The sequence below is a fragment of the Photorhabdus sp. RM323S genome (assembly GCF_042879375.1).
Lineage (GTDB): Bacteria > Pseudomonadota > Gammaproteobacteria > Enterobacterales > Enterobacteriaceae > Photorhabdus > Photorhabdus tasmaniensis.
This window is the reverse complement of record NZ_JBHFKZ010000042.1, coordinates 1-44,799: the sequence shown is the minus strand read 5'-3', so window position 1 is coordinate 44,799 and position 44,799 is coordinate 1. Positions and strand designations below refer to the sequence as shown.

The 44,799-nt window shown below is 44.8% G+C and carries 45 protein-coding genes, 1 tRNA gene, 2 pseudogenes and 1 riboswitch; of the genes and pseudogenes, 7 read left to right on the top strand and 41 right to left on the bottom strand.

The window, feature by feature from the left end; all coding sequences use genetic code 11:
- Positions 1-42: 42 nt before the first annotated feature.
- From ACGF7G_RS16175 to ACGF7G_RS16160, 4 genes and pseudogenes are all read right to left on the bottom strand, one after another.
- Positions 43-324: a type II toxin-antitoxin system YafQ family toxin gene (locus tag ACGF7G_RS16175; RefSeq protein ID WP_133812542.1), complete on the bottom strand. Its 282-nt coding sequence runs from the start codon at positions 322-324 to the stop codon at positions 43-45.
- Positions 311-574 carry a type II toxin-antitoxin system RelB/DinJ family antitoxin gene (locus ACGF7G_RS16170; protein ID WP_133812541.1) on the bottom strand — a complete coding sequence of 88 codons (264 nt, stop codon included), beginning with the start codon at positions 572-574 and terminating at the stop codon, positions 311-313. The genes ACGF7G_RS16175 and ACGF7G_RS16170 overlap by 14 nt, the downstream gene beginning before the upstream one ends.
- Before the next feature lie 18 nt (positions 575-592).
- Positions 593-844, bottom strand: a complete 252-nt coding sequence (locus ACGF7G_RS16165) for a hypothetical protein (protein ID WP_387466805.1) — start codon at positions 842-844, stop codon at positions 593-595.
- Positions 845-922: 78 nt separating this feature from the next.
- Positions 923-1,153 (bottom strand): annotated as a pseudogene (locus ACGF7G_RS16160) (Bro-N domain-containing protein); the annotation flags it as partial.
- Positions 1,154-1,231: 78 nt separating this feature from the next.
- Between ACGF7G_RS16160 and ACGF7G_RS16155 the strand changes: the two are divergent.
- A tRNA-OTHER gene (locus ACGF7G_RS16155) sits at positions 1,232-1,366 on the top strand.
- 196 nt (positions 1,367-1,562) lie between these two features.
- Here the strand turns inward: ACGF7G_RS16155 and ACGF7G_RS16150 are convergent.
- The 15 genes and pseudogenes from ACGF7G_RS16150 to cobA form a co-directional block, all read right to left on the bottom strand.
- A complete protein-coding gene (locus ACGF7G_RS16150; RefSeq protein WP_387466804.1) occupies positions 1,563-2,312 on the bottom strand; it encodes a phage tail protein in 750 nt (249 codons plus the stop codon).
- A 259-nt stretch (positions 2,313-2,571) separates the two neighbouring features.
- The gene (locus ACGF7G_RS16145; RefSeq protein WP_133812538.1) at positions 2,572-3,075 is read right to left on the bottom strand and encodes a GNAT family N-acetyltransferase; all 504 of its coding nucleotides are present in this window, start codon (positions 3,073-3,075) and stop codon (positions 2,572-2,574) included.
- A gap of 308 nt (positions 3,076-3,383) precedes the next feature.
- Positions 3,384-4,238 carry a tail fiber protein gene (locus ACGF7G_RS16140; RefSeq protein ID WP_387466802.1) on the bottom strand — a complete coding sequence of 285 codons (855 nt, stop codon included), beginning with the start codon at positions 4,236-4,238 and terminating at the stop codon, positions 3,384-3,386.
- Between the two features lie 505 nt (positions 4,239-4,743).
- Positions 4,744-5,277, bottom strand: a complete 534-nt coding sequence (locus ACGF7G_RS16135) for a tail fiber assembly protein (protein WP_387466801.1) — start codon at positions 5,275-5,277, stop codon at positions 4,744-4,746.
- Between the two features lie 5 nt (positions 5,278-5,282).
- Positions 5,283-6,986 (bottom strand): tail fiber protein, encoded by a 1,704-nt coding sequence (locus ACGF7G_RS16130; RefSeq protein WP_387466799.1) that lies wholly within the window; start codon positions 6,984-6,986, stop codon positions 5,283-5,285.
- A 325-nt stretch (positions 6,987-7,311) separates the two neighbouring features.
- Positions 7,312-7,863 (bottom strand): tail fiber assembly protein, encoded by a 552-nt coding sequence (locus ACGF7G_RS16125; RefSeq protein ID WP_387466798.1) that lies wholly within the window; start codon positions 7,861-7,863, stop codon positions 7,312-7,314.
- Between the two features lie 4 nt (positions 7,864-7,867).
- A complete protein-coding gene (locus ACGF7G_RS16120) occupies positions 7,868-8,851 on the bottom strand; it encodes a tail fiber protein (protein ID WP_387466797.1) in 984 nt (327 codons plus the stop codon).
- A gap of 424 nt (positions 8,852-9,275) precedes the next feature.
- On the bottom strand, positions 9,276-9,698 hold the full coding sequence (locus ACGF7G_RS16115) for a tail fiber assembly protein (RefSeq protein ID WP_387466796.1): 423 nt from the start codon (positions 9,696-9,698) through the stop codon (positions 9,276-9,278).
- Positions 9,699-9,700: 2 nt separating this feature from the next.
- Positions 9,701-10,279: a phage tail protein gene (locus ACGF7G_RS16110; protein ID WP_387466795.1), complete on the bottom strand. Its 579-nt coding sequence runs from the start codon at positions 10,277-10,279 to the stop codon at positions 9,701-9,703.
- A gap of 922 nt (positions 10,280-11,201) precedes the next feature.
- On the bottom strand, positions 11,202-11,840 hold the full coding sequence (locus ACGF7G_RS16105; protein WP_133812532.1) for a hypothetical protein: 639 nt from the start codon (positions 11,838-11,840) through the stop codon (positions 11,202-11,204).
- Between the two features lie 415 nt (positions 11,841-12,255).
- The gene (cobO, locus tag ACGF7G_RS16100; protein ID WP_387466794.1) at positions 12,256-12,819 is read right to left on the bottom strand and encodes a cob(I)yrinic acid a,c-diamide adenosyltransferase; all 564 of its coding nucleotides are present in this window, start codon (positions 12,817-12,819) and stop codon (positions 12,256-12,258) included.
- Between the two features lie 69 nt (positions 12,820-12,888).
- Positions 12,889-13,518: pseudogene (locus ACGF7G_RS16095) on the bottom strand (NAD(P)-dependent oxidoreductase); the annotation flags it as partial.
- 19 nt (positions 13,519-13,537) lie between these two features.
- Entirely contained in the window at positions 13,538-14,398 is an 861-nt protein-coding gene (locus tag ACGF7G_RS16090; RefSeq protein WP_387466793.1) for a GHMP kinase, read from the bottom strand.
- Complete coding sequence (gene cobD, locus ACGF7G_RS16085; protein ID WP_387466792.1) at positions 14,391-15,464, bottom strand: threonine-phosphate decarboxylase CobD; 1,074 nt, start codon at positions 15,462-15,464, stop codon at positions 14,391-14,393. Before cobD ends, ACGF7G_RS16090 begins: the two co-directional genes overlap by 8 nt.
- A 31-nt stretch (positions 15,465-15,495) precedes the next feature.
- Positions 15,496-16,278: a uroporphyrinogen-III C-methyltransferase gene (cobA, locus tag ACGF7G_RS16080; protein WP_387466808.1), complete on the bottom strand. Its 783-nt coding sequence runs from the start codon at positions 16,276-16,278 to the stop codon at positions 15,496-15,498.
- Between the two features lie 315 nt (positions 16,279-16,593).
- Between cobA and eutA the strand changes: the two genes are divergently transcribed.
- Genes eutA through eutC form a run of 3 tightly spaced genes read left to right on the top strand, consistent with a single transcriptional unit; the run spans position 16,594 to position 20,256 of the window.
- Positions 16,594-18,006, top strand: a complete 1,413-nt coding sequence (gene eutA, locus ACGF7G_RS16075; RefSeq protein WP_387466807.1) for an ethanolamine ammonia-lyase reactivating factor EutA — start codon at positions 16,594-16,596, stop codon at positions 18,004-18,006.
- Positions 18,007-18,018: 12 nt separating this feature from the next.
- Positions 18,019-19,380 carry an ethanolamine ammonia-lyase subunit EutB gene (locus ACGF7G_RS16070; RefSeq protein WP_133812527.1) on the top strand — a complete coding sequence of 454 codons (1,362 nt, stop codon included), beginning with the start codon at positions 18,019-18,021 and terminating at the stop codon, positions 19,378-19,380.
- 21 nt (positions 19,381-19,401) lie between these two features.
- Positions 19,402-20,256, top strand: coding sequence for an ethanolamine ammonia-lyase subunit EutC (gene eutC / locus ACGF7G_RS16065; RefSeq protein WP_387466791.1), 855 nt, complete (start codon positions 19,402-19,404; stop codon positions 20,254-20,256).
- A 40-nt stretch (positions 20,257-20,296) separates the two neighbouring features.
- Here eutC and cml read toward each other — a convergent pair whose 3' ends face one another.
- From cml to ACGF7G_RS15955, 22 genes are all read right to left on the bottom strand, one after another.
- A complete protein-coding gene (gene cml / locus ACGF7G_RS16060; protein WP_387466789.1) occupies positions 20,297-21,484 on the bottom strand; it encodes a CmlA/FloR family chloramphenicol efflux MFS transporter in 1,188 nt (395 codons plus the stop codon).
- A 1,645-nt stretch (positions 21,485-23,129) separates the two neighbouring features.
- Positions 23,130-24,194, bottom strand: a complete 1,065-nt coding sequence (cobT, locus tag ACGF7G_RS16055) for a nicotinate-nucleotide--dimethylbenzimidazole phosphoribosyltransferase (RefSeq protein ID WP_387466788.1) — start codon at positions 24,192-24,194, stop codon at positions 23,130-23,132.
- Positions 24,195-24,198: 4 nt separating this feature from the next.
- Entirely contained in the window at positions 24,199-24,816 is a 618-nt protein-coding gene (locus ACGF7G_RS16050) for an adenosylcobalamin/alpha-ribazole phosphatase (protein WP_387466787.1), read from the bottom strand.
- Between the two features lie 9 nt (positions 24,817-24,825).
- Complete coding sequence (cobS, locus tag ACGF7G_RS16045; protein WP_387466786.1) at positions 24,826-25,572, bottom strand: adenosylcobinamide-GDP ribazoletransferase; 747 nt, start codon at positions 25,570-25,572, stop codon at positions 24,826-24,828.
- Positions 25,569-26,114 carry a bifunctional adenosylcobinamide kinase/adenosylcobinamide-phosphate guanylyltransferase gene (gene cobU, locus ACGF7G_RS16040; RefSeq protein WP_387466785.1) on the bottom strand — a complete coding sequence of 182 codons (546 nt, stop codon included), beginning with the start codon at positions 26,112-26,114 and terminating at the stop codon, positions 25,569-25,571. The genes cobS and cobU overlap by 4 nt, the downstream gene beginning before the upstream one ends.
- On the bottom strand, positions 26,111-27,649 hold the full coding sequence (locus tag ACGF7G_RS16035; RefSeq protein ID WP_387466783.1) for a cobyric acid synthase: 1,539 nt from the start codon (positions 27,647-27,649) through the stop codon (positions 26,111-26,113). The genes cobU and ACGF7G_RS16035 overlap by 4 nt, the downstream gene beginning before the upstream one ends.
- 11 nt (positions 27,650-27,660) lie before the next feature.
- Positions 27,661-28,464, bottom strand: a complete 804-nt coding sequence (locus ACGF7G_RS16030; protein ID WP_387466782.1) for an ATP-binding cassette domain-containing protein — start codon at positions 28,462-28,464, stop codon at positions 27,661-27,663.
- Positions 28,465-28,477: 13 nt separating this feature from the next.
- Positions 28,478-29,155, bottom strand: a complete 678-nt coding sequence (locus ACGF7G_RS16025) for an energy-coupling factor ABC transporter transmembrane protein (RefSeq protein WP_133814166.1) — start codon at positions 29,153-29,155, stop codon at positions 28,478-28,480.
- Positions 29,142-29,423 (bottom strand): energy-coupling factor ABC transporter substrate-binding protein, encoded by a 282-nt coding sequence (locus tag ACGF7G_RS16020; RefSeq protein ID WP_036848061.1) that lies wholly within the window; start codon positions 29,421-29,423, stop codon positions 29,142-29,144. The genes ACGF7G_RS16025 and ACGF7G_RS16020 overlap by 14 nt, the downstream gene beginning before the upstream one ends.
- Position 29,424: 1 nt before the next feature.
- Positions 29,425-30,156 (bottom strand): cobalt ECF transporter S component CbiM, encoded by a 732-nt coding sequence (cbiM, locus tag ACGF7G_RS16015; protein ID WP_133812515.1) that lies wholly within the window; start codon positions 30,154-30,156, stop codon positions 29,425-29,427.
- 3 nt (positions 30,157-30,159) lie between these two features.
- A complete protein-coding gene (locus ACGF7G_RS16010) occupies positions 30,160-30,873 on the bottom strand; it encodes a cobalt-factor II C(20)-methyltransferase (RefSeq protein WP_387466781.1) in 714 nt (237 codons plus the stop codon).
- Complete coding sequence (locus tag ACGF7G_RS16005; RefSeq protein ID WP_133812513.1) at positions 30,873-31,667, bottom strand: sirohydrochlorin cobaltochelatase; 795 nt, start codon at positions 31,665-31,667, stop codon at positions 30,873-30,875. Before ACGF7G_RS16005 ends, ACGF7G_RS16010 begins: the two co-directional genes overlap by 1 nt.
- Before the next feature lie 13 nt (positions 31,668-31,680).
- On the bottom strand, positions 31,681-32,466 hold the full coding sequence (locus ACGF7G_RS16000) for a cobalt-precorrin-6A reductase (RefSeq protein ID WP_387466780.1): 786 nt from the start codon (positions 32,464-32,466) through the stop codon (positions 31,681-31,683).
- Positions 32,463-33,188 carry a precorrin-3B C(17)-methyltransferase gene (locus ACGF7G_RS15995; RefSeq protein WP_387466779.1) on the bottom strand — a complete coding sequence of 242 codons (726 nt, stop codon included), beginning with the start codon at positions 33,186-33,188 and terminating at the stop codon, positions 32,463-32,465. Before ACGF7G_RS15995 ends, ACGF7G_RS16000 begins: the two co-directional genes overlap by 4 nt.
- Positions 33,182-34,243, bottom strand: coding sequence for a cobalt-precorrin 5A hydrolase (gene cbiG / locus ACGF7G_RS15990; protein ID WP_387466778.1), 1,062 nt, complete (start codon positions 34,241-34,243; stop codon positions 33,182-33,184). Before cbiG ends, ACGF7G_RS15995 begins: the two co-directional genes overlap by 7 nt.
- The gene (locus ACGF7G_RS15985) at positions 34,224-34,997 is read right to left on the bottom strand and encodes a cobalt-precorrin-4 methyltransferase (protein WP_133812510.1); all 774 of its coding nucleotides are present in this window, start codon (positions 34,995-34,997) and stop codon (positions 34,224-34,226) included. The genes cbiG and ACGF7G_RS15985 overlap by 20 nt, the downstream gene beginning before the upstream one ends.
- Positions 34,990-35,559, bottom strand: coding sequence for a decarboxylating cobalt-precorrin-6B (C(15))-methyltransferase (locus ACGF7G_RS15980; RefSeq protein ID WP_133812509.1), 570 nt, complete (start codon positions 35,557-35,559; stop codon positions 34,990-34,992). The genes ACGF7G_RS15985 and ACGF7G_RS15980 overlap by 8 nt, the downstream gene beginning before the upstream one ends.
- Entirely contained in the window at positions 35,556-36,149 is a 594-nt protein-coding gene (locus tag ACGF7G_RS15975; RefSeq protein WP_133812508.1) for a cobalt-precorrin-7 (C(5))-methyltransferase, read from the bottom strand. The genes ACGF7G_RS15980 and ACGF7G_RS15975 overlap by 4 nt, the downstream gene beginning before the upstream one ends.
- Positions 36,146-37,282, bottom strand: a complete 1,137-nt coding sequence (gene cbiD, locus ACGF7G_RS15970; RefSeq protein WP_133812507.1) for a cobalt-precorrin-5B (C(1))-methyltransferase CbiD — start codon at positions 37,280-37,282, stop codon at positions 36,146-36,148. Before cbiD ends, ACGF7G_RS15975 begins: the two co-directional genes overlap by 4 nt.
- A complete protein-coding gene (locus ACGF7G_RS15965; protein ID WP_387466776.1) occupies positions 37,279-37,911 on the bottom strand; it encodes a cobalt-precorrin-8 methylmutase in 633 nt (210 codons plus the stop codon). Before ACGF7G_RS15965 ends, cbiD begins: the two co-directional genes overlap by 4 nt.
- Before the next feature lie 15 nt (positions 37,912-37,926).
- On the bottom strand, positions 37,927-38,886 hold the full coding sequence (gene cbiB, locus ACGF7G_RS15960) for an adenosylcobinamide-phosphate synthase CbiB (protein WP_387466774.1): 960 nt from the start codon (positions 38,884-38,886) through the stop codon (positions 37,927-37,929).
- Entirely contained in the window at positions 38,883-40,265 is a 1,383-nt protein-coding gene (locus ACGF7G_RS15955; RefSeq protein ID WP_387466772.1) for a cobyrinate a,c-diamide synthase, read from the bottom strand. Before ACGF7G_RS15955 ends, cbiB begins: the two co-directional genes overlap by 4 nt.
- Before the next feature lie 112 nt (positions 40,266-40,377).
- Positions 40,378-40,565, bottom strand: a riboswitch (cobalamin riboswitch).
- A gap of 337 nt (positions 40,566-40,902) precedes the next feature.
- Here ACGF7G_RS15955 and ACGF7G_RS15950 point away from each other — a divergent pair.
- The 3 genes from ACGF7G_RS15950 to ACGF7G_RS15940 all read left to right on the top strand — a co-directional run bounded on the left by ACGF7G_RS15950 (position 40,903) and on the right by ACGF7G_RS15940 (position 44,396).
- Complete coding sequence (locus ACGF7G_RS15950) at positions 40,903-41,499, top strand: molecular chaperone TorD family protein (protein ID WP_387466770.1); 597 nt, start codon at positions 40,903-40,905, stop codon at positions 41,497-41,499.
- A gap of 420 nt (positions 41,500-41,919) precedes the next feature.
- Positions 41,920-43,431: a trypsin-like serine peptidase gene (locus ACGF7G_RS15945; protein ID WP_387466768.1), complete on the top strand. Its 1,512-nt coding sequence runs from the start codon at positions 41,920-41,922 to the stop codon at positions 43,429-43,431.
- Positions 43,432-43,766: 335 nt separating this feature from the next.
- Complete coding sequence (locus ACGF7G_RS15940; RefSeq protein WP_387466766.1) at positions 43,767-44,396, top strand: avidin/streptavidin family protein; 630 nt, start codon at positions 43,767-43,769, stop codon at positions 44,394-44,396.
- The last annotated feature ends 403 nt before the right edge of the window (positions 44,397-44,799 follow it).

Sequence of the window (44,799 nt, the reverse complement as noted above, 5' to 3'; positions counted from 1 at the left end):
CAAGGGGCTGTATTTCAGATTGATTCTGGCCTGTCAAAGGTGTTATAAGCCAAGCTCTGAGTGAGAACCAAGACGGACAAGGCGCAATGTGTCCGCGTCTGGCTTCTGATAAATCAGTATCAAGTCAGGCTTTATATGACAATCTCGAAAATCCTTCCAATCACCAGAAAGAGCATGATCGCAATATTTCGGTTCTAACAAGCTATCAGAAGCCAATAATTCAATCACCGGCATAAATGCGTCATCAAGAATTTCACGATGCCGACCTTTCTTTTCTCTCTTGTAATCTCGCTTGAACTGGCTTGCGTAGTCAATCGTCCGCATTGAGATCGGTCATTAAATCTTTTACTGTGGAGAATGATTTACCGCAACCTTTGCGAGCTTCTTTCATTGCGGCTATTGTTGTCTCATTGGGAATCAAAGGCTCAAAAGGTAACACTTTTTCTCTTGCTACTCGCGTTAACATCATGCGAACGGCATCTGATACAGTTAGCCCCATAGCAGCCAGAACGGCAGCCGCCTCTGCTTTAATCTCACCATCAATACGGGTTTGTACTAGCTGGTTTGTAGCCATATAAGATCTCTCACTGAATTATAATTGAATTACATTGTAATTCAGTGAATGTTTGTCATCAACTTTAATGAGTAAAAAATGTCGGATATGTAAGCCGTCCTTGGCTTTTAAATTAGTACTTCCAGCTGTTTCCATGCTCATGAAGTTTTCTCTGTGAATGATGAGATAACCAGCTCTCTGAGCAAGTTCCATGAACGTGTTTAACGTCAAGACCTTCTCATCAGAATACAGTGTCTTTTGACTGACAACGGTTCCATTTTCGAAGGTCATTAAGATTTATCCGTTAAATGACAAGTCAGAAATCATCGAACTGTGATAGCTTCCAGTCTTACGAATTGCCGGTAGTATGACAACTGATAAATCCTGTCTTCCTCCAGGGGAGTAAGTTGAACTTACTCCCTTTTCATCATCATCCAGCGCAAGCAATGAAACGCGAGAATTGCTCAATCCGATGGCGTCACACACATCTTTAGCTACAAACCACGACTCACCATCTTTATTGATCACACGGATTTCATGAGGACCGAATTTGAACGTGATGAAATCGCTTTCGGCTTTAATTTTAGCTAATGCGCTCATACAGTCACCTCACCATACGTATGTTCGATTGTTTACCGTATTCGAATAACGTTGAGCCGCTACATGTACCTCTGGTTGCGGCATGTTCGCCAGCACTTTGGGGATGTAATCACGGGTTTCTTTTGGTGCAGCGCCCAGCCCTTTACGAAGCACATTTCCCTGCCCCCAATTATGGGGGATCGGGAGTCGTAGGTTCAAACCCTATCATGCCGACAAAATTTCCCCAGAAAAACCAACCAGTTATGGTTGGTTTTTTATTTGCGGGATTTAGCTCTGGTAAAATTATGGTAAAACTCCGATTTAAAACCTAGCATTTACCGTCATTAACAAACCATCTCCACTCACCCAAAAACATAAAACTACCTAATCAATTAGCATAAAGTCGGTTTTGAGTATTTTTATTCTGTCATTATGCTGCTCTCACTATGTAGTTAAATGCTATGTTGCGGGGGCGATTCTCTGAGGCTACAGGAACAACCCTTGCCGTGTTGAATCCAAAGCCGTATGGAGTATCCGTGTTAGAATTATTTACCGATTTGAAACTGCCATCTGTAGCTATTCCAAGCACTTGACTAGCATAAAAAGCGCCTCTTACTGCCAAATGATAGTTTGATGCTATCGTGCCAGCGAACGAACCCTGGATATTTCTGATGGCATCTCCCTGAGGAGTTAGAATTCTACGTCCACTATCAACACCTCGGCTATCATCCCAACCTCGAATAAATTCCCCTCTTAAATCAGGTAACCTACCATCAGGATAAGCTTCTGCTAATTTTGGAAATTTCAACTTATCAAAGACCGCACCATTACACTGCAACCACCCAGCAGGTGGTATCACAGTCGGCCAAGGAACAGGAATACCTACAGGAATATTAGAAATATTTGAAATTTTCTGCTCTAACGCTCTATTTAATTGCGCGGTGAGTTTAGCTATATCGCCATCATCCAGAACATCATCGCTAGATTGTTCCGCAATAAAATTAGCCATCACAGAGACTATTGTCGATGATTGGCGTAATGCCTTATTTAATACAGAAATAGAAATATTTTCTGGTGGAAAGCCTACCTGCAAATTTTGACTTTCTTCATATTTTTCTTGGCTAATTATATTAGCATCATTGCTAATAGAAAAAGCTTTAAAATCACTCTTGTGATTCATATACCTTCCTTAAACTAAATAATGTTATAATCAATATATTGAATTATTATAAAAATAATCCCCAATCCACACCAATCAAAGTTTAGTTCAGAAAAAGAATAATACGTGTTCTTATTGTTTATAAGGTTAACTGTTTTTTATTTCTTGAATTTTATTAAAACAAAAGCCAATCGGGAGAATTGATTTATTCTCCCTTGATTTGAAGACTATTGATCACAAAAGTTAAAATTTTAATCTAATTTCCTGACAGAGAGTGAGATCACTCACGAATATCTAAAACCCTACTCATGTAATAAGCGTCAGCATATCGACCATTGCGAAAAGCGTAACGTTTAGCGGTTCCTTCAATCTCAAACCCAAATTTTTTATATAATGCAATGGCAACATTATTGTCTGTGTATACCTCCAACTCTATACGTTCAATATTCAACCAATTATCACACATATTGAGCATAGCCTTCATCAATTCACTGCCAACACCACGTCCCTGATAATCAGCATGTATCCCCATACCAAAAGTAGCAATGTGGCGACGTCGCAAATTCTGACATATTTCTATACCTATCTGGCCCACAATTTTCCCATCAATACAGGCAACCAAACAGAAACACCCCTCAGGAAGATTCGTAATGCGCTTTACCCATGTTTCCAGAGAAGGATAGGGCAACTGCAAAGTATTACAGTAAACTTGCAGGTTAGCGTATAATTGATGAACTTGTTCACAATCGCTTTCTTCAATATGGCGAATCACTATATCCTTCACTTAAAAACTCCTGACTTTTAATTTGAGCATTAAGACTAACATAGATATTTTGCAGGAAGTATGGGGAAGCACTGATGAACTAGCGCCAACCGAGAGGCTCAAATTCGAATTTTCCGGATTTTTGTTATCTGTATATAAATAGCCATGGAAAATTATCAATCAATTACTCTATTTATTAAAAAGCTGTTCCATCGGGTAAACTATCTTCGCCTGCCACGGTGTTTACCCTCTGGAGGCAGATTACCTACAAACTCAATAAAAAAACCAATTTTTTAACCTTTATCACATCGTTAAGAAATGTACCGGCATTAAAACCCCCAAGCGTACCAAACACATCTTGATGCAACTACCTGCCCAAACTCTTTAGAATTGCGACTCAAAGTGCCAAGATTTGCCGCAGTAAAACCTGATAGTTGAATATTATTTATTTGCCAAATTGCTGTAGTAGTTCCACCACCACTATCTTGCTGACCAACTATAATAATTTTTTGTGGAAAAGGAATTGGGAAACTAACATTTATATTAGGATTGGTATATCCAGTAATATCAGATATTCCCCACTGAAATATTATCCCAGTATCACCACATTTCCACCAACCATTCTCTAATTTTAAGATTGTATTTTTAGTTCCTCTGGCATTGATTTGGTGGTCTATTTCTGCTTTGGTATATAATCCTATATCCACGGCATTCAAACTGATATCCGAGCTTAGCGCCTTCCCATTCACTTTCCGGGTATTAGGTACCCTACTATCAATATTTTCACGCAATGAATTTATTATTTCCTGAACAAGCTTTTGCGTAACCGCCAATGTATCGCTATTGCCAATCACATTTGTAAGCTGAACAACGCCTTTTTGGGTTAACGAGGCATCTGGAACTTTTGTTGTGGTTTTTTGTTCTAAAGCTCTATTTAATTGTGCGGTGAGTTTAGCTATATCCCCATCATCCAGAACATCATTACCAGATTGTGTCGCAATGAAATTGGCTACGACAGATGATATGATTGACGATTGACGCAATACTTTATTTAACAAATGAGTAGGAACATCATTTGTCGGAAACCCAGTCAGCAAATCCTTACTTTCTTCATATCTTCCCTGACTCGCTACATTAGCATTATTACTAATAGAAAAAGCTTTGAAATCATTCTTGGAACTCATATAAAATCCTTAAATTAAATAATGTTATTTTATAATTAATTCTATCTCTATTTAACAACAGTCAATTCAGAGACGTGTAAATTCAAATTCGGTTTTTTAGTTTCGCTCATAGAGAGCGAAATCTAGTGGTTGCAAAGCCAGGATCCATCTTTAACCAGCTGTGGATGCTACTGAGGTATAAACTGCCGGCAAAAATCATCAAATTTACAGTAAAACTCTTCTCAATTAGCAATGTCTGAAGATTCCCACGATCAGAGTCTTTACAAAAACTCTGATCGTGCCTTAAGTACTCGATCAGGTTAATTAAATATTCTTATAACTTATAATATTAACAATTTCTTATAATTGATTGCAATAAGCAACTCAATATCAAGAAATTATTCTCCTCTCCCCTCTCTTATTTCTTACCACAATTTTCCCATTTCAAGTTCAAAACTAAATCTCTCAGTATTTCAACATCAACAAAATCATTGTATAAATAGCCGATCTATTCAGACCATTTTCATTATTTCGGCTGTTCCGGCCACTTAACATCAGGGACTAATGAAATATCAACTCTGTTCAACATCACTCTATATTTCTTCCATGCTAATAAAGCCTCTTTTTCAGCTTCTGTAGCAATATCCAAGTCAACAGCATCTTGTAGTGGCGTGACGATATTATTAACTTTAGTCAGTAGTTGAAATTTCTCATGTTCTGCTTTCTTTATTAATTCTTCTTTAGTCGCAACATAAAGTAATATTTTCTGACCGTCAAATATCCATTTATCTTTGGTTTTCTTACCAAACCCTATAGGAGCATCATTCTTATTAATTTCTGCGACCGAAAAACCAAGTGGTGCAAGTTTAGATACATCAGTCGTTATTGCACGAATGAGACCTGTCGCATCATACATAATTTTTAATGTATCTATTGAAAATTGACTTTGAGAGCTATACCAATCATTGCCCTGCTTATCTTGAAGATAAAGCGCAAATTGAATAGTGTTTTCACTGTCAGGTATATATTGTTCAAATGGACCAACATTTATTAAACTCATTATCATTATCCTCGTACGATAGTGAACCATTGACCGTTACTAGAGAACTGCATAGGGCTAGAATAAAGCATCTCGGCAGAATCATCTCCATCTTTGCTATAAATCTCAGCACCAAGACGAACGCCAGTAATATAAGGATTATCCGATTCGACTTTCGTATGCTCTTCAATAGCATTAGCAGAAGGTTTATTTAACGTATTATATTCCTGAGCCCAAGGTGTCCATGGATTGTCATGAAACTGACTACGTGTATATACCCGGCTGCTATTATAAACGAAATAACGTTGAATGACCCCAGCTGCTTTCAATACAATAAGTGAACCTGCAAACGGTTCAGGATAATTACTGCCACTTTTAGCATGAGCATTAGACTCTTGATAATAAATGCCCGGTGTTTTGTAGCTATCTAAATTTGCACTGCCACCTAAATTAATCGCCTGTCCAGCCAAGATATCCTGAGAAGTAATATTAACATCCGAAGCTAAAGCTTTTCCATTTACTTTGCGGATCCCTGTAATATATCGAGCATCAGAGTCTGCTTTTGCATACGCTCCAACATCCTCAGCGGTAGGTTTATTTACCGCGTTATATTCTCTAACCCAAGGTGTCCATGGATTATCATGAAACTGGCTACGTGTATATACCCGACTGCTGTTATAGACGAAATAACGTTGAATAACCCCAGCCGCTTTCAACACGACGAGTGAACCCGCGAATGGCTCAGGGTAATTACTGCCATTTTTAGCATGAGCATTAGACTCTTGATAATAAATCCCTGGTGTTTTGTAGCTATCCAGGTTCGCACTACCGCCTAAATTAATCGCCTGGTCAGCCAAGATATCCTGAGAAGTAATATTGATATCCGCAGCTAAAATCTTTCCATTTACTTTGCGGATCCCTGTAATATATCGAGCATCAGAATCTGCTTTTGTATATGCTCCAACATCCTCAGCAGTAGGTTTATTCACTGCATTATATTCACTGATCCAAGGGGTCCATGGATTATCATGGAATTGGCTACGTGTATATACCCGACTGCTGTTATAGACGAAATAACGTTGAACGACCCCAGCCGCTTTCAATACAACAAGCGAACCCGCGAACGGCTCAGGATAACTATTGCCACTTTGAGCACTGGAATTATGTTCTTGATAATAAATCCCAGGTGTTTTGTAATTATCCAAATTCGCATTATTACCTAAATTAATCGCCTGCCCAGCAAAGATATCCTGAGAAGTAATATTGATATCTTCAGCTAATACTTTCCCGTTAATTTTTCTGGTATTATGTACTTTGGCATTAATATTGTCACGTAATGAATTTATTATTTCCTGAATAAGTTTTTGCGTAACAGCTAATGTGTCACTATTGCCCAATACATCAGTAAGCTGAACAACGCCTTTTTGTGTTAATGAGGCATTTGGCGCTTTTGTTGCAATTTCCTTTTCTAAAGCCCTATTTAATTGCTCAGTGAGTCTAGCTATATCACCATTATCTAAAACATCATCGCCAGATTGCGTCGCGATAAAATTAGCTATCATAGATGCCATTGTCGATGATTGACGTAATACCTTGTTTAACAGATCAGCAGGAATATCATTTAGCGTAAATCCAGTCTGCAAGCTCTGGTTTCCCTCATACTTTTCTTGACTCACTATATTAGCACTACTACCAATAGAAAAAGCTTTAAAATCATTCTTGGCACTCATATATACTCCTTAAATTGAATAGCATTATTCACAACCAATATGTTTAATAATTGTTAAAGCAATTCTTCATAATTTACGACAATCATAGTTTAGTTCATAAAAACAATAATAAAATGTTCTTATAACTTAGAAGAATAATCATTTTTGTATAATTAGAAGAAATAAACAACCAAACAAATCGCAACCAGAAATATATCCAAGACATTTATATTAATCACATGAAATTATTCCCTCTATTTCATATCTCAAACTGAATCTTTCAGTAGTGTAATTACAGAATCAATAAAATACTGTATGAATTGCCTACTTACTCAAGCCATTTTTATTATTTTGGTTGTTCGGGCCATTCCATATCAGGAGCAAGTGAAATATCAACTCTATTCAACATCACCCTATATTTCTTCCATGCCAGTAAAGCGGCTTTCTCTGCTTCGGTGGCAATACCTAAATCAACAGCATCTTGTAGTGGCGCCATTTTTGCACTGGCCTTAACCACTAATTGTTGCTTTTTTGATTCAGCATATTGCTTCATTTCTGCCTTTTTTTCTGCATTTAATCGCTCCGCATCATGATTACTCATCACCCATTTACCATTCCACTTATGATAATGTGACGGACGAGGCTGTTCTGTAAAACCATCGGGAATAATGATTTCTTTATTCTCCTGTGATTGGCCTGATTCAATATCGTAAATCATAATTCCTTTTTTATTTTCGACAAGTACCCATTGCCCTGATTTTTCACACGGCCAAAATCCTTCTTTAAATTTTGGTTCTATTCGTAAAGCATTCACCGGGGACTCACTACCCGGATTAGCATCAGCAACCCCAATAAAGGGTCGATGTGGTTTAATGTGATCAAAATAATAATTTATCATTACCTTATGATCCCAAATAAATTACGGGTATCATACTGATATTGAGCGGGCGATTTTCGTCTGCCGTTGGAACTACCCTTGAAGCATCAAAAGTGGCATAGGCAAATTTGGTAAATTCATCAGGAGCATTCTTTTTCATAATACTTATTTGGGAGGTCGCATTAACACCATAGAATGCTCCGCTGGTACGAGCAATAAACCCATCATGCCATAACCCCACATCACCTGTAATGTTTCTAATCGCATCGCCCTGTATCATACCAGGATTCAAGCCCGCACGCATAAATACCCCTCTCCCATCAACAAACAGATTAGGAAGGTTGATTTTATCACCATTTAGCTTAATTCCCCATGCTGCCTTATATGCATCTGATAAATTATTCAATGATCTACCAACAATTGAATCAATCGCATAAACATCACCATTCGCAATATACTCCCCTTTAGCCAAATCTGATGCTGGATGTGCAGATAAATAGATATCACCTGGGCGTTTTGCTCCGATATCAATTGCTGAAATCTCAATATCCTCAGTCAACGTTTTCCCGTTGACTTTTCGACTATCAGGTACTCTACTATTAATATCTGCAAGCAATGAGTTTACTATTTCTTGAACCAGCTTTTGCGTAACAGCCAATGTATCGCTATCACCAACCACATTGGTAAGCTGAACAATACCTTTTTGTATTAATGAAGCATTGGGAACGCCTGTTATGAATTTTTGTTCTAAGGCTTTATTTAATTGTAGCGTGAGTTTAGTTATATTACCGTCATCCAAAACATCCTCACCAGATTGTGACGCAATAAAATCAGCTACAACAGACGATATTGTTGAAGCTTGACGCAATACTTTATTTAATACATGAGTGGTAACAGTATATGGCGGGAATCCAGTCGGCAATTCTGAACTTACTTCATATAATTGCTGACTTACTACATTAGCATTATTACTAATAGAAAAAGCTTTAAAATCATTCTTAGGATTCATATATACTCCTTAAATTAAATAATATCATTTTATAATTAACATATTAAATCATTACTCGGGTGATTCATCACAATGCATGTCAATTAGAGTCTAGTTCAAAAAAAGAATAACAGAATGTTTTTATAACTTATAAGATTAACTATTTTTGTATAATTGACGGAAATAAAAAATAGACCAAAATCATTTTCATTTAATATTTTGAAATTATTATTCCATATCTATTTCATTTCTTAACTATATTTTTATGATAATGTTTCATGACTTCATTAGAATAAGTGAATAACATAACATTCACAAAGACTTTCTCATTTTAGTTAGTCTACCAGGAGGGATAAGAATAAACTTATTTTTATCGATATTTTATTAAATCAAAGCGCTGACTAAATAGCCAGCACTTTATCAACAGTCTATCAGGGTTCTATTTTTATTTCGGCTGTTCCGGCCACTCTATATCAGGCGCATGTGAAATATCAATCCTGTTCAACATAACTCTGTGTTCTTTCCATGCCAGTAAAGCGGCTTTTTCTGCTTCGGTGGCAATATTTAAATCAACAGCATCTTGCAAAGGGGCTAGCTGTTTATTGGCTTTTGACATGAGTCGTTGTTTTTGAGCCTCTGCCTGTTGCGCCAGTTGTTCTTGAGTCATCGGAGGAATATCACCCCATGCGGGTAAACCATTTTTATCCGCTATACGACATTTACCCTTCGGGGGAGTATTGCCAACAAACTCAATAAAAACCGATTCACTCACTTCTATTACATCATCGGGAAATGAACCAACGTCAATATAACTTTGTTTTAATTCTATCGGATAAAAAGCATTATTTTTTGCACTGTAGTAATACATAATTAGTACCCTATGGCTAAATATCTCACAACAGCACTTGCGAGAGCTCCACTAGCGTCACGGCATGTCACAATAAACTGAGATTTAGAGACAGCAGAAGCAGCACAACCAAAACCATAGTTACCAAAGTCGGAGTACGATGTGACTATTTGACAACAAGCATTGGGAAATGAAATCGGGAAATTTCTATAATCACTTTGATTCAGACTGCCAACTTCCTGACCCCATTGAATAATTATTCCAGTATCACCACATTTCCACCATCCATTTACTGAGAGCAGTGCTTTATTCCTATCAAATCCTGCTGTGATTTTTTTTCCCAAAGCGTTATCTAATTGCGTGGTAAGTTTAACTATGTCACCATCATCCAGAACATTATCACCAGATTGTGTCGTGATAAAATTAGCGATGACAGACGATATCGTTGACGACTGACGTAACACCTTATTTAACACATGAATGGGAATATTCTCTGGTGGAAACCCAGTCTGCAAACTCTGACTTTCTTCATATTTTTCTTGACTTATTACATTAGAATTATTATTAACAGAAAAAGCTTTAAAATCATTCTTAGCACTCATATACATTCCTTAAATTAAATAACATTATTTTATAAGCAATATATTTAATTACCGAAAAAAAATCTCCAGTAATTCATGTCAATCATAGTCTAGTTTAAATTAATAATAATGAAACATCTTTATAAATTAAATGATCAATTATTTTTATACGATTAGCAGGGATAAACAACCCAACACGTTGAAATTAAAAACATACCAAAATAAAACCTATCTATTGCATTCAAATTAAACTTCTAAATGTCATTCATCATTATTATATTCACCCAAGCACATCAATGTATTATTGCATAATTCACCAACCTAACTATTAATGTTAAGATTTTATATATTTATAAAAATATTTAGTTTATTTATCATTTAATACTAATATAACCACAAAATTAACTTGTTATTTTCATACCTCCGGCAAATATCAATATTTAATTTACCAAGGTAAATGCTAAGTTGAATTCCCCAGCTAAAAACCAGCATATATTCATTATCTCACTGGAAATAACAAAAAGTCTTATCTGCTTGAACACAAAAAATCTTACCTCACCGCATCTGTACCACCGATCAACGTTTCATCTTCGTAAGATGCAAGCTTCCTGCTACTTAAAGCACCATGCAAAATTATTTTAATCCTTAAAATAATTTTTAAAAACTACTTGACTCTGAAGTTTTTCTGATTAAAATCACTGCCATAATTTAGATTTTCGTGAAATAAATCACACTTTACCAATAAAGAGAACCCATCATGAAATCTGTTAAATCTTTTATCTCAAGTGTTCACAACGTTGTTATCTATCTATCAACACCCTGTTTTCTTTAAGTTTTTATCCGATGAGTGAAAGGCCAGTTTCGAACTGGCTTTTATGTTGCGAAGCGGGTCAAAATTCTTGGCCTAATGACCAAGAATATATAAAACAATAGTTAACTTATATTAATAACTTAATGCATCAAGAAGTCGTTTCTTCAATAATGCAAGATCATCCGTACTATTCTGAATCAGCAGAGTGAGATTAGCGACATCACTTTCCAGCGTTTCTATTCTCTCTTCCAGTTGCTTATTCTTTGCATCCAATAATATTTCAAGCTTTGCCGATTCAGCATGTAATTGCTGACCATTAACCGCGTCAGTACTGTGGTTTGAAATATCCCCGGCAGCAACATGCACAATTTTACGTTCATGGCCCGTTTTTCCTACAGAAACAACATTCGGTTTATTAGCAATTGAATCCGAACCTAATGCAACGCTCCCTTGTTCTGTTGCAGAAGAGTGTTGACCAATCGCCACTGCCTGAGCCGCACTAGCAGTTACTTTTTGCCCTAAAGCGATAGAAGCTAGGCCACTGGATATAGAATCAGCGCCAATCGCAATTGGCCAAACAACCTTCGCATCACCTTGTTTACCCGCAAGTTGATTTTGCCCAATCGCAATAGCTGCTTCACTGATTGTTTTAGAATTCCGGGGTGAAGCACCAATTGCGATAGAGTGTACTGCCGGCGCTTCTGCATGTCCAAGTACCACAGAATCTTTGCCGGTTGTTTGATCAGCTATATTGGTATTTTCAATAGACATATTATATCTCTTAATTTATAAGTTAAATAACTATGCTCTGTTTGAAACTTAATAATGAGCACCACAAAATATTGGATTACACCAACTCATTCCACACATTAAAATCCAAATTAACGTTAATTTTTCCATCGACAATATTAGATAGAATTTCCAACTTGTAAATAAATTAAAATTATTAGATTGTGGAATATATTTCATGGAATTTATTTAATGTATCATTAAGCTTTATGGAATATATACCCTATCAAGTTCATTACAATTAATTAGCTGGAAAAACATTATTTACATATATTTTCATCACTTCAAAAATAATATTTCCATATGATTAATCTCAGTAAAAATAAATAATGAAAGATTATTCACCCTCTATTATTTAGAGAAGAAAAATTAACATCCTATAAATGATAGGGAAAATTTAACCCCCCTTGAGAATATGTTTTACAGCACGCATTTCGCTGACCGTATCGGCCAATTCAATCAACGCAGGATGGCAATCCCGCCCGGTAATGATGACGGTCTGATCGATTGGTCGCTCGTTTAGTGCTTTGATAATTTCATCAAGCAACAGATAATCATTATTTATCATATAAGCTAATTCACTCAGCACCACCAATGATAACGCAGGATCACGCAACATGCGCAACGCATGTTGCCAAACACCCGTGCAAGCAGCAATTTCTTTAGCATGATTTTGTATTTCCCCTGTAAATTCTATCGGCATGAGTTGACACGCTAATCCATGTTGTTCCAGCAAAGCACCCTCACCGGCTGACCATTTTCCTTTAACAAACTGGATAACCCCGGCCTTTAATCCATGCCCCAACGCCCGCGTAACGGTTCCCATAGCGGCAGTTGTTTTCCCTTTACCATTGCCGGTATAGATGATTACGATCCCCCGGTGCTCCTGAGCGGCTGCCACTTGTGCCATGAATCTCTCTTTTTGCCGCTGCTTCCTCTGTTTATACTGCTCCTCACTCATTTTGCTCACTCCAATATGTTAGTCAGTCAAAGAGCGGCTATCTGTTTTGTTCGTATCTGCTTGAGATAACTCAGAGAACAGTGCTTCTGTCACACGATTAACTTGTTGACGATCTTGACTGATCAACGATTTCATTAACGGTTTACTGGTAAAAAATTGTTGCCAAAAGTGACGACGTGCCGCCAGATGATGAAAATGCTGTTTTACCCGCTGGCGAAGTGTCCCGCCGTAAGCAGCCAGACGGCCAAGATGCATCGGTAACAACCGTTCTAGTTTTTCACGCAATAACCTGACCAATACCGGTGCATTACCCCCGGAAGAGATAGCAATCACCAACGGCGAACGATTAATGACTGACGGCGTAATAAAACTTGCCTGCTGTGGTTCATCCACCACATTGCAGAAAATACGGCGCTCCGTCGCACATTCACTAACATAACCATTAACTACTGCATTATTGGTCGCAGCAATCACCAACCAACAGAGATCAAGCCAATGAGGCTCAAACTCACCACGGATCAGTGTCACTCGACCCGCATCTTCCCAAATCTGGAATTGCGCAGTGAATTCCCGTGCATTAACCCGCAGACGCGCACCGGCATCCAATAATAGACGCGCTTTGCGTTCAGCCACCTTACCTCCCCCAACCAACAGGCAAGTTTTATCCCGAATCTGACAAAACATCGGCAAATAATCCAGCATAATCCCCTCTCCTCAGCTAACGTACGCCACCCGGTATCATCGTCAGCAAATGCTGACGCGGATAAAAACGGGTGATGCCCCGGTGTCTTAGCCACCAACACAGGTACTCAACATCATGATGATGACGATCACACAGCAACCCTACAACGCTACCGCTATGAGCAACATTCAACCCGTAGATCCCACTGCGTTCTACCAATTCCAGCAAGCGGTCAAATGCCGGTTTTACCAACAGTTTTTGACTCGCCTGCGCACTGAGCGTCGTGGCCTCCCCCAACCGCAGGCAATCCCGTGTAGCCACCGCCTGACAAAATAGCCGCCAGGACTGCGCCAGCACTGAGGCGCTTTCCAGCAATGTCTGATGTCGATCCAAACGATGATAATCAGCCGTAATCAACGTTTCCGGGCTTTCCAGTAGCAAAATGTCCACCGGCGGCTGCCAGCCACATGCAATTTGAGTCGCGCCCGTTTGATGATCGAACAAGGTAAGATGACTGAACAGCGTACTATCTGTGGGTTCCAGCTGTACGCAAAACCGGGCAAGGGTTGTTTCATCCAGTGTTTTTCCCAAATAACGCGCCGTCGCCAGTGCCGTAGCGGCAATATCTGCGGTACTGCTTGCCAGCCCTTTAGCCACCGGGATCGTAGAGGTAAAAGAAATACGTAAACTCCGCGCCATATCTACCGACAGACCAAAGTACGCCAGTACAGCTTTCATCATTTGCCGCATACGGGGACGTTCATGTTTCCCCGGTACGCCATCGGTAACAGAAACCTCGCTGAACCAGTTCACCGGGCAGGAGATCAACTTCTCACCACCAAGAATCCATCCTTGAATAAGTTCACCGCACGATGCGGGACAGCGGGCTTCAGCCATAACCCAATACCTGACGTAACGCCAATACCAGCCGATGATTATCATGCTCACCCTTTATGGCAACCCGGTAATGCGCAGCGCTCAAGCCTGGATAGTTAGCGCAATGACGGATAAGTATCCGGTGTTTCAGCAACGCTTGCTGGAGATCGATTTCCGGGCGCAGACAACGCAAGAAAATATAATTCGCCGCGGGAGGCCAGACACATAATTCCGGCAACGCAGCTAATGCCTGATAGAACCAACGTTGCTGCTGTGCCAGCCAACGGTGTGTTGCCTGAATGTAAGCCTTATCATTGAGAATGATTTCACCAGCCAATGCCGCAAAAGCATTAATGGTCCACGGCTCCCGCCAGCATTTCATCTCCCGAATACCTGCTACATCACCGCTGACCAGATAGCCAAGACGTAATCCCGGAATAGCAAAAAACTTCGTTAATGAACGTAAAATATAGAGGTGAGGATAATGGGCTATCTTGGGGATCAGTCCGGCAGCATCCGGGAGAAAATCAATAAACGCTTCATCGACAATCAGCGCGATATTATGTTGGTAGCAACGTTCAAGCACCGCCTGTAATAGTTCCGCATCCGGCATTAGGCCGGTTGGGTTATTTGGTGTGGCAAGAAACAAGCAATCCGGGCGACAACGATCCAATGCCACCAGCAAACGCTCATCAGGCTGATAACCCTCGGTTTCACTCATCACATAATCATCAATCTGGCAACCCACCCGCTGTAAAGCGCGCCGATATTCAGCAAATCCTGGAATCAATAGCATGGCACGGCGCGGCTTAAGATAATTCACTACCGCATAAATCAGTTCAGTGGCACCATTACCCGCTATCAGGTTTTCGGCGGTGCAGTGATGAACATGTGCCAGCGCTGCATGTAATCGGCGATATTCGGTATCAGGATAGCATTCTGCACGTTGCAACTGGTCGATAATCGCCGCTTTCAGGGAGACCGGCATTCCCAGCGGGTTAATGTTAGCGCTGAAATCCGTTATTTCCTCTGCTGTCACACCGATTTTCTGCGCCATTTCCAGCACATTGCCACCATGTTCGCTCATCAAATGTCAAATCCAGATGTTGAATAGAGAATCAAAGTGCCATCAGTGATGAAACGGAAGCCAGCAACAAACGTTCCCGGCGACAAGCCAATGTTTCCCGCAGACGCACCACATCACCAATAACAATCAATGCCGGAGCAGTCAATCCCTGAGCGGCCACTTGCTGTGCCAGCGTTAGCAAAGTTGCACTGGCTACTTGCTGTTGCTGGTGGCTGGCATACATCACCACCGCCGCCGGTGTCGTCGGTGCTTTACCGCCTGCAATCAGTTGCTCACAAATGCTCGCCAGTTGCGTCATTCCCATCAAGATCACCAGCGTGCCCTCCAGCTTTGCCAGTGTCGCCCAATCCTGCGGCTCATTTCCCTGACGCAGATGGCCGGTAATAACATGAAAACCTGAAGCATAATCACGATGAGTCACAGGGATCCCAGCACAAGCCAAACCACCAATTGATGAACTGATACCCGGTACGACTTCAAAAGGGATCTTCGCCAGTGCCAATGCTTCGGCCTCTTCGCCACCACGGCCAAATACGTAAGGATCGCCCCCTTTTAACCGGACGACATTTAACCCCTGTTGCGCGCACTCGACCAGGATCTGATTAATTTGCCGTTGCGGCACCGGGTGGTAATTCGGCGTTTTGCCGACGTTAATCATTTTGCAGCTATCAGGGGCTTCTAATAACAGATCCGGGCTGACTAACCGATCATACACCAGCGCATCAGCCTGACGGATACAATGTAATCCTCTGACAGTAATCAATGCCGCATCACCAGGACCAGCACCGACCAACCAAACTTTTCCGCTATTCATCATCTTTCTCACCCTGTAACGAAAGTCTGTTGGAAGATATATTACCGATAGCCAGCAACACGATATGGTGTGAGATCAATAATTCTTCACTTTTATTGATGTATTGATGATGGCAATCTGTTCTGGCACATTGCGACTTTATCTGTTTGTTTCTCCTGGTAACTTAGCCCTTCACCTTGTCCCTACACCATTTTTATTACAACCCTTCATGTTTTTGTGATTACCGTTGACTTTCTGACCAAATTGCTGACATCTGATACTGATTTATAGAAAAAAATGCCAACATACGCCTTATTACAGACAAGAGGTGTAGCTATGGAGGCCAAAGAGTTATTTAGTGTCGGTATTGACATCGGCACCACCACCACACAAGTGATCTTTTCGTGTCTGTCGCTGGTGAACCGTGCAGCAATATCACAAGTGCCACGCTATGAGTTTGTCCGACGCGAGATTATCTGGCAAAGCCCAGTGTTATTTACTCCCGTGGATTTCGCCGGACAACTGCGTGAAGACGAACTGCTCAACTTAATTCAAGCACAATATCAGGCAGCAGGCATCGATCCGAAAAACATCGATTCCGGGGCGGTGATCATTACTGGTGAAACCGCTAAAACCAGTAACGCACGTCCTGCGGTCATGACACTGGCCCAGAAACTGGGGGATTTTGTTGTAGCAACAGCGGGGCCACATCTGGAATCCGTGATTGCTGGTTTTGGTGCTGGCGCTCAGGCACTGTCACAACAGAAAATGGCCAAAGTGCTCAACATTGACATTGGCGGCGGCACAGCAAACTATGCGCTGTTCGATGCCGGACGACTGGTCGCCTCCGCTTGCCTGAATGTCGGCGGCCGCTTATTGGAAACCGATCCTCAAGGAAAAGTCTTACGGGCACATCCACCCGGAACACTCATCGTTCATTCTCTGTTTGGTGAAAACACCGATGTTCAACATCTGACAGCCACACAAATACAACAGATTGCCGCCCGAATGTCACAGTTGCTATGGGAAGTCGCCGTCGGACATCTCACCCCACTGGCACAGCAATTGCTGATGACTGAACCACTGCCAAACTGTGACGAACTCTATGCTGTCACCCTCTCCGGCGGTGTAGGGGAATGTTATCGTCAAGCATCGGACAGTGATCTATTCCGGTTTCATGATTTAGGGCCACTGCTGGCACAAGCTATCCATCGTGATAATAATTTCGCCAAACTGCCGCTGCAAATACCAAAACAGACCGTACGCGCTACCGTCATTGGTGCCGGCGCGCATACATTATCATTATCCGGTAGCACTATCTGGCTTGATACGCTGTCATTGCCACTGTGCAACATCCCCGTGGTTCATCCTGGAACAGAGGTCACTGAATCACTGGCAGAAGCCTGGCGGCAAGCACTGACACAAATGGACCTTGACCCACAACAAGATCTGTATGCCCTGGCTCTGCCCGATGCCCTGCCAGTCAATTATGCCGCAGTACAAACATGCATCACCGCTTTACAGGATTTTACCGAACGTTATCCCTCTTCCCATCCGCTGCTGATAGTTGCCGGCCAGGACTTTGGTAAAGCACTGGGGATGCTGCTGCATCCTCTGATGGAAGAACGGCCACTGGCGGTAATCGACGAAGTGATTACCCACACCGGAGATTATATCGATATTGGGGTTCCATTATTTGGTGGCGCCGTCGTTCCCGTTACCATCAAATCACTGGCTTTTCCTTCCTAAGAGAGCGTAAACATGAAATTGAAAACTCAGCTTTTTGGTAAAACCTATCAGTTTAAAGATGTCAAACAGGTGCTGGCAATGGCTAACGAATTACGTTCCGGGGATGTGCTGGCTGGGGTGGCGGCCGAAAGTTCCCAACAACGGGTAGCGGCTAAACATGTCCTGTCGGAAATGACGATAGCGGATATCCGTATGAATCCGGTTATTCCCTATGAAGAAGATTGTGTTACCCGCATTATTCAGGATGACATTAATGAAATTGCCTACACTCGCATAAAAAACTGGCGCATTGGCGAACTACGTGAATATATATTGAGCGATGACACCAGCGTGGATGATATTGCCTTTCTGCGTAAAGGGATAAGTTCTGAGGTTGTCGCAGCCGTGGCAAAAATCAGCTCCAATGCCGATCTGATTTATGGTGCGAAAAAAATGCCGGTGATCAAAAAAGCCAATACCACCATCGGCACGCCGGGAACGTTCAGCGCCCGCCTTCAACCCAACGATACCCGCGACGAAGTACAAAGCATTCTGGCCCAAATTTACGAAGGGTTATCATTTGGCGTTGGTGATGCCGTCATCGGCGTTAACCCGGTAACGGACGATGTAGAAAACCTCACCCGCGTGCTGGATACCCTCTATGAGGTGATCGACAAATTCGCCATCCCAACCCAAGGCTGTGTTTTATCCCATGTCACCACTCAGATAGAAGCCATTAAGCGTGGTGCGCCGGGCGGTTTAATTTTCCAAAGTATCTGCGGCAGTGAAAAAGGGCTAAAAGAGTTTGGCGTAGAATTGGCTATGTTAGATGAAGCGCGTGCCGTTGGTGCGGAATATTGCCGTCTTGCTGGCGATAACTGCCTGTATCTTGAAACTGGACAAGGCTCTGCCCTCTCCGCCGGTGCTCACTTTGGCGCTGATCAAGTGACAATGGAAGCACGAAACTACGGTTTGGCACGCCATTATGACCCATTTCTAGTGAATACCGTTGTCGGTTTCATTGGGCCGGAATACCTCTACAATGATCGCCAGATTATCCGCGCCGGACTGGAAGATCACTTTATGGGAAAACTCAGCGGTGTCTCAATGGGATGTGACTGCTGCTATACCAATCATGCAGATTCCGATCAGAACCAGAATGAAAACTTGATGATCCTGCTGGCAACCGCAGGGTGTAACTTCATCATGGGAATGCCGCTCGGCGATGACATTATGCTCAACTACCAAACATCCGCTTTCCACGATACCGCCACTATCCGCCATCTGCTCAATTTGCGCCCATCACCAGAGTTTGAACGCTGGCTGGAAAACATGGGGATCATGGCAAATGGGCGCTTAACATCACGCGCAGGTGATGCGTCGTTCTTTTTTTGATTCCTCGTTGAGATAAATCACATGAACCAAAAACAAATTGAAGAAAATGTAAGCAATGTGGTATCTGGTCAGGAATCACATGCATCTCCTGAAATCACTGACGAAGCTGAAAGCTGTACACTGGACTTAGGCTCCCTGGAAGCCAAGCAGTGGATTGGTGTACAAAACCCGAACCGTATGGAAGTCCTACAGGAATTACGCCGCAGTACCGTATCAAGAGTATGTACCGGTCGCAGTGGTCCACGTCCGCGAACCCAGGCATTACTGCGTTTTCTGGCTGACCACTCCCGTTCCAAGGATACGGTGCTGAAAGAAGTTCCTGCCGAATGGGTACAAAAACAGGGGTTGTTGGAAGTGCAATCTCAAATCAGTGACAAAAACCGCTATCTGACCCGCCCCGATCTGGGGAGAAAACTCAGCGCCAACGCCATAGAAACCCTGCTGACACAATGTAAAACAGCTCCTGACGTACAAGTTGTTATCTCCGATGGCCTCTCTACTGATGCTATTATTTCCAACTATGAAGATATTCTGCCACCTTTGCTGAAAGGGCTGGAACAAGCAGGATTGTGTATCGGCACGCCGTTCTTTGTGCGCTATGGCCGCGTTAAAATCGAAGATCAGATTGGCGAATTACTGAAAGCTAAAGTGGTTATCTTACTCATTGGGGAACGTCCCGGACTGGGACAATCGGAAAGCCTCTCCTGCTACGCTGTTTATAAACCAACCGTAGAAAAAACCGTTGAAGCGGATCGCACTTGTATCTCCAACATTCACCGGGGCGGAACACCGCCAATCGAAGCCGCAGCAATTATTGTCGATTTAGCGAAAAATATGCTGGCACAACAAGCCTCCGGCATTGCTCTTAGCCGTTAATGGAAACTGATTATTCCAGCATCATAAACATTGAAATATCTCAACGACTCCAAGCAGGGAAAACTTTCATAGCTATGAGAACCGTACCTGCAAATATGAATGGAAAAGTGACAAGCGGCCAAGCTGTATCACCATCCATGCCTACGACAGCTGCTGTGCCGAAAAGAGAAACAATAACGCTTTGACCACAGAAGTAGATAGCCACAGCCGAGCCTGCACGGTCATTAAAATCAGCCAGTGCACCGTTGGCTGTGACAGATGCCGTGAAGATAATCCCTACAGCCATCACCCACATAGGCAATACAAACGTGGCAAAGGAGGGTTCACCTATCGTCCATGTTACAGCTAAGATTGCAGCACCAAAGACCAGGAGAGCCATGCCACGCCGTACGCTACCAGCGATGCCCCACTTGCCGACAAACCGCTTTGCGAAACTTGTTGTCACTATCATGACAAGTGCAACAGTCGAGAAGGCAAAACTAAACTGTAGTTCAGAATAGCCCGCTTTTCCGATCAATACTCTTGGTGCAGTGGAGAAAAATACGAAAAATGTCCCCATCACGGTTCCAAAGGCGAATGTGTAAAGCCAGAACTTACCGCTCACCAAAATAGGAATAACCGAAAAACCCCCGGCAACACCCGGCATACGAGTCTCATGCCAACGAAACGCTGCGTGTAGTAACGGCAGAACCGCCACCAGAGCCAAGAACCAGAAAATCGCTCTCCAGCCGAACCCGTCCGCCAAAAAAGCGCCTAGTATCGGTGCCAGAGCAGGCACGCAAGCTAGCATTGAACTAAACAGGCTATAGATTACGGCGCTCTCTGGACGGTCAGAATATACATCGCGTACCGTTGCAAAAGTCGTGACGAGCGCTGCTGACGCGCCGAGGGCTTGGATAAGTCGGAAGGCAACGAAGACAGAAGGAGAAGTTGATGTCGCGATTCCTACTGAGGCAATAACGAAGAGAGTAGCACCACCGAGCAAGACAGGACGTCGGCCGATATGGTCAGAAAGTGGTCCAAAGAGCACCTGCCCCAATCCCAGGGCCAATAGATAAAGGCTTAAGGTGAGCTGGATAACAGACGGACTCGTCTTGAATACGTCGGGCATAGTTGGCACCACGGGAAGGTAAATGTCCATGGCCAGAGAAGCAAGTAAATCAAAAGGTGCCATCAGCAGGAGTGCTATCGGCATGGTGTATCGCCAAATTGAGTGCTTGTCAGACATAATAAAGTTTCCGTTCAAATATATGAATTGCACAAATTTGAAACACATTACGGATTTATGCACATAGCCTCAAGAAACTTTTAATATTCCTGAATAATTTCCCCGCCCCAGCTTGAGAGGTAAGAATAGCCAAACCAAAAATAGCGGAATTTAGTATCAACTTCTTATGTAGTATTTTCACCATAATTCAAGGAATTTATTTAGATAATGTACCGAAAAAACGATGAAATAAAGCAGAATGAGTTATTTAAAGGAATACGAACCTGTTTACTTCCAGATTAACGATGTTGCACTTATCATGTGAATCCACCCTGTAAATTTTTTCATTTATTATTAGAATTGGTTTGTCGGCAAGACTGTTAACGCAATTAATAAATTTACAATCCCAGCAAACCTTCGAAAAACAGATCTAAATAACGCATTTATTAGGTATAATAAAGGAATAAATATGTTATGATAAATCATTATATCAATCAGAAGTATGAGATTAAATAAATGGATTTGGAAAAATTAAGAAAATTAAGAAAATTAACTCTCAGTAGTGGATTCACGTTTAAAGAGCTTCTTATGATGCAAAGGATCTTTAAAAATCTTGACGATGATGAAAGAAGATATGTAATAAAGTATTATACAAAAAGCGATAATATTTACAACATTATAATAGTATTTGCTGAAGATGCGGGTGATCCAGTATTATTTTTCACTCTTATGTATGTAGGCTGCATAATAATGGAGATTTTCCTCCATGACGAAAATACAATATCCTATTTATCATTAGTATCGATCACCTATATCATTTCAACAATTATATGCATATGCTATAAATCTTTTTATCACAGCTATCGTTATAATTTTTTCACATGTATAAAATTAGTCATTTTCTATATTCGTTTTAAAATAAAAAACAAATCCAACCCTTGAGCTCATCAATAAAACATGATAAAAATAACTATATAATCAAATAAATCGAGTCTAAATAAATGAATCTAACTGACTTAAGAAAATTAATATTAAATAGCGGATTCACCTTAAAAGAATTGCTTAAGATAAAGAGAAATTTTCTGATTCTTCATAAAGACAACCCCTACATTTATGATAAATATAAAAGTAAAACAGATTGTTTTTGTCATTATTTATTGTTTAGAGGCGAAGAAGTAGCCATGCCAATAATATATTCAACACTTATTTGTTCATTCATAATGTTAGGAATGTTTTTCAGTGGAAAAGCATATGGAATTCCATTAATGTTTTTTGTTTACTTATTAACAACAACATCTTTTTTATTTTTATTCGGTCATTCTATTAATTTCATAACAGAATTAAAATTATCAATACTTTACTTCCGTTTTAAAATAAAAACCAAGCTAGAACTTTGAAGAAGTAGACAGCGTTAGGAAGTGCCGGAAGTGTTTTAACTACACCAAAGTAAAGCTCAACATAAGCACGTTGATTATAACTCCACCAAACGGAGGAGCCCTGTAATTTACAACCCTAACAGGTGACTGCCCAATGTTTTTCATAAGTCAATCCGTGAAGTAAAAGGAATACGATAAACGAATTTATCGTATGTGAGATCTTATTCAACAAAACCGTGGGATTTAATACTTGCCAGCAATCAATGCGGGTTATTAAATTATCCTGACAATTAAAACGGCAACACAATATTACTTTCAGCTAGCAGTCCCATATTGTTATACGTAGCGCAAGCCGCATCCACCAGATGCATAGCCAGCGCCGCGCCGCTGCCCTCTCCCAGACGCATGTCCAGATGCAGATAAGGCTCCAGTTGCAAGTGCCGCAACGCAATGATTGATCCTTTCTCTGCCGATAAATGTGAAGGTATCAGGTAATGACGAACATCAGGAGCAATACAACAAGCGGCCAATGCCGCCGCGTAAGAAGGAAAACCATCCAGAATCACCGGCAGCCCAGCCGAGGCCGCACCAAGCATTACGCCCGCCATACCCACCAAATCATAACCACCGATCTTTGCCAATACATCAATGCCATCTCTGGCATCAGGCCGATTGATTTCAATCGCCTGTTGCACAACCGCCACTTTATGATGCAAACGTTCACTTGGGAAATTAGCCCCAATACCTACAATCTGTTGTGGATCGTGGTTCGTAAAAACACTGACCACAGCCGCCGCCGGGGTGGTATTCGCCATACCCAATTCACCCACACCAAACAGTTTCACGCCATCTGCGGCTTGTTCCAGCGTCAGGTGTGCGCTTGCCAGCAACAGATCTTCCGCTTGTTGACGGCTCATGGCCGGTCCATAAGCAATATTGCCACTGCCACGCCCTGCCCTCATGTCCACCAGTCCCGGCAACGGATCACTGTCAATCCCCACGTCCACAACTTTAACCTCTGCACCCACATTCGCCGCCAGCACGCAGACACCGGTGATCCCTTTCATCATATTCTGGGCATGAATAGCCGTTGCTGATTTGGGCGATATGGTGACACCTTCGTCATAAACCCCATGATCAGCCACCATCACAATGATTTGTTTACGATCAATATGATGGCCCGATAATCCCCGCATTCCGGCAAGTTGAATCGCCAGATGTTCCAAACGCCCAAGGCTACCTGTTGGTTTAAGCAATCCATCCAATCGGGTAGCAGTACGCGCCATAACCTCGCTATCCAGCGGCACAATCGCACTAATGATCGATGAAAATGAGATTGATGAAGGTGTTTGCATGGTGTTATTCCCGCGTCTCAGGTTGCCAGCAAGCCCGGCTATTAAATGTACGCAACGTAGTAAATCCATGGTGGATTTCTACTACGCTGTATGCACCCTGTTCAAAATGAAAGTGCCACATGGCAGAAGGCGACATAGCCAGCAAACGCGCCAATAACAGGCCAAGTACACCCTGATGAGCCACCAACAACACATTATCCTGACTGTCCTGTTTCAGCTGCTGCTGCACCACATTTTCTATACGTGCAGCAAATGCAGGAAAGGTTTCACCACCGGTAGGAGATGCTTGTTGCCAGTCGGCTAACCAAACAGCCCAAGCTTCCGCGTCTTCATATTGTAAATCGTGATGGTGGCGCATTTCCCATGCGCCAAAATGCATTTCATTGAGTTGCGTATCGATACTGGCCGATAATGTGCAGTCTGCCAGAATAATCTCCGCAGTATGACGCGCCCGCCGTAACATGCTGCTTGTCGCTTGCGAAAATGTCACGGCGGATAGATAACGGGCTATTTGCCGAGCCTGATTTATCCCCGTTTCGGTGAGTTCCACATCGGTCATACCACAGAAAACACCGCTCAAATTCGCTTCCGTCTGACCATGCCGAACCAAAAATAGTCGCATCAACGTGGCTCACAATAGCGCCAGTAAAAACACCAGCTCCCCAATTTCCACTGATGCACCAAGGGTATCTCCGGTCTGTCCCCCCAGACGACGATGCAAATAAATTGCCAGTAATCCAATAACCAACAGCGTGATCACCAATGCCAACACACCAGGCACTCCAGTCAGCAGAGCAATCAATACCATCCCACTCAACAATGTTAACGCTGCCTGATGACCATTAACCCGGCCAATATAAAAATTCCCCAACCCGTTCCCTTCACGGGCACAACGTTGGCGATACATTAACAACACAATCGCACTCCTGCCCGCCACTGACGCAGCTATTAAGGTCACCAACATCGGGACGTCACGCAGAGCCAATTCGCTCACCACCAGCACTTTCGCCAGAATAAGGAAGATCAACACCAGCCCACCGTGAGTTCCCAAACGGCTGTCACGCATAATCTCCAGCATTCTTTCCCGGCTACGGGCGGAAAACACACCATCACAGGTATCCGCCAAACCATCAAGATGAAGCGCCCCGGTTAGCAATGCCAGCACTAATACGTAACTTAATGCCGCCAGCGGCACACCACACCAAGGCGCAAGCAGGGTAAAAATAACCGCAGCAAGTGTACCGACGATCAAACCGACTAATGGAAAACCGGCAATACCACGCACGTATTGATCCATTTCCACGCCCTGTGTCCAACGTGACGGAACTGGGATACGAGTCATAAATTGCAAGGTGGCAAGAAACAGACGCAGATTCATTTAATTTTTACCTCAATCCCCGAAACCATCAGAAATACCTCTCTGGCCGCCGCCGCCAGCCGCTGGTTAACTCTTCCTGCGATGTCACGGAAATGGCGCGCCAGTCTGTTTTCCGGCACGATGCCCATACCCAGTTCGTTAGTCACCAGATATATCGGTGAAGTCACGCTGGCACAAGCCACTAACAGATCGCTAATTTGCTGCTGAATCTCCACCTCCAATACAGCAAAATCCATCTGTTCAGGTGAAGTCTCTCCGACCTGATCAAATAATAGATTGGTAATCAATGTCGTAATACATTCAAGAATGACCGCTTCTCCCGGCTGGGTTTGCGTGGTAATGACCGCACCAAGATCACGATAGCCCTCCCATGTACGCCAATGGGCTGGCCGGTTTTCACGGTGCAGTCGTATACGTTCAGCCATTTCGCTGTCTGTCACCACAGCAGTCGCAATATACAACACCTGCTCACTGGCTTGTGCCGCCAGTTTCTCCGCCAGCACACTTTTACCACTGCGAGCGCCGCCGGTAATCAAAATCACGGTGCCGAACCTTGTTGATGACTTTTCATACACTGATAAATTCGTTCTATATCCAGATGTTCGCGCATGGCTTGCGCCAAAAGGTCAAACTGTGTCTGTTTGTAGTCGGTATAATCCAATGTATCTCCCTGATAAGCCATCAATCCTTTGCGCTGACGCAAAGCATTAAGCAGAGCACGAGTAAAATGAGTACTATCGAACAGGCCATGAATATAACTGCCCATCACACTACCCTCCCGATTGACCGCACCATCAAACCAACTGCCGGATTGACCGTTACGATCGGTAATACAGGCAAACGGTGTTGCATCCGCCCCCAATAACGAACTTCCCATGTGAATCTCATAACCACGGACGGGTTGTTCAATGCAATCTGATAACAATCCCGGCAACGCCACTAGACAGCTACCGTTTACCCTGGTTGTCACTTTTTCATGGGCAAACCGGGTTTCCACATCCAGCAATCCAAGACCATCCATCTGGTCAATACCTGATTCCACTCCATCGATAATTCGCTTCCCTAGCATTTGATAACCGCCACAGATACCGATAACCGGAATACCAGACTGATGTGCCGTCAACAGAGCATCCACCAATCCGTTCTGTCGCAGCCATCGCAGATCGCCCAGCGTGTTTTTGCTGCCAGGTAAGATAATCAGATCCGACGATTGCAACTCTGATGGTTGAGTCACATAGCGCAAGCGAACATCCGGTTGCATCGCCAGTGCGTTAAAGTCGGTAAAATTGGCAATATAAGGCAAACGAACCACGGCAATATCCAGCGCTTTTTCGGCTGCACCATCGTATTTACCGGTTTGCAGCGCTACGCCGTCTTCATCTTCCAGGTCAATGTTCAGCCAAGGCATCACTCCCAGCACAGGCACCCCGGTTAAGGCTTCAATCTGTTCAATACCCGGCTGGAGCAGGCTGATATCACCACGGAATTTATTGATGATCACCCCTTTGATCCGCGCTTTCTCCTCCGGTAGTAACAGTGCCAGCGTACCGTAAATGGCCGCAAATACGCCGCCACGATCGATATCCGCCACCAGCAGCACAGGCGCATCAACCATCTCCGCCATTCCCATGTTGACAATATCCCGATCACGCAAATTGATCTCCGCCGGGCTACCGGCACCTTCCAGCACCATTACGTCATATTCACTAGCCAGACTGTGAAAAACTTCACAGATTTGCTGCTGCAAACGGGGCTTGTACTGGTGATACTCCACCGCATTCATGCTACAGGCCACTTTTCCCATCAATACAACCTGAGCCTTACAATCGCTGGTGGGTTTTAGCAATATCGGGTTCATTCGTACATCAGGTTCTATACCCGCCGCTTCCGCCTGAAAAATCTGCGCCCGCCCCATCTCTTCACCGTTAGCAGTGATACCAGAATTCAGCGCCATATTCTGTGACTTAAACGGCGCACAGCGATAACCATCCTGAACAAAGATACGGCATAATCCCGCAACCAATATGCTTTTCCCAACATCGGACGCCGTACCTTGCAACATTAAAGACAGACTCATATGTCATTTCCTTAATTATTACGCTGACGTAGCAGAGCAAAAAGTTGCTCCTCAGTTTTACACAATGGTAACCCCAGTTCGCTGTGGATCTTAACCAACCAAGGTTGCACCAGTCCGGCAGCCTGCAACTGTTCATGTTGCAGAAAAACTTCGGCAGTTTCACCGGCACAAACCAATTTACCGTGGGATAGTACGTACAGATAATCACAGACGTTGTAGATTAAATCGATATCATGGCTGGAAATAATCACCCGTTTTCCTTCTGCCACAATGCGTTCGATGATAGCGATCATATGTTGTCGGCCAGAAGGGTCCAACCCGGCAGTCGGTTCATCCAACAGCAGATATTCCGCCTCCATCACCAATGCCCCCGCTATCGCGACTCGTTTTTTCTGGCCATGACTCAGATGTTGGATTGGCTTATGACGGAATTCATGAGCATCCACCAGCGCCAGTGCCCGTTCAACACGCTGCGCAATCAGCGCCTCATCAATGCCAAGATTACGTAAACTGAAAGCGATATCACTGTCAATATCGGTATAGAAAATTTGCTGTTCCGGATCCTGAAATACCGTCGTCACCCGCTGGCGCAAGGCCCGCAAATGGGCTTTACCATAGCCGATAGGCTGGTCTTGCCATAAAACCTCACCCTGTTGGGGACGCAGAATGCCGCTCAAGTTCATAAACAACGTGGATTTGCCGCAGCCATTTGCCCCTACCAAGCCAGTAACGGCATGTCGGCTAAAATCCATGGTCAAATTTTGTAAGACGGGTTCATCCTGATAACTGAAACTTAACTGTCGGGTCGCTAACATCGGGATCCTATCCTTACAGGTGAAAATTCCCCTGATAAAGTTTGATATCCAGCGAAACAATCATTTGCTGATAACGGATCATCACACGTGTAAATAGCATACTCACTAACATTGCCAGTGAACGGTAGCCACTTCCCAACGACGTGTAACCAAACCGCAGGGATTGCGCGCGATGGATCGCCGCCGCCTCATCAATAAAAATAAAGATAAAACGCCAAGTCAGCAGGATCTGTTCCGTTAATAGATCCGGGACATGACAACGTTTCAACAGTTGGATCAATTGTGGAAACGGGGTATTAAGCACAAACCAGAAGGTAGCCGCCAATGCTGCCAGGCTGCGCCACATTGTCTGATTGGCGGTTATCAGCCCTGCTTTATCAATCCCGAACCAAAACTGCCCTGCCTGAACGCCCCACCACAGGGCGTCCGGCTGACGGGAAACCGATAGCACAATGGCTATCAGTCCCACCAATAAGAATGATAACGGTACAGATAACCAAAGCAGATAGCGACGTGGCCCGATCCGTAACAGATAACAGGTCAGCGCCGCAATCACCAGCAATAGCAATGCCTGGTAGCACGGCGGGCTGATCATCGCCAGTAGCAGAAACAAGCCATAGAGCACCAGTTTTGCCATCGGATCAACCCGCCGCCAGCGGCTTTGATAACTTAGTCGATCAATTCCCAACATGCTCACTGCGCTTACTCCGGTAGTAACCCAGAATATAGAAGATCACCGCTGCTCCTAATGAGCCTTGCAAGGTGAACAGTAAACTTTCAATCTCTCCGCTGGCCGGCTCATACAGCGGCTGAAACCAGGGTTCATAGTCTGGAGCAGTGACCTGAATCAGCGCTTCTGCTTCTCCATCAGCGCCGCCATATTCGCCTCCGTGGTTAATAAAGAACGGCAGAATAACCAACGCGATTAACACCAACAGCAAGGTAATGGTCTTTTTCATGTTAATGACTCCTGACGTGGATAAGATGACGTTTAGTTAACTGATCGTAAATCAGTACGGTGAGTAAACCTTCAGCAATTGCAATCGGGATCTGAGTCAGGCAGAACACACTCATAAACTTAACGATAGAACCACTAATACCGAATTCAGGCTCTGGGAAAGCCACCCCCAACTGCACCGATGTGACAAAATAGGTCACCAGATCCGCGATCATGGCACAGAGGAACACGGCAACATCACGCCGGAAGCCGATTTTATTGGCCAAACGCCAGACCCAATAACCAACAACCGGACCAAGCACGGCCATTGACATACCATTAGCGCCAAGGGTTGTCAGACCACCATGCGCCAGTAGCAACGCCTGAAATAACAGTACAATGACCCCAAGTACTGCAACAACCGAAGGACCAAATAAGATCACCGCCAGACCTACCCCAGTCGGATGAGAGCAACTACCCGTAACTGATGGAATTTTCAATGCGGACAGCACGAAAATAAATGCCCCGCACAACGCCAGCAGCACTTTCTGGTTACTGTCATCACTGACAATCTGTCTCAATCGTACCAACCCCATAAACAGACAAGGCAAAAACAGAACCCACCAAGCCAATGCCCAAATCGGAGGCAGAAAGCCTTCCATTACGTGCATGGCAAAGGCTTGCTCCGGCACCAACATCAACAAGACTGCCATTGCCAACCCGGTCAACGAGAGTTTCTTTAGCTGTTGTTCCATAATTTACTCCTTGGTATGCCATTGTTTATTCACCAAAATGGTGGAGAAATAGGGTAGCGGCTGATCGGCAGCTACCTGATCCAGACAACGCCAGCACTGCTCACCCGGCAATGAAGCATCTGCCATCAGCAGGGCATGTTCGAATAAATTCAAGCGTGTCAACAACGCACGCACGGTAGCAAAACGGTTATAAACTTTCATCAGCACGACACAATCATGGGTTTGCAATGCCTGTTCCAACTCAGCTTCCGGCGCAGTACAGGACATGACCGCCATTGATTGCTGCTCCATGGCAAGCGGCAGTACGGCTCGCGCGGCAATAGCAGCAAAAGAAGTAATACCCGGCACAATTTCCAGCCATTCCTGCCTGCCAATGCGCGCCAGCAAAAAGACCCAGGTACTGAACAGCATTGCGTCACCCAATGTGATAAACCCAACTTGCCGCCCCTGGGCCACTTCATCTTTCAGTTGTTGCGCCACTTCATCCCATACCGCCTGTTTTTCTTCGCCGTTACTGCTCATCGGGAAATGACAGGTGCGAATTTCAGTGTGGGGTAACAGGTATTCACGCACGATCGAGAGCGCCAGACTATCTCCGCCTTTACGCCCAGCGGGGGCATAAAGCACATCAAGGCGGGCGAGTACCCGGGAAGCCCGTACGGTAATCAAATCACTGGCACCAGGACCGACGCCGATGGCATAAAGTCTTCCCTTCATCACGCCACCTCCCGCTGATCTGACTGCAACGCGGCGTCCAGGTGTTGAACAAACATTTGGCGGATCAGTGGATTCTCGCCTAATCCCTGTAACCAGGATTGCGTGCTGATCCCAACGGCTTCCAACTGAGAACGCCAGGAGTCTGGCTCGTCTGATGCCATATCGTTGATTGCATGATCGCCAGCCACCAGCATTAACGGCATCAAATGTACCTTACGCACGGCCTGCCGCCGCAAGCGGATGATGAGATGGCCGATTTCCGGGTAACTTTCCACCGCCCCCACCAATGCCGGAAAATTAAGGGAACTCATCAGGTGATCAAGGCACGCATAGACAGAAAACGCATGATGACAGGTGCCGTGGCCCATAAACACCACACGCTCATCCGCAGCCAGTGGCGGCATCTGATTTTCCAAGGCAATAAGCAGTTGTTGATAATCGGCAAAACTGTTAAGCAACGGGGTACCCACAACCAAACGTTGGAAACGCTTACTAAAGGCGCTTACTTCACTGACGATCTTCTCATATTCGTCACCGTTGATAACATGTAGGGACTGAATAGCCACATCTTGATAACCTTCATTGACCAAACGTTCCAGCGCCTGACGTGGGTTATCCACCTGTAGGCCATCACGTTTTTGCAATTTGCGGATGATCATTCCTGAAGTGAATGCACGATACAGATCACGATCAGGGTAAGCAGCCGACAATTGACGCTCACAAGCATCAATATTCTTTTGCCGAGTCTGCTGATAACTGGTACCAAAACTGATGATTAACAGTGCTTTTTTCATTTTATTGCCCTCGTTATTCCTGCCATTGGGTCAGGTGTTGGACAAACTCATCCAGCGAACTAATCTGTTCTCCTTCATTCGTCTGTAAGGTCTGTGCAGGACGGCACACAACAATACAGGGAATATTGAGTGCCAAACAGGGAGCCACTTTCTGTTGATATCCCCCCTCCGCACCGGATTCTTTCGTGATCACGACATCAGGGTGGCAAAACTCATACAACGCATGATTGAATTCAGCGGTGAATGGTCCACGCAATGCGATAATATGATCGACCCCCAACCCCAGCGCCTCACACTGAACCAGTACCTCAGCCGTCGGCAATACCCGTACCAGTAAGGTTTTTCCCGGCAGTAAGCGCTGATACAGCGCCAGTTGTTTACTGCCGGTGGTCAGCAATACCCGCAGCCCCAGAGTCCGGGCAACGTCGCAAGCGGCCTCCACACTATCGACTTTGTGCAACAACGGGTGATTCAGTAAGTCAATCTCACTGGGACGTTGATAACGGGTAAACCGCAGTGACAATTGGCGACAGGCTGCGATTACATTGTGAGTTAATGCGTCTGCATAAGGATGTGACGCATCAATTACCCAACCTACCTGATGCTGATCAAAATAATGCACCATCGCCTCGGCATCCATTCGCCCCACCATCACTTCGCCCTGAATATCACCCGCCAGTTGCCTCCCGGCATCGGTAGCAACAGAGAGACGGTAACGCGCTCCTGCCGCGTCCAGTGCCCGGCAAATCAGCCGGGCGTCACTGGTACCGCCGAAAACATGGATAGCCGGATGGCTCATAGCTCATACCCCCGTGGTGTGATCATCAGTCCATCACGGCAATAGGTAGTATGATTGCCAACGATCACCAGACTGGTCATATCCACCGGTGAAAAGTCCATCTCGCCGAAAGTAGTAATCCATTTATCCTGCTTTTTACGCCCGGCGGCTTTTACCACCCCCACCGGCGTATGCGGATCTTTCCACGGATGCATAAGTTCAAACGCTTTGGCAAGGTGTCCTTCACGACCACGGCTGCGTGGGTTATAGAAACAAACAACAAAGTCGGCCTGCGCTGCGGCAACAACACGTTTCTCAATCACCGGCCACGGTGTCAACAAATCGCTCAAGCTGATATGACAAAAATCGTGCATCAACGGTGCCCCCAGTAACGTAGCCGCGGCAATGCTGGCGGTGATCCCGGCCACCAGTTTGACCTCAAGATCACACTGTTGCTGGCAAACCAACTCCAGCACTAAACCGGCCATGCCGTAGATCCCCGCATCCCCGCTGCTGATCAACGCCACTTTACGACCGGATAACGCCAGATCAATCGCTGTCTGGCAGCGTTCAATCTCCTTACACATTCCAGTCTTAATCACTTCTTTATCCATCGTCAGATGTTTGACTAAATGGGTGTAGGTTTTATAGCCGACAATAATTTCAGCTTCGCGGATCGCCGCAATGGCATCCTGCGTCATCATAGATTCATTGCCTGGCCCAATGCCGATTACGGTTAACATAATTGTGATACCCCCAAAGTGATAGTGACGCCCTGCTGACGCAAGGTCCGGCCAACCAGTTTTCCTTCGCTCATCAACCAGGCAACAGGTTGTGAAACACTGCCAACCCCTACCGTCCGGCGGACAAAATCGGAAGCAGGAAAACGTTGCTCATGGCGACTTAACTCATTAACACTGAACAACTTAAACGGTACACGCCAACGCTGTGCAAGCTGATTCAACGCCAGCTCATCCTTCTTGATGACAACACTGCCGATAGCACGCAGAGCCATCGGATCAAAATGATTTTCTGCCATCTGCTGCTGCAATAGCTCAACCAGTGTTTGTAACGGAGTGTCCCGACGACAGCCGATCCCGGCCACAACACGTTTCGGCACCAGTTTATAAACCGGCAGAGGCAGTTCGGGCAGTGAATCGCGCAACGTGACACACACCAGCACATCCAGTTCAGGCAATGCCTCCAGATGCTCTATCGGAACAAAACCACGGGTATCAAAATGTTCACGTTCGCTAAGTAGTAATTCATCCCACCACAGCCCGACTTTCTGACCACTGACCAGCATTTGGTTTACCACTTTCACCACATGGCGAAAATCCTGCATATCCGCGTTTAACTGAGTGGCAAGCGTATCCAGCGCCGCCACCCCGTTAATATCCGTAGCGGTAGTAATCACCGGATCGGCCCCCAGCAGTTCCGCCAGATAATGAGTCAATGCATTAGCTCCCCCCACATGACCGGATAGCAAACTGATAACATGCCGACCACCTTCATCAATCACCACTACTGCCGGATCATGCATTTTGTCGTTTATCAGTGGAGCAATCATTCTTACGGTGATACCCAAAGCCGCCACCACGACCAGCGCCGAATAATGCTTAAATGCCTCGCGCAAGGTGTCGCCAAAACTGCCATTAAAAGGAATAAACCCCGGTTCCAACAGCTTTTCGCTGGTAAAACAGGTCAGAGGCAGATGCGTTCTCAACCTTTGTACCAATCTGACCCCGCCCGGTGTCAAACAGAACACCGCGATCGATTTATGCCCGGCGATATTCATGGCTAAACCCCGCATCGTAGAGCCTGGAATAGTGATATTCCTCTCCCAGGAAAGCACCAACCAGAATCAAAGCCGTCTTACGGATACCCGCTGCCCGTACCTTCTCAGCGATATCGGCCAACGTACCGCGCACGATGAGACTTTCAGCCCACGTCGCCTTGTATATCACCACGACCGGCGTTGTGACCGGGTAACCACCGGCTTGAAGACGCTCAACCACATGCCCCATCTTCTGCACAGAAAGGTAAATCGCCATTGAAGTCTGATGAGCAGCAAAGGATTCCAGCTGTTCCAACGGGGGTACCGGTGTACGTCCCTCAATACGAGTAATGATCAGACTTTGTGACACTTCCGGTACGGTGTACTCCACCCCTAACTGCGCCGCTGCCCCCAGAAAAGCACTGACGCCCGGCACCGAGACAAAACCAATACCGGCATCGGTTAAGGCTTCCCCCTGCTCGCGAATGGAGCCATATAATGAGAGATCGCCGGTTTGCAGCCGAACCACCAATTTACCCGCATGTACGCCATCCACCATCAGTGCAACAATTTGTTCCAGCGTCAGACTGGCGCTGTCATGGCACTCAGCTTCTGGCGGACAATATTCCAGTAATTCAGTGTTAATCAGTGAACCGGCATAAATCACCACCTGCGCCTGTTGCAATAAACGATAGCCTTTCAGGGTGATCAACGCCTTATCACCCGGCCCGGCCCCCACAAACCAGACTTTTCGAGGATCAAAATGTTCAGACATCGATCTGCTCCTTGTAACAAGAAATCAGATAAGTCGGATTATTCGGTTTGAAATAGTGGCCGCTGCCAAGTGATGCCAGAGTAGATGCTTGTAACTGTATGCACTCTAAATCACTTATCTGGCATGTCCGCAAATGTGCCAGCGCGTCATTCAGGTTATTCAGCAAAATGAACGTCAGCACCAGACGTCCACCGGGGTACATGTGATCCAGCGCCCAGTCGATCAGTGCCGTCAATTGGCCCCCACTACCGCCAATAAATACCGCGTCTGCCATTACATCCAACGTCAATGGGGCTTCTGCGGCTATGATCTCCACATTATGACAACCCAGCCGCTGACGATTCTCCCCGATCAACGCCAGTGCCGCCGGATTACGTTCAATAGCGGTGACCGTCAGCGCCGGGAATCGTAGCGCCGCCTCCAGCGCCACGCTGCCGGTACCCGCTCCCACATCAATCAACTGGCTGGCATGATTCAACTCCAACCGCTCCAATGCCAGTGCACGAACCGGCTCTTTGGTCATCGGTACTTTCTGTCCGCGTAAAAATTCGTCATCTCTCATAAGATCACCACCACGTTCATGTCATAGTCAGTCGCCACCGCTTCTGGCCGCAGACGGTGAATACGCTCATTAGGCAAAGAGAGGTTTTCACCAATAATCAATGTACGGCTCAGGCCACGCGCAATAATGGCCTCCGCAATTGCCCGCGGGCCGACGCGCCCATCAGTTACCATCGCTACTTTGTCGTGTTGCAAAATCCAGTCAAAATCTGGGGTACGCCCGTGACTGCTGGTCAGATAGATATCGTTCATATCCAGCGCCGCTTTGGCACACAGATACTGAATGGAACTGATACCCGGAATGATGCGCAGATCATCTGCGGTAAAATATTCAGATAACAATTTGCCGATGCCATACAACAACGGATCACCGGACGCCAATACCACAATATGACGTGTACTGTTGTTTTGTAGCCAGACCAGCAAACTGGCAAGATCGGCATCCAATATGCGGGTTTCATGGGTGATACCGCTAAATATTTCCAGATGACGCCTGCCGCCGACCAGTACCTCCGCGTCAGAGATATAGTGCTGGGCCTGTGGCGTCAGATATGCCGTATCACCGGGACCAATACCGACAACAGTGATCATCTCATCTCCTCCAAAATGTCATTCAATGGACGGCTGGTGCCGAGGATCTGATTATCAAAGGAGAACATAATGGCGTCACAGCGCGGTGGGTTAACGGCAAAACGCAACATCTCGCTCATCCGTTCACCAATTCGTTCGGCAATACGGTCATAAACCGCTTGCAAGCCATACTCCGCAATCAGTTCCATTGCGGCTTCCGTGGTATCGCAGCGATTCACCTCCAACAGAAGGGCCTGCGGTGCCCCCATCAAGGCCAGATAGGCAATCAATGTTTCTATGCGGCCATCAGCAATGTGACTGTGAGTATGAAAAATCCCTGCGGCCACCTTCACCAGTTTGCCGGGATGCCCTACCAACATGATATGGCGGAAGCCAAGCCGAACCGCTTCCTGCAACATGTAGCCGACAAAGTTACTCATCGTCACCACCAGCTGACCATCAAGCTTCAATTGCTCACGGACAAACCGCTCACCGTGATTGCCGGGAACCAAAATGACTTTCTCAGCTCCCGCTGCACGTTTCATTTCCAGCTCGATCGCCAGTGAACGTTTCCAACTCTCCTCCGACATTGGCGTGACAATACCGGTGGTGCCAATGATGGAAATACCGCCAAGTATCCCCAACTTGCCGTTGTAGGTTTTCTTTGCCCGCTCTTCACCTTCCGGTGCAAAGATCTCCACTTCCGCTCCCCGCATCGGGCCAATAGCCTCCCGCACCGCCGCCTCAATAGTCTGACGTGGTGTACGGTTAATGGCGGCACTGCCTACCGGCAACCCGACACCTTTGCGGGTAACCGTACCAACACCTTCCCCGCCGCTCAGGTGGATTTCACCGTGATCGCAGAGAGTGACACGGGCAAAAATCAGCATGTCATGAGTCGCATCCACATCGTCGCCACCATCTTTACGGATAGCGGCAGTAGCCTGTTGGCCTTCAATCAGTGGCTGTTCGACGTTAAGGCGCAATGTCACGCCGGAAGGGGTAACAATAGAAACATGGTCAATAACTTGCTGGCGCAACACCATCAATGCGGCAACCTTGGCGGCGGCAGTGGCGCAGGAACCGGTGGTATAACCTTTGCGATACTGCTTACCGTTATGCCAAATGCTGTCTAATTGCATCGTATCGCTCATTGTGCCTCCTGCAACCGGTACAGAATGGCATTGATAATCGCCGCCGCGATATTGCTCCCACCTTTGCGGCCTGCGGCTGCGATATAAGGCAATTCGCTTTGCATCAACGCCGCTTTCGATTCTGCCGCGCCGACAAATCCGACCGGTACCCCGATCACCGCCAATGGTGAAGCCCGTCTTTCCAGCAGGCGGAACAGCGCTGTCGGAGCATTACCGAACACAAATATTTTGTCGCCTTCCTCAACCAGTGCGACATCTACCGCGGCCATAGAACGGGTAATACCCTGCGCTTTCGCCATCGTTACCACACGCGGATCACTGATATAGCAACGGCACTCACAGCCCATTTGCTGTAACAACGTTTTGTTGATGCCGGATTGAGCCATTGTGGTATCGGTATACAAGATGCACCCCCGGCGCAGTGCCTCAGTAATACAGGTCAGCACATCCGGTGCAAACCACAAAATATCCAGCCAGTCAAAATCTGCGGTGGTGTGGATCACCCGTTTAATCACCGCTTCCTGCATCTCATCAACAAAACGATAATCGGGACGCTCACGGGCAATAATGTCACCAATGATTGCAAAGCTATTCTGTTCAATTTGCTGAGGTTTTTGGAGATAGTTCATATTCATTGCCCTTTTCTAAGCTATTCCGACCAACAGTAAATGCAGCAACGCAAACAACAGTAAGGCCAGTTGCGAAGCTATCATCATCAAGTGGATACTAAGCGGGATATCCGTCAGCGCGATTTCACGGCGTTCATCACCAATCCAGGGTTTATCTACCCGTTCACCAAAGTAGTCATTCGGACCACCAAGGCGGATACCCAAGGCACCCGCAACCGTCGCTTCAGGCCAGCCACAGTTGGGACTGACATGCTGATAACGATCACGCCAGCCAATACGCAGGGCCTGACGAAAATCAACCCGGATAAACCAGGCCGCCGCACTCAGCAGCAGCCAACTTAACCGCGCCGGTAACCAATTCGCCAGATCATCCATACGGGCCGAGACATATCCAATCGCGCGGTATTCCGGCGTTTTGTATCCCACCATGGAATCAAGGGTATTGACCGCTTTGTAAGCCATTGCCAACGGCGCACCACCAATCATCAGGAAAAAGAGTGGCGCAATCACACCGTCAACGCTGTTTTCCGCCACCGTCTCCACCACCGCCCGCGTGATTTGCGGCGCATCCAGTTGAGAGGTATCGCGCCCGACAATCCATGACAATTGCTGGCGGCTCTCATCCAAAGAACCCTGCTGTAACACACCATGTAGCGCCAAAGCCGCATCACTCAAACAACGGCCAGCCAACAGGGTATAAATCATCCACACTTCGGCCAACCAGCCAATCCAGGGATGAATGGAGTTCATCAACCATAAGCATCCCCAGCTCACCAGCCAGGTCAACCCAACAACGACTACCCACAACACTACCCCACCGACTTTCAATGCGCGTTCATTGTGGCAACCGCGCCGGACAGCTCGTTGTACCGATGAAATCAGATGGCCGATCCAGCGTACCGGATGAGGCCAATGTGGCGGATCACCCAGCCAACTATCGAGCAAGAAAGCAGCAAACCAGGCAGCAAGTGTCACAATAGCCCCCTCGCAGACATCAACCAGCGATCAAGCAGACCAGGACGCTGGGCAAAATGGATATGAAGATAACTGGCCAGCGTTTGCTGTACCTGATAGCCCCCCGCCCATTGCTGTATTGCCATACCGTCACGCCATTTCGTACAGTCAAAGACCGAAGGGACCGAACTGATAAAATCAGAATAATGAAACTCGTGGCCCCGTAAAACCTCGCCCGCAGCGGCCAGCAACGTGCTACAACGGGCTTGTGCCTGACAGTAACCAAAGCGCATCAGCCGCGTCCCCATACGGCTTTCTCCCGGCAAAATGCCAGCCATCTGGTGACACTTCCCTTCTCCATCGGTCAACGACCTGCCAAGGTACATCAGGCCACCGCATTCAGCATAAAGGGGAACCTGACGATAATGCGCATCCTGTAAAGCGTCTCGCATGGCACTATTGGCAGCCAATTGAGCGGCATAGATTTCCGGGTAGCCACCGCCCAGATAAATCATCTGACAATCAGGCAGACGGCGATCATGCAGTGGGCTGAAACGCTGGATACGTACCCCTGCCCGTTCCAGCATTTCCAGATTATCCGGATAATAAAAGTTAAACGCTTCATCATCCGCTAACGCCAGCGTCAGGCCGTCAGCCAATGCGGGATCAGGCAACGCTGGCACCTCACCTTCCGGTGAAGCAGGACAATCACAGAGCGCCAACAGACGATCAAGATTGATATACGCTTCAACCTGTTGAGCCAACCGCTGCCAGCGGGCATCATCGGCAACCTGTTCCTGAGCAGGAATAAGACCCAGATGGCGGGATGGCAACGACACATCTTGCATAACGGGCAAACGCCCCAGCACCGGGACACCACAATAATGTTCAATGGCACGACGGATGAGTTCGAAATGGTTTTCAGAATTGACGCGGTTAACAATAACGCCCGCAATTGTCAGAGAGGGATCAAAACGACAAAAACCCAGAACAGTCGCCGCAACAGAAGTGGATACCGCCTTACCATCTACCAGCAAAATCACCGGGCATCCCAACTGTTTCGCCATTGCAGCGCTACTGCAATAATTCGGGTTCGTACCATAACCATCATACAACCCCATCACACCTTCAATGACCGCTACGTCAGCATGGCGCATATGCTGATTATAAAGACCGTTTAAAGTTGCTGTTGGCAGCATAAACGCATCAAGATTGCGGGATGCCACACCACACACCGCGCTGTGCCAGCCGCTGTCCAGATAATCCGGCCCCACTTTAAACGGTTGGACCGCCAACCCGCGCCGAATCAACGCCCGCAAAATGCCAAGGGTAACCGTGGTCTTACCGCAGCCACTCCCCGTACCTGCAATAACAAATGCCTTCTTGCCTGACTGTTGCATAAAAAATTCCCGATATATCGACCGAGAATAGGTGTCAACAAGACGTGCCTAACGCAGCATCAGCACTGCACACATCCATTGGATGACAACCCGCTTCCCTCCGAAGGAGTTGAATGTCTCATACCTGTCAGGTCGGTCTTCTGGCTTAGCGTCATCCTTCCCCGCCACCTTCCCAGTCATTCCGACCAGTGGCATCAGCGGAGTTGTCAGCATCACAGCAGCGGGGGCTGCGGAGGATTCTCACCTCCTTCCCAACCACACCATTGAGGTGCAGTGTTAACCTGACAGCGGTTTATTTATTTTTAACGTAATCTATTTATTAAATTATTAGACGGCTAATGATATACATCCATTTCCATCACAATAACCTTATTAACCATATTGAATTAAGATGCAAATTAAATATATATTCTTCACATCAAGAAGACGGTTGGATTTATTATTTTCGACGATAAATTTATACGATTTATAACAAAAACTACCGCCGATCTGATGACAAAGATAGTAACAACACCGCAGCAGATTAATCGTTGATCATAATCAACTATCTATCCACATCATATAAACTTATGATGATGTTTGTCATAAAATAGCTTCTTACACCCTCGGTATAACCAAATCACAATGAGAGCTGCCGATGTTATTAGATACCACTGTACCCCGCATTCTTGGCGCCTGTTTTTATTACTCACCGCTGTCAGAACAAGTCCGTCCGCTAATTCCATTACTTACAGATATTGATAAATTATTTCCCTGGCCGGATAGCGGTAAAATAGAAAACCTGACGAGAAAAATCGCTGCTTTGCCGGCGGAATCCCTGCAATATGACTATTCTATCCTGTTCGAAGGGCAAGGCACTATGCCAGCGCCGCCTTGGGGATCCGTTTATCTGGACAGAGAAAACCTGCTATTAGGCGAAAGCACATTGGCTTACCGGGAATTTCTGGCGAAACAAAATATGATCATCTCCAGTAAACAACGGGAACCGGAAGATCAATTCGGCTTGATGCTGCTGGCCCTGGTTTATATTTTGGAACAAGGAGATAAACCTGCTGCGCGTACACTGCTGGAACAGCACTTACTGCCGTGGGCATATCGTTATCTGGCACTGACTGAGGAGGCCAAATTGGAAAATGATTTTTATCCCATTTTAGCCACTATGGCTATTGACTATTTGAAAACACTACAAACTGAACTGGAGTTGATTCCGGCAAAACTGGAATTGTTCCGTTAAAATTTTTATTATTCTGCAATAAATGCTCCGGATGGAAAATTAAGCAATCGCGAACAAATCTACATTCCTACGGAGCTTAAAATCAATTTAATCGACTCATCATTTGTATCATTCATAATACCCAAAAACCCTCATAGTTAGCTTTCGTTCCATTGAACGTTATAGCCCTATTGCCGTATATAAAACAGCTTAAATGATTTTTATGTTATTTATTATTGGGTAAGGAGAACAGACGCAAAATAGAATGATTTCACACGTTAAGAAAAACTGTCTATTAATTCATAAATTAGTAAACATTAAATACCCCAAATAGAGGATTTATTAAAATCCCAAAAAAGTTTAGCGGTGATTTTCACTTCATTGAACGTCGGTTTCCTTTACATGGAAATATTAAAAATGTAAACAACCTGAGGTCATAATATGAAAAAAATATTTTTAACTACTCTTATTACAGGGATTGTGTCAACAAATTGCTTCGCACAAACACTCCCTGAAGGCAAAAATGAGCATATTGCTCATCTGCAATACAACACCAGCAACGAAGCTCCGCTATTAAAATCGACAGATCCGGGTGCTGAACGATTTAAGCATGTTGGAAAATTAAGAACGAATGGCCTCTGTACCGCCACACTCATTGCCGGCTCAGAAAAACCGGATGCCAATCAACAGGCGCTTATTCTCTCCGCAGGCCATTGTCTTGACGATACCTTAGACACAAACGAAGTCATTATTGATCAACCTGCCGGTCCTGGTTGGACATTTACACCAAACTACTTTATTGACTTGATCGATAAACATCAACCTGTTGATATTGATAAAGTTTTATACGCAACCATGAAAGGCGGTGACCTGGCGGTTTTCAGATTGAAAGCAACTTATGGAGAACTGGCAAAGCGTGGAATACTGCCGGTGACATTACAAAAAGAACTTAAGCCATCAGGTCAGGCGATTGAACTTGCTCATATCCCTGTCAATGGCGTAGAGAGTGATAAACGTTATCTGCGATATTCCGACTGCCACATTCTTGGAGAAACACCGCTCCTGTATGAACATGTATGGAATTGGACGCCAAGTGTTTCTGTTGATTGTGCTGGTGTTTCTGGCGGAACCTCTGGTTCGCCGGTCATATTAAAAAATCAATCCAAGATAATTGGCGTATTAAATACCACCGTCACACCGGGTTACAGTGGTTGTGGGCTTGGCCGGCCATGTGAATTAGTCGATGATAAAGGTTACTCGCGCGAAGGTGCCAGTTACTATATGCCTGTTAATAAAATTGCACATGCATTTACCCATGATGGAAAACTGGATTTAAATAAACTTGACGATGGCAAAGGGATCACCATTAGCGCTAGCGGTTCTCTTATTACCCGGAGTACCGTTAACAGCAACGCTGCCACATGGAATTTACGACTTGGTGAGAATGGTTTTGACAAAATCCGCTATAAAAAAGGACTTGCGAGTAATACTGATTGTTCAAATCCTAAAGGATACAGCAAACCCTTCTCAGTCACTGAGCAACCGCTGGATAAACTCCTGACACCTTCGAAAGAAGGAATTTACACCATGTGCGTTATTGGACGACATACAGAAGATAAACGCTGGCAGGATACATCCAACGCGTCAGTAAAATTACGTGAAATTGATAACACTCCTCCGTCAATAAAACCCGCAATAAGATTAGTTTTTGAAGCGGATGACCGATGGGTTGTTAATCCCATATTTAATCAATGGGAAATTGTTGACTTACGTATAAAATCAGGTCCTCTGGAATCTACAAAGTGTGACGATCACACCGGATATTCTATCTATAGAAGAATACCGATTTCTCTTATGAAGAAAGATTCCCCAGTACGTTTTTGTGTATATGGATTGGATCAGGCGGGTAATAAAGGCCCAATAGATTATCTTGATTTCGGTGTTAAAAAATAAGTTTTTAAAATCGGCCAGCGTTTGCTGGCCTTTTTTGTTTTTACGAAAATACTCAATGGCATCAATTAGAACACCTCGGTTTTATTCAGATTTTATGTGATACACACCACATTAAATAATATGAATAAAGATAAATACACAGATGATATCCTTACTTAATTAAAGACATCGGCGGATTCACAAAAATAATACAAAATATAAAAATAAGAATTATACTTATAATTGTCATCACGATGTTAAAAATGCTCAATAACACTATTTAGAGAGGAAACTGTATATTACTTGAAGAAATTCTTGGACTCGTCGATACAGATATATACCGAATGAACTTCAAGATGCTTGAACTACTAGACATAAAAACATTTAAATTCAACAATATAGTTTTTTTTCAAACATGCACCTTGAAGTGTTTTGAGTATAGAAGCAAATACAGGAACAAGAGATCCAGAATAGATATAGATATAGATATAGATATAGATATAGATATATCTGGATCATGGATTAATGAACTTGGTTCTACAATGAAAATTAAGCTGAATAAAGAAACTCAGAATTTTTTAGGTGAATATTGTAGTAAGGTAAGCACAGACCAACAATCTCATAAAGGTACAATTACAGGACATTTGCTCGGAGATCTCATCGTTTTTATGGTAAGATGGGATTCAGCGGCAATAACTGCATGGGTTGGTCAAGTGAAAAAAAGATTAATCAAAACAGAAGAAGACAACGGCAAAAAAGAAGAACACAAAATCACCACTCTATGGATGATGACCAGTAAGAGTAACGGATGGACACCAATAAATGCAGGAGCAGATACCTTCGTAAAGACCCCCGCCTTCGCTTGGGGGATTTATTATTTCGTATATAGTGAAACCTGTTCTATTCTCAAAAAACTCATTTTTCGATTTCCAGCAGAATATTTGATTATTAACTACAACGTGAATATATCGGGTAGTCATATATGATCGGGGATGAGTGTCAGAAAAATTATAGTAACTTTCACTAATCTGCAATCCCATATAAGCATGAGAGAGAAATAGACAGATAAGATTTATTGGAATGATCAAGAGGTTCTGCGCATTTATCGCCAAATCATCTTTCAGAATACACCAGAAAATTGATGCTATGATAAATCATCATGCCACTCCCACCATGATTTGGAATGCTCCATAACCTACCAATATATGTGATTTATTTTGTCTATTTTTAACCCAAAAGAAGAGCATTATTTAACCGATCGCAATACTGGCCTCCATAATCGTCATTTTTGGTTATTTATTGATCCACGAATATACCCGATTTTTGCCACTTTTAGTTCCGTTTAATGCTTTAGTAAGCTGCATTGGTAAAGATTACTGTCAGTTCATG

Coding starts and splice junctions, on each gene's coding strand:
- ACGF7G_RS16175 (WP_133812542.1), bottom strand. CDS start 324: ATGCGGACGATTGACTACGCAAGCCAGTTCAAGCGAGATTACAAGAGA.
- ACGF7G_RS16170 (WP_133812541.1), bottom strand. CDS start 574: ATGGCTACAAACCAGCTAGTACAAACCCGTATTGATGGTGAGATTAAA.
- ACGF7G_RS16165 (WP_387466805.1), bottom strand. CDS start 844: ATGACCTTCGAAAATGGAACCGTTGTCAGTCAAAAGACACTGTATTCT.
- ACGF7G_RS16150 (WP_387466804.1), bottom strand. CDS start 2,312: ATGAATCACAAGAGTGATTTTAAAGCTTTTTCTATTAGCAATGATGCT.
- ACGF7G_RS16140 (WP_387466802.1), bottom strand. CDS start 4,238: ATGAGTTCCAAGAATGATTTCAAAGCTTTTTCTATTAGTAATAATGCT.
- ACGF7G_RS16135 (WP_387466801.1), bottom strand. CDS start 5,277: ATGAGTTTAATAAATGTTGGTCCATTTGAACAATATATACCTGACAGT.
- ACGF7G_RS16130 (WP_387466799.1), bottom strand. CDS start 6,986: ATGAGTGCCAAGAATGATTTTAAAGCTTTTTCTATTGGTAGTAGTGCT.
- ACGF7G_RS16125 (WP_387466798.1), bottom strand. CDS start 7,863: ATGATAAATTATTATTTTGATCACATTAAACCACATCGACCCTTTATT.
- ACGF7G_RS16120 (WP_387466797.1), bottom strand. CDS start 8,851: ATGAATCCTAAGAATGATTTTAAAGCTTTTTCTATTAGTAATAATGCT.
- ACGF7G_RS16115 (WP_387466796.1), bottom strand. CDS start 9,698: ATGTATTACTACAGTGCAAAAAATAATGCTTTTTATCCGATAGAATTA.
- ACGF7G_RS16110 (WP_387466795.1), bottom strand. CDS start 10,279: ATGAGTGCTAAGAATGATTTTAAAGCTTTTTCTGTTAATAATAATTCT.
- ACGF7G_RS16105 (WP_133812532.1), bottom strand. CDS start 11,840: ATGTCTATTGAAAATACCAATATAGCTGATCAAACAACCGGCAAAGAT.
- cobO (WP_387466794.1), bottom strand. CDS start 12,819: ATGAGTGAGGAGCAGTATAAACAGAGGAAGCAGCGGCAAAAAGAGAGA.
- ACGF7G_RS16090 (WP_387466793.1), bottom strand. CDS start 14,398: ATGGCTGAAGCCCGCTGTCCCGCATCGTGCGGTGAACTTATTCAAGGA.
- cobD (WP_387466792.1), bottom strand. CDS start 15,464: ATGAGCGAACATGGTGGCAATGTGCTGGAAATGGCGCAGAAAATCGGT.
- cobA (WP_387466808.1), bottom strand. CDS start 16,278: ATGAATAGCGGAAAAGTTTGGTTGGTCGGTGCTGGTCCTGGTGATGCG.
- eutA (WP_387466807.1), top strand. CDS start 16,594: ATGGAGGCCAAAGAGTTATTTAGTGTCGGTATTGACATCGGCACCACC.
- ACGF7G_RS16070 (WP_133812527.1), top strand. CDS start 18,019: ATGAAATTGAAAACTCAGCTTTTTGGTAAAACCTATCAGTTTAAAGAT.
- eutC (WP_387466791.1), top strand. CDS start 19,402: ATGAACCAAAAACAAATTGAAGAAAATGTAAGCAATGTGGTATCTGGT.
- cml (WP_387466789.1), bottom strand. CDS start 21,484: ATGTCTGACAAGCACTCAATTTGGCGATACACCATGCCGATAGCACTC.
- cobT (WP_387466788.1), bottom strand. CDS start 24,194: ATGCAAACACCTTCATCAATCTCATTTTCATCGATCATTAGTGCGATT.
- ACGF7G_RS16050 (WP_387466787.1), bottom strand. CDS start 24,816: ATGCGACTATTTTTGGTTCGGCATGGTCAGACGGAAGCGAATTTGAGC.
- cobS (WP_387466786.1), bottom strand. CDS start 25,572: ATGAATCTGCGTCTGTTTCTTGCCACCTTGCAATTTATGACTCGTATC.
- ACGF7G_RS16035 (WP_387466783.1), bottom strand. CDS start 27,649: ATGAGTCTGTCTTTAATGTTGCAAGGTACGGCGTCCGATGTTGGGAAA.
- ACGF7G_RS16030 (WP_387466782.1), bottom strand. CDS start 28,464: ATGTTAGCGACCCGACAGTTAAGTTTCAGTTATCAGGATGAACCCGTC.
- ACGF7G_RS16025 (WP_133814166.1), bottom strand. CDS start 29,155: ATGTTGGGAATTGATCGACTAAGTTATCAAAGCCGCTGGCGGCGGGTT.
- ACGF7G_RS16020 (WP_036848061.1), bottom strand. CDS start 29,423: ATGAAAAAGACCATTACCTTGCTGTTGGTGTTAATCGCGTTGGTTATT.
- cbiM (WP_133812515.1), bottom strand. CDS start 30,156: ATGGAACAACAGCTAAAGAAACTCTCGTTGACCGGGTTGGCAATGGCA.
- ACGF7G_RS16010 (WP_387466781.1), bottom strand. CDS start 30,873: ATGAAGGGAAGACTTTATGCCATCGGCGTCGGTCCTGGTGCCAGTGAT.
- ACGF7G_RS16005 (WP_133812513.1), bottom strand. CDS start 31,667: ATGAAAAAAGCACTGTTAATCATCAGTTTTGGTACCAGTTATCAGCAG.
- ACGF7G_RS16000 (WP_387466780.1), bottom strand. CDS start 32,466: ATGAGCCATCCGGCTATCCATGTTTTCGGCGGTACCAGTGACGCCCGG.
- ACGF7G_RS15995 (WP_387466779.1), bottom strand. CDS start 33,188: ATGTTAACCGTAATCGGCATTGGGCCAGGCAATGAATCTATGATGACG.
- cbiG (WP_387466778.1), bottom strand. CDS start 34,243: ATGAATATCGCCGGGCATAAATCGATCGCGGTGTTCTGTTTGACACCG.
- ACGF7G_RS15985 (WP_133812510.1), bottom strand. CDS start 34,997: ATGTCTGAACATTTTGATCCTCGAAAAGTCTGGTTTGTGGGGGCCGGG.
- ACGF7G_RS15980 (WP_133812509.1), bottom strand. CDS start 35,559: ATGAGAGATGACGAATTTTTACGCGGACAGAAAGTACCGATGACCAAA.
- ACGF7G_RS15975 (WP_133812508.1), bottom strand. CDS start 36,149: ATGATCACTGTTGTCGGTATTGGTCCCGGTGATACGGCATATCTGACG.
- cbiD (WP_133812507.1), bottom strand. CDS start 37,282: ATGAGCGATACGATGCAATTAGACAGCATTTGGCATAACGGTAAGCAG.
- ACGF7G_RS15965 (WP_387466776.1), bottom strand. CDS start 37,911: ATGAACTATCTCCAAAAACCTCAGCAAATTGAACAGAATAGCTTTGCA.
- ACGF7G_RS15955 (WP_387466772.1), bottom strand. CDS start 40,265: ATGCAACAGTCAGGCAAGAAGGCATTTGTTATTGCAGGTACGGGGAGT.
- ACGF7G_RS15950 (WP_387466770.1), top strand. CDS start 40,903: ATGTTATTAGATACCACTGTACCCCGCATTCTTGGCGCCTGTTTTTAT.
- ACGF7G_RS15945 (WP_387466768.1), top strand. CDS start 41,920: ATGAAAAAAATATTTTTAACTACTCTTATTACAGGGATTGTGTCAACA.
- ACGF7G_RS15940 (WP_387466766.1), top strand. CDS start 43,767: ATGCTTGAACTACTAGACATAAAAACATTTAAATTCAACAATATAGTT.